Source organism: Actinacidiphila sp. bgisy144 (assembly GCF_057708105.1).
In genome coordinates this window covers 1-52,032 of sequence record NZ_JBYIRM010000046.1, presented here as the reverse complement: position 1 = coordinate 52,032, position 52,032 = coordinate 1, and the positions used below count along the sequence as shown (strand labels likewise).

General features: G+C 75.3%; 41 protein-coding genes and 1 tRNA gene. 26 read left to right on the top strand and 16 right to left on the bottom strand.

Going from position 1 to position 52,032, the window contains the following annotated elements:
* The coding region (locus AC3EVP_RS34155) for a maleylpyruvate isomerase family mycothiol-dependent enzyme (protein WP_435136927.1) at positions 1-700 on the bottom strand (700 nt) is incomplete at its 3' end.
* On the bottom strand, positions 697-1,350 hold the full coding sequence (locus AC3EVP_RS34150; RefSeq protein WP_435136924.1) for a pyridoxine/pyridoxamine 5'-phosphate oxidase: 654 nt from the start codon (positions 1,348-1,350) through the stop codon (positions 697-699). The genes AC3EVP_RS34155 and AC3EVP_RS34150, both read right to left, overlap by 4 nt.
* A 49-nt stretch (positions 1,351-1,399) precedes the next feature.
* On the opposite strand from AC3EVP_RS34150, the gene AC3EVP_RS34145 reads away from it, so the two are divergent.
* The 3 genes from AC3EVP_RS34145 (at position 1,400) to AC3EVP_RS34135 (ending at position 5,634) form a co-directional block, all read left to right on the top strand.
* Complete coding sequence (locus AC3EVP_RS34145; protein ID WP_435136921.1) at positions 1,400-2,020, top strand: CGNR zinc finger domain-containing protein; 621 nt, start codon at positions 1,400-1,402, stop codon at positions 2,018-2,020.
* A 346-nt stretch (positions 2,021-2,366) separates the two neighbouring features.
* Positions 2,367-5,090 (top strand): ATP-binding protein, encoded by a 2,724-nt coding sequence (locus tag AC3EVP_RS34140; RefSeq protein WP_435136918.1) that lies wholly within the window; start codon positions 2,367-2,369, stop codon positions 5,088-5,090.
* A gap of 43 nt (positions 5,091-5,133) precedes the next feature.
* Positions 5,134-5,634, top strand: a complete 501-nt coding sequence (locus tag AC3EVP_RS34135) for a hypothetical protein (RefSeq protein ID WP_335979921.1) — start codon at positions 5,134-5,136, stop codon at positions 5,632-5,634.
* A gap of 119 nt (positions 5,635-5,753) precedes the next feature.
* Here AC3EVP_RS34135 and AC3EVP_RS34130 read toward each other — a convergent pair whose 3' ends face one another.
* A complete protein-coding gene (locus tag AC3EVP_RS34130; RefSeq protein WP_435136915.1) occupies positions 5,754-7,760 on the bottom strand; it encodes an N-acetylmuramoyl-L-alanine amidase in 2,007 nt (668 codons plus the stop codon).
* A 320-nt stretch (positions 7,761-8,080) separates the two neighbouring features.
* Positions 8,081-9,160 carry an aminoglycoside phosphotransferase family protein gene (locus tag AC3EVP_RS34125; RefSeq protein ID WP_335979920.1) on the bottom strand — a complete coding sequence of 360 codons (1,080 nt, stop codon included), beginning with the start codon at positions 9,158-9,160 and terminating at the stop codon, positions 8,081-8,083.
* A 228-nt stretch (positions 9,161-9,388) separates the two neighbouring features.
* Here AC3EVP_RS34125 and AC3EVP_RS34120 point away from each other — a divergent pair, with 228 nt between their 5' ends.
* A complete protein-coding gene (locus AC3EVP_RS34120; protein WP_435136911.1) occupies positions 9,389-10,930 on the top strand; it encodes a DNA-binding protein NsdB in 1,542 nt (513 codons plus the stop codon).
* A gap of 100 nt (positions 10,931-11,030) precedes the next feature.
* On the opposite strand, the gene AC3EVP_RS34115 is transcribed toward AC3EVP_RS34120, so the two are convergent.
* From AC3EVP_RS34115 to AC3EVP_RS34105, 3 genes are all read right to left on the bottom strand, one after another.
* The gene (locus tag AC3EVP_RS34115; RefSeq protein WP_435136908.1) at positions 11,031-12,509 is read right to left on the bottom strand and encodes a PP2C family protein-serine/threonine phosphatase; all 1,479 of its coding nucleotides are present in this window, start codon (positions 12,507-12,509) and stop codon (positions 11,031-11,033) included.
* A 430-nt stretch (positions 12,510-12,939) separates the two neighbouring features.
* On the bottom strand, positions 12,940-13,470 hold the full coding sequence (locus AC3EVP_RS34110) for a GNAT family N-acetyltransferase (RefSeq protein WP_435136905.1): 531 nt from the start codon (positions 13,468-13,470) through the stop codon (positions 12,940-12,942).
* Positions 13,467-14,735: a helix-turn-helix transcriptional regulator gene (locus tag AC3EVP_RS34105; protein WP_435136902.1), complete on the bottom strand. Its 1,269-nt coding sequence runs from the start codon at positions 14,733-14,735 to the stop codon at positions 13,467-13,469. The genes AC3EVP_RS34110 and AC3EVP_RS34105 overlap by 4 nt, the downstream gene beginning before the upstream one ends.
* A gap of 192 nt (positions 14,736-14,927) precedes the next feature.
* Here AC3EVP_RS34105 and AC3EVP_RS34100 point away from each other — a divergent pair, with 192 nt between their 5' ends.
* From AC3EVP_RS34100 to AC3EVP_RS34080, 5 genes are all read left to right on the top strand, one after another.
* Positions 14,928-15,350 (top strand): ATP-binding protein, encoded by a 423-nt coding sequence (locus AC3EVP_RS34100; RefSeq protein ID WP_435136899.1) that lies wholly within the window; start codon positions 14,928-14,930, stop codon positions 15,348-15,350.
* 137 nt (positions 15,351-15,487) lie between these two features.
* Positions 15,488-15,587: transfer RNA gene (locus AC3EVP_RS34095), tRNA-OTHER, on the top strand.
* 92 nt (positions 15,588-15,679) lie between these two features.
* A complete protein-coding gene (locus AC3EVP_RS34090; RefSeq protein WP_435136896.1) occupies positions 15,680-16,561 on the top strand; it encodes a helix-turn-helix domain-containing protein in 882 nt (293 codons plus the stop codon).
* A complete protein-coding gene (locus AC3EVP_RS34085; protein WP_435136893.1) occupies positions 16,558-17,073 on the top strand; it encodes a DUF6907 domain-containing protein in 516 nt (171 codons plus the stop codon). The genes AC3EVP_RS34090 and AC3EVP_RS34085 overlap by 4 nt, the downstream gene beginning before the upstream one ends.
* Entirely contained in the window at positions 17,070-17,324 is a 255-nt protein-coding gene (locus tag AC3EVP_RS34080) for a helix-turn-helix domain-containing protein (protein WP_435136890.1), read from the top strand. Before AC3EVP_RS34085 ends, AC3EVP_RS34080 begins: the two co-directional genes overlap by 4 nt.
* A 369-nt stretch (positions 17,325-17,693) precedes the next feature.
* Here the strand turns inward: AC3EVP_RS34080 and AC3EVP_RS34075 are convergent, their stop codons facing one another.
* Positions 17,694-19,118 carry a HEAT repeat domain-containing protein gene (locus AC3EVP_RS34075; protein WP_435136887.1) on the bottom strand — a complete coding sequence of 475 codons (1,425 nt, stop codon included), beginning with the start codon at positions 19,116-19,118 and terminating at the stop codon, positions 17,694-17,696.
* Between the two features lie 450 nt (positions 19,119-19,568).
* Between AC3EVP_RS34075 and AC3EVP_RS34070 the strand changes: the two genes are divergently transcribed.
* Genes AC3EVP_RS34070 through AC3EVP_RS34060 form a run of 3 tightly spaced genes read left to right on the top strand, consistent with a single transcriptional unit; the run spans position 19,569 to position 22,848 of the window.
* The gene (locus tag AC3EVP_RS34070) at positions 19,569-20,690 is read left to right on the top strand and encodes a glycosyltransferase family 4 protein (protein WP_435136884.1); all 1,122 of its coding nucleotides are present in this window, start codon (positions 19,569-19,571) and stop codon (positions 20,688-20,690) included.
* A complete protein-coding gene (locus AC3EVP_RS34065) occupies positions 20,687-21,943 on the top strand; it encodes a glycosyltransferase (protein ID WP_435136881.1) in 1,257 nt (418 codons plus the stop codon). The genes AC3EVP_RS34070 and AC3EVP_RS34065 overlap by 4 nt, the downstream gene beginning before the upstream one ends.
* Positions 21,940-22,848 (top strand): SGNH/GDSL hydrolase family protein, encoded by a 909-nt coding sequence (locus tag AC3EVP_RS34060; protein ID WP_435136878.1) that lies wholly within the window; start codon positions 21,940-21,942, stop codon positions 22,846-22,848. Before AC3EVP_RS34065 ends, AC3EVP_RS34060 begins: the two co-directional genes overlap by 4 nt.
* A gap of 409 nt (positions 22,849-23,257) precedes the next feature.
* Here AC3EVP_RS34060 and AC3EVP_RS34055 read toward each other — a convergent pair whose 3' ends face one another.
* The 3 genes from AC3EVP_RS34055 to AC3EVP_RS34045 are packed head-to-tail and all read right to left on the bottom strand — an operon-like array spanning position 23,258 to position 25,592.
* Positions 23,258-24,130 (bottom strand): 5-oxoprolinase subunit C family protein, encoded by an 873-nt coding sequence (locus AC3EVP_RS34055; RefSeq protein WP_435136875.1) that lies wholly within the window; start codon positions 24,128-24,130, stop codon positions 23,258-23,260.
* Entirely contained in the window at positions 24,127-24,819 is a 693-nt protein-coding gene (locus tag AC3EVP_RS34050) for a 5-oxoprolinase subunit B family protein (protein WP_435136872.1), read from the bottom strand. Before AC3EVP_RS34050 ends, AC3EVP_RS34055 begins: the two co-directional genes overlap by 4 nt.
* A complete protein-coding gene (locus AC3EVP_RS34045; protein WP_435136869.1) occupies positions 24,816-25,592 on the bottom strand; it encodes a LamB/YcsF family protein in 777 nt (258 codons plus the stop codon). Before AC3EVP_RS34045 ends, AC3EVP_RS34050 begins: the two co-directional genes overlap by 4 nt.
* Positions 25,593-25,817: 225 nt before the next feature.
* Between AC3EVP_RS34045 and AC3EVP_RS34040 the strand changes: the two genes are divergently transcribed.
* From AC3EVP_RS34040 to AC3EVP_RS34030, 3 genes are all read left to right on the top strand, one after another.
* The gene (locus AC3EVP_RS34040; protein WP_435136933.1) at positions 25,818-27,290 is read left to right on the top strand and encodes a hypothetical protein; all 1,473 of its coding nucleotides are present in this window, start codon (positions 25,818-25,820) and stop codon (positions 27,288-27,290) included.
* 99 nt (positions 27,291-27,389) lie between these two features.
* A complete protein-coding gene (locus tag AC3EVP_RS34035; RefSeq protein WP_435136866.1) occupies positions 27,390-28,274 on the top strand; it encodes a hypothetical protein in 885 nt (294 codons plus the stop codon).
* Positions 28,275-28,392: 118 nt separating this feature from the next.
* Positions 28,393-33,084: a hypothetical protein gene (locus tag AC3EVP_RS34030; protein ID WP_435136863.1), complete on the top strand. Its 4,692-nt coding sequence runs from the start codon at positions 28,393-28,395 to the stop codon at positions 33,082-33,084.
* Between the two features lie 30 nt (positions 33,085-33,114).
* On the opposite strand, the gene AC3EVP_RS34025 is transcribed toward AC3EVP_RS34030, so the two are convergent.
* Positions 33,115-33,519, bottom strand: a complete 405-nt coding sequence (locus AC3EVP_RS34025; protein ID WP_335979897.1) for a hypothetical protein — start codon at positions 33,517-33,519, stop codon at positions 33,115-33,117.
* A 189-nt stretch (positions 33,520-33,708) separates the two neighbouring features.
* Here AC3EVP_RS34025 and AC3EVP_RS34020 point away from each other — a divergent pair, with 189 nt between their 5' ends.
* From AC3EVP_RS34020 to AC3EVP_RS34005, 4 genes are all read left to right on the top strand, one after another.
* Positions 33,709-36,459, top strand: a complete 2,751-nt coding sequence (locus AC3EVP_RS34020) for a sensor histidine kinase (RefSeq protein WP_435136860.1) — start codon at positions 33,709-33,711, stop codon at positions 36,457-36,459.
* Entirely contained in the window at positions 36,456-36,878 is a 423-nt protein-coding gene (locus AC3EVP_RS34015; RefSeq protein WP_335979893.1) for a roadblock/LC7 domain-containing protein, read from the top strand. The genes AC3EVP_RS34020 and AC3EVP_RS34015 overlap by 4 nt, the downstream gene beginning before the upstream one ends.
* A 35-nt stretch (positions 36,879-36,913) precedes the next feature.
* The gene (locus tag AC3EVP_RS34010) at positions 36,914-37,330 is read left to right on the top strand and encodes a DUF742 domain-containing protein (RefSeq protein ID WP_335979891.1); all 417 of its coding nucleotides are present in this window, start codon (positions 36,914-36,916) and stop codon (positions 37,328-37,330) included.
* Between the two features lie 111 nt (positions 37,331-37,441).
* The gene (locus tag AC3EVP_RS34005) at positions 37,442-38,041 is read left to right on the top strand and encodes a GTP-binding protein (RefSeq protein ID WP_335979890.1); all 600 of its coding nucleotides are present in this window, start codon (positions 37,442-37,444) and stop codon (positions 38,039-38,041) included.
* Positions 38,042-38,113: 72 nt separating this feature from the next.
* Here AC3EVP_RS34005 and AC3EVP_RS34000 read toward each other — a convergent pair whose 3' ends face one another.
* A complete protein-coding gene (locus tag AC3EVP_RS34000; RefSeq protein WP_435136856.1) occupies positions 38,114-38,512 on the bottom strand; it encodes an Mpo1-like protein in 399 nt (132 codons plus the stop codon).
* Positions 38,513-38,652: 140 nt separating this feature from the next.
* Here AC3EVP_RS34000 and AC3EVP_RS33995 point away from each other — a divergent pair, with 140 nt between their 5' ends.
* The 5 genes from AC3EVP_RS33995 to AC3EVP_RS33975 all read left to right on the top strand — a co-directional run bounded on the left by AC3EVP_RS33995 (position 38,653) and on the right by AC3EVP_RS33975 (position 43,680).
* A complete protein-coding gene (locus tag AC3EVP_RS33995) occupies positions 38,653-39,573 on the top strand; it encodes an NUDIX hydrolase (protein ID WP_435136853.1) in 921 nt (306 codons plus the stop codon).
* On the top strand, positions 39,570-40,715 hold the full coding sequence (locus AC3EVP_RS33990) for a molecular chaperone DnaJ (protein ID WP_435136850.1): 1,146 nt from the start codon (positions 39,570-39,572) through the stop codon (positions 40,713-40,715). Before AC3EVP_RS33995 ends, AC3EVP_RS33990 begins: the two co-directional genes overlap by 4 nt.
* 102 nt (positions 40,716-40,817) lie before the next feature.
* On the top strand, positions 40,818-41,744 hold the full coding sequence (locus AC3EVP_RS33985) for a hypothetical protein (RefSeq protein WP_435136847.1): 927 nt from the start codon (positions 40,818-40,820) through the stop codon (positions 41,742-41,744).
* A 49-nt stretch (positions 41,745-41,793) separates the two neighbouring features.
* On the top strand, positions 41,794-43,044 hold the full coding sequence (locus AC3EVP_RS33980) for an adenylosuccinate synthetase (RefSeq protein WP_435136844.1): 1,251 nt from the start codon (positions 41,794-41,796) through the stop codon (positions 43,042-43,044).
* A gap of 9 nt (positions 43,045-43,053) precedes the next feature.
* Entirely contained in the window at positions 43,054-43,680 is a 627-nt protein-coding gene (locus AC3EVP_RS33975) for an NUDIX domain-containing protein (protein WP_435136841.1), read from the top strand.
* On the opposite strand, the gene AC3EVP_RS33970 is transcribed toward AC3EVP_RS33975, so the two are convergent.
* Entirely contained in the window at positions 43,674-45,995 is a 2,322-nt protein-coding gene (locus AC3EVP_RS33970) for a glycoside hydrolase family 31 protein (RefSeq protein ID WP_435136930.1), read from the bottom strand. The two genes, AC3EVP_RS33975 and AC3EVP_RS33970, sit on opposite strands and share 7 nt — an antisense overlap.
* Positions 45,996-46,404: 409 nt before the next feature.
* Between AC3EVP_RS33970 and AC3EVP_RS33965 the strand changes: the two genes are divergently transcribed.
* Entirely contained in the window at positions 46,405-48,429 is a 2,025-nt protein-coding gene (locus AC3EVP_RS33965) for an acetoacetate--CoA ligase (protein WP_435136838.1), read from the top strand.
* 130 nt (positions 48,430-48,559) lie between these two features.
* Positions 48,560-49,558 carry a hypothetical protein gene (locus AC3EVP_RS33960; RefSeq protein ID WP_435136835.1) on the top strand — a complete coding sequence of 333 codons (999 nt, stop codon included), beginning with the start codon at positions 48,560-48,562 and terminating at the stop codon, positions 49,556-49,558.
* Positions 49,559-49,661: 103 nt separating this feature from the next.
* Here the strand turns inward: AC3EVP_RS33960 and ptsP are convergent, their stop codons facing one another.
* Positions 49,662-51,332, bottom strand: a complete 1,671-nt coding sequence (ptsP, locus tag AC3EVP_RS33955; RefSeq protein WP_335979876.1) for a phosphoenolpyruvate--protein phosphotransferase — start codon at positions 51,330-51,332, stop codon at positions 49,662-49,664.
* Between the two features lie 4 nt (positions 51,333-51,336).
* Positions 51,337-51,786 (bottom strand): PTS sugar transporter subunit IIA, encoded by a 450-nt coding sequence (locus tag AC3EVP_RS33950; protein WP_335979874.1) that lies wholly within the window; start codon positions 51,784-51,786, stop codon positions 51,337-51,339.
* Positions 51,787-52,032 lie beyond the last annotated feature (246 nt).

The window sequence follows — 52,032 nt, the reverse complement described above, 5'->3', positions numbered from 1 at the left end:
AGGTGCCCAGACGCGGCAACTCCGGTGCGGTCAGCGGGAGGTCCGGATGGCGGCCGGCGAGCCAGGCCGCGAGGTCGGTCAGGCGGCCCGCGACGGGCAGCGGTGTCCCGGAGCCGTACGTCCGGGTGAACTCCGCGTCGGTGGCGGTGAACGTCACTTCGTAGCCGGCCGGGACGCGTGACGCGAGGAAGCCGATCAGGTGGACGCACAGGGGCGCCGGCCACTCGTGGGTGCCGTAGCCGAGGTCGGCGTCGGCGGTGTGGATCTCCAACTCCCGCCACCAGGCGAGCCCGGCGTCCCGCAGGGTGCCGTCGCGGTAGCGCACCGGCCGGTCCCAGTCGTCCGGCCCGACCGCGGACCAGGACGCCTCCACCTCGTCCAGCGCGTCCGCCAGCGCGGGCGCGAGCTGCTGCACCGGGCGCCGGTGCCCGGCCTCGATGGCGGCGTCCCGCGCGGCGCGGCCCCCGTCGTAGACCTCGATGAGCTTGCCGCGCAGGGCGTAGCGGGCCTGCCGGGCCAGGGCGAGGCCGACCCCTTCGAGGTGGGTGAGCACATGGCCGCGGGTCCAGCCGGGCAGCGGGGTGGGCCCGCGCAGTATCCCGTCGGTCAGACCCGGCAGCAGGGCGCGCAGCCGCGACTGCCCCGCGGCGAGTGCCGTGGGGAGTGCGGTGGGCAGTTCGGCGGGCGAGATCCCGGTCACGGCCACAGCAGTCCACGCTCCCAACCGGCGTCCGTACGGCGGTAGTCGACGCGGGTGTGCCGCCGCTGCTTGTCGCCCTGCCAGAACTCGACCTGCTCGGCGCGCAGGGTGTACAGCGTCCAGCCGGGTGCGACCGCCCTCGGTTCGGCGGCGAGGCGTTCGGCGGCGGCGCGCACCTCGGCGTCGCGGAGCGCGAGGTCGCTCAGCGGGGTGCTCTGCCGGCCGAGCAGCGCCTCGGCGCGCGCGCCGGGGGAGCGGGCGAGGAAGTCGGCGGCGGACTCCTCGGGGCCGCCGGGGCGCACCGTGCCGCGTACCCGCACCTGGCGGGCGAGTGGCGACCAGTAGAAGGTGAGCGCCGCGGCCGGGTGGCTCGCGAGCTCCCGGCCCTTGCGGCTGCCCGCGTCGGCGGCGAACTGCCAGCCGTCGGCGGTGACGTCCTTGCAGATCAGCACGCGGGCGGACGGGTGGCCGTCCAGGCCGGTGGTGGACACGGTCACCGCGTGCGGTTCGCGCACGCCGGACCGGATGGCGGTCAGCAGCCACTCGACGAACAACTCGTGCGGGTCCGCGGGCAGTTCCGAGACGTCGAAGTCCGGCAGCTCCCCCTCGAACACCTCGATCTCGCGCAGTACCTCGCGCAGGTCGGACACGAATACCCCCTCTGCGTTTAATGGTGTGTGGCGACGATACCATTAGCCCATGCCGGTTGATCATCTTGCCCTCGCCCTCGCGGTCACCGTCCGCCACGACGGGCACGGCGGCGTCGCGGACGACCTCGCCGACCCCGACGGCCTGACCGCCTGGCTGCGGCAGCACACGGGCGCCCTGGCGGAGTACGGCTTCGCGGACGGCGGCGCCGCGGCCGACCCGGCGATGCTCGCCGCCGCCGTCGCGGTACGCACCGCCCTGCGCGCCCTGTTCGCCCGGGCGGTGCTGCCCGGGGCGCCCAGCAAGGCCGACGCCGGGCGGCTGCCCGACGCCGGCACGGCCCTGGACGGGCTCAACACGGCCGCCGCCCGGGTGCCGGTCACCCACCGCCTGCTGTGGCCGGCCGGCGGCGCACCGCTGGGCGGCTACCGCGTGGCCCGCGACCACACCCGCGCCGACCTGCTCGCCGCCGCCCTGGCCCGGGCCGGCATGGCCTTCCTCACCAGCCCCGACCGCACCCGGCTGCGCGCCTGCCCCGCCCCCCGCTGCGTGCGCTACTTCGTCCAGGCGCACGCCCGCCAGGAGTGGTGCAAGCCCTCCTGCGGCAACCGCGCCCGCGTCGCCCGCCACCACGCCCGCCACCGCGACCAGCCCACCGACAGCCCCGGTTGACCTCCCCCGCGCGGAGCAGCGGCAGGCCGCCCCGGCGGCACGCGGGCGCGCCTTCGTTACGGCGGGTAACGGGGGCGCGTGCGGGGCGCACAGGAGCTTTGGCGGGGAGTGGGGCCCGGCCGCGGTGGTGGCGGGCCCGGCCCCCGTGGGAGGGTCGCGGCGGGCCGACCGGGGAGGCACCGCCTCCCCGGGAACCGCTGTGCTCCACCTCGCCGGTACGCCTCCTGCCAGTGGCGTACCGGCACCGTCGTACCCCCTTACCCCACGCATCCGACGGCGTACGCTGTGAACCCACCGGACTGAGTGCGCCGGGCGCGCGCCCCGCCGGTCGGCCAGGGGAGAGACCATGGTGGGACGGACAGTCGGCGGCGCCCGCACGCTGTTCGAGCGCGACGCCGAACTGTCCGCCGTCGAGGCGGGGTTGGCCGCGCTCTGCGACCCGGCGCCCGGCCGGCGGCGAGGCGGCCTGCTGGCGTTCGCCGCCCCGGCCGGCCTCGGCAAGACGACCCTGCTCGCCGAAGTGCGCTCCCGGGCCGCGGACCGCGGCTGCACCGTGCTGTCCGCCCGCGGCGGCGACCAGGAGCAGCAGGTCGCCTTCCACGTCGCCCGGCAACTCCTGCAACCGCCGCTGGCCGGCGCCACCGAGGCCGACGTCCGGGCGGCGCTGGGCAGTTGGTACGGCATCGTGGGCCCGGCGCTCGGCCTGTGCACCGCGCAGGCCGCCGGCCAGGGCGCCGCCCCCGACCCGCAGGGCCTGCGCGACGGCCTGGACTGGGTGCTGACCCATGTCGCGGTCCAGCACGCCCCGGTGGTGCTGGTCCTCGACGACGCGCACTGGGCCGACCCGCAGTCGCTGAACTGGCTGGCCGCCTTCGCGCCCCGCACCGACGACCTCGCGCTGCTCGTCGTGGTCGCCTACCGCCCGGACGAACTGCCGCCGTCCGCCGAGGCGTTCCGCGGCCTGCCCGGCCGCGCGGGCCACCGCCCGCTCGGCCTGGAGCCGCTGACCGCGGACGCCATCGGCCGGCTGGTACGCGACCGGGTCGGCGCGCACGCCGACGAGGAGTTCTGCCGGGAGTGCTGGGCGGTCACCGCCGGAAACCCCTTCGAGGCGGTCGAGTTGGCCGTCAAGGTCCGCGACCGCGGGCTGCCGCCCGACGGCGGCAGCGTGCACCTGCTGCGGGACCTGGCGGCCGCCGCCAAGGGCAGCGGGCTCGTCGCCCGGCTGGAGCGCCTGGGCCCCTCGACGGTCCGGCTGGCCTGGGCCGCCGCCGTGCTCGGCACCGAGATCCAGCCCGCGCTGGCCGCCACCGTGGCGGGCCTGGGCGGCCAGGAGGCGGCCGACTGCGCGGACCGGCTGCGCGCCGCCCGCGTCCTGACCGGCGGCCGCACCCTGGAGTTCGTCCACCCGCTGATCGCCACCGCCGTCTACCGCGCGATACCCGGCGCGATCCGCGTCGCCCTGCACGGCAAGGCCGCCTTCGCGGTGCTCGACGCGGGGCTCGGCCCCACCGCCGCCGCCCGGCACCTGCTGGAGACCCACCCGGAGGAGGACCCGTGGGTGGTGCACCAGCTACGCGCCGCCGCCCGGGAGATCCTGCGGGCCGGCGCCCCCGAGGCGGCCCGCGACTGCCTGGCCAGGGCGCTGCGCGAACCCCCGCCGCCCGGCGAGCGCGCCGCCGTGCGCTACGAACTCGGCTGCGCCACCCAGCTGCTGGAACCGGCGACCACCGCCAACCACCTGCGGGCCGCCCTGGAAGAGCCGATCGACGACCCCGAACTGCGCGACGGCATCATCTTCCTGCTCTCCCAGTCCCTCGCCCACTCCGACCTGATCAGCGAGGCCGCCGAGGTGGTGGCCGCCGCCGCCCGCACCGCCACCGCGCCGCGCACCCGGCTGCGGATGCAGGCCGAGCAGTTCATGTGGGACGCCTTCCGCGCCGACGAGCCCGACTCGCCCGGCCGCTCCCGCCGGCTGGCCCGCCTCGCCGACCGCCTCACCGGCCGCGACCTCACCGAGCGGTACATCATCGGCCTGCGCGCCTGGGACGCCACCTTGCGCGGCGAGCCCACCGGCACCGTCCTGCGCCACGCCGCCCGGGCGCTGCACGGCGGCCTGCCCTGGGTCGAGGAGGGCCGCGGCTTCGAGGTGCCGGTGCTCGTGGCGATGACCTACGCCTACGCCGACCGGCCCGAGCGCGCCGAGGAGCTGTTCGCCGAGGGCATCGCCGACTTCGAACGCCACGGCTGGCGCGGCGCGCACCTGTCCTTCGGGTACGTCCTGCTCGGCTACGTCCGCCACCGCTGCGGACGGCTCGCCGAGGCCGAGGAACTGGCCCGCGACGGGCTGCGGCTGGCCGAGCGGGTCGGCCGCGGCACCCCCGTGCAGTGGTACGCCGTCGCGGTGCTCGCCGGGGTGCTCGTCGCCCGCGGCCGCGCCGCCGAGGCGGCCGAACTCGCCGCCGGCTACGCCTTCGCCGCGCCCTTCCCGGCCGCCGTGACCTTCCCCGACGCCCAGGCCGTGCACGGCGAGATCCTGCTCGCCCTGGGCCGCCGCGAGGAGGCCGCCGCGGAACTGGCCGCCGTCGGGCGGCGGCTCGACGCGCGCGGCATGCGCAACCCCGGCTGGTGCCCCTGGCAGCTGCACCTCGCCCTCGCGCAGGCGCCGGACGACCCCGGGCAGGCGGCGCGCACCGCGCTCGACGCGGTCGCCAGAGCCCGGCAGTTCGGCGCGCCGTCGGCGATCGGGAGCGCGCTGCGGGTGGCCGCCGAGGTGATCGGCGGCCCGCGCGGCCTGGACCTGCTCGCCGAGGCCGTCGCCCACCTGGAGGCGTCGCCGGCCGCCCACGAGCTGGCGGCGGCGCTGGTCGCCCAGGGAACCGCGCTGCGCGCGGCCGGCCGGGGCGGCGCCGCGCAGGCCCTGCGGCGCGGTCTGGACGGCGCGGTGCGCTGCGGCGCCGACGGCCTGGCCGGTACCGCCAGGACCGAACTCGCCCGGGTGCCCGCGCCGCGCCGCCCGTCCGAGGCGGGACCGCAGGCCGCGCCGTTCGCGGCACCGCGGGAGACCTGAAACGGGCTCCCGTCAAGACCCCGCCACCACGTACGATGGCAGCATGTCCTTCCTCCGCCGCCGTAGCGCAGCCACGCCCACCGGGCCGGACTTCGATGTCCTCGCGATGGACCCGGGGGACTGGCCCGGCGACCTGGGCGCGGGCCTGCTGCCCGGCGCCGACGGCAGCTGCCAGGGCATCTACCTGCGGTACGACCTGTTCGGCGGCCGCGGCCCCTCGATGCTGATCGGGAACCTCCCCGAGGGCTCGCCGGCCCGCGAGCTGGAGGAGGGCCAGGTGCCCTTCGAGGTGGCGCAGCTGCTGGCCGCGCTCGGCAACGACGAACCGGCCGAGGTCGTCGACATCGAGGGCACCCCGGTGATGCTCGCCGACGGGCCGCTCATCGTGCGCCGGATCAAGATCTCCGAATCCCGGGTGGCCTGCGTGCAGTTCGACCGCAGCGACGGCGTCCAGGTCACCATCGCCACCTGGGACCGGCCGATCACCGAGGACCTGTACCAGCTGCTCAAGCCGCTGCCGGCGGAGATGTTCCAGGCCGGCTGAGCCGTCGAACGGGGCAGGCGCTCCGGGCAAGGGCGCTGCGTAAGGGGCGCCATCCCGGGATGGCGCCCCTTACGCGTGCCGGTCACCGAACAGGCCCGCCGCCCGGTGAAGCCGCGCGGCTACGACAGCGCGGACGGCAGCAGCGTCACGTCCGAGGCGAGGACGTACTCCACCCGGTGCCCGAGCTGGATCTCGTAGTACACGTTCGTGCCCCGCACCACCTGGTGGCTCGCGGTGTCGAAGGTGACCGAGTAGTCGTACTCGCCGTGCACCCGGCCCCCGACCACGTACCGCTGGCCGGCCGGGATCGTGTACGGCATCGGGGTCAGCGCCTGCACCGGCACCCCCGCCGGATAGGCGCTCGCCTCCGGGTAGGCGCGGCCGTAGACCGGGACGCTCGCCAGGCCCTTCTTCGGGGTGACGACCAGGCCCGTGGCGTCCACCGCCGTCGGCGCCGACGGCGGGTTGCGGAACCACGCCTTCTGCCCGAGGTACCAGATCGCCGTCCAGTCGCCCTGGCGGCCGGCGACCGCGTACTGCTGGCCGGTGGAGGCCCGGGCGCCCACGTCGTTGACGTCCGTGGTGCTCGCGCCGCCCGCGCCGCCCGCGCCGTGCAGCGCGACGTCCTGCACCAGCGGGGCGTCCTGGCTCGGCGCGGTGTACAGCCGCACCGCCTCGGAGCCGTGCGCCGGGCACGCCGCGCCCGCCGTGGCGCAGCCGGTGTAGGCCGGCTGGTTCGCCGCGTAGTCAGGGTCGATCGTCACCTCACCGCCCCGCGGGCCCGCCGTCGGCACCACCGGCGCGCCGAGCAGCGCCATGTAGTGGCCCCAGTCCCAGTACGGTCCCGGGTCGGTGTGCATGCCCGGCACGTAGGCGCCCGTCGGGCCCGGCACGTTGTCGTGGCCGAGGATGTGCTGCCGGTTCAGCGGCACGTCGTACTTCTGCGCCAGGTAGCGCACCAGCCGCGCCGAGGAGCGGTACATCGCCTCCGTGTACCAGGCGTCCGGGTCGGTGAGGAACCCCTCGTGCTCCATGCCGATCGACTTCGCGTTGGTGTACCAGTTGCCCGCGTGCCAGCCGACGTCCTTGACCGGCACGTGCTGCGCCACGTGCCCGTCGGAGGAGCGGACCGTGTAGTGCCAGGCCAGGTACGTCGGGTCCTGCACCAGCTTCAGCGAGGTGTCCCACGAACCCTCGGTGTCGTGGATGACGATCGTGTCGATCTTGATGTCCTGCGGCCGGTCGGCGAGGTCGTGGTTGCCGTAGTCCCCGCCGCCGGTCTCCTGGTAGGGCGCCGGCACCCACTCGCAGCCCAGGCCCGGCGGGCACTCGGCAGGCCCGGTGTCGTCCGCGCGAAGCCCGACCCTAGCCGCCTGACCGGCCGCCGGTGCCAGGCCCGGCCGCGCGGCGAGCACCACCCGCTGGCCGCTGTCGGTGGTACGCGCCTGGCCCTGCCGGATCACGTCGAACACGTCGTCGGCGAAGGAGTCCGCGGTGCCCCGGTCATCCGCGCCGGAGTAGCGCGCGACGGCCGCGTACCAGTCGGCCGGGTCGGCGCTCAGCGGCTCGCCGAGCCGGCGCTGCTCCGCGGCCAGCAGGGCCGCGCCGCCCGCCACGTTGGCCGCCGGCCGCTCGCGCAGGTCGGCCGCCGCAAGACCGGTCAGCGCCGCCGCGCGGTCCACCGTGGTCAGGTTCGCCGGGAAGGACGCCGTGGCCGGCGCCGCCGCCTGCGCACGGGTGATCAGCGGGCGCGAGGTGTCCCCGCGGCCGTCGTCGCCCCCGTCGCCGGTCTGCCGCACCGGATGGTCGGTGAGCGCGGTCCGCGCGTCGGTCAGGTGCATCGGCCCGTAGCCGCCGGTGACGCTCGGCATGCCCTGGTGGCCGTCCCACCGCGACTCCATGTACGACACGCCCAGCAGCACGCTGCGCGGCACGCCGTACTTCCCGGCGGCGTCGGCGAACGCCCGCTGGAGCGCGCCCGAGGCGTCGGCGTGCGCCGCGGTGCCCGTGCCGAACAGCGGCAGCAGGGCCGCCGCCGCGGCGACCGCCACCGCGGCGCGGGCCCGGCGCGCAGGTGCCGGGGGTCTTCCGGAGACGGGTGGGGGCGGGGGAGCGGAACGCGGCACGACGGCCTCCTCGAAGCGGGGTGGCGGATCACAGCTTCCCCACAGCTACCGGCCGCTCCGACGCTCCGTCAACCACCCGTATACGGCGCGTCCCGCCGCCCCGCTCCCCGCCTTGACCGCCTTTCCGGCCCGCGCCCCCACCGACCTGCCCCGCGCCACTGGCCTACACCTCTGCCCCCGCCCCGCCTCCGCCTGCCACGTTTCCCCGCCCTGTCGACAATGCGCGGGCACCCACTGCGCGGCGGGGGCGAGGCAGCCGGGGAGGGGCGGCGACGAGGAGCGTCCCGCCGGCCGGCGCGGGGCCACGGCGCTCCGACCGCTCACTGCGTGCCGACCGCCGCCCGCACCGCGCCCCGCGCCATCCCGCAGTCGTCGTGCAGCCGGCGCAGCAGCAGCCGCTGCTCCTCGCCCGCCTCGGCGGCACCCGGCGCGGCCGGACCGGTCGCCCGCATCGTCCGCTGCACGGCCGTCTCGTAAGTCCGGATCTCCCGGGTCAGTACCAGCATCAGGTTCACCAGGAAGCCGTCCCGGGCCTCCGCGCCCTGCGCCTGCGCCTGCTGGCTGATCTGCCGGCGCGCCGCCGGGTCGTCCCCGAGCACCGACCACAGCACCGCCAGGTCGTACCCGGGCAGATACCAGCCCGCGTGCTCCCAGTCGACCAGCGCCGGGCCGGCCGGCGACAGCAGCACGTTCGACAGCAGGGCGTCGCCGTGGCAGAACTGGCCCTGCGTGTGCGCCAGTCCGCGCATCAGCTTCTGCAGGTCGCCCAGGTCCCGGTCGGTGAGCAGGCCCAGTTCGTGATAGCGCCCGATCCGCGCCGCGTAGTCGATCGGCGCGTCGAACGACCCCGGGGCCGGCCGCCAGGCGTTGATCCGCGCGTACGCCGTCAGCGCCGCGCGCACATCCGTGCGGGCCGGGGTCTGCACCGGGTGGCGCTGCGGCGCGACCACCCGCCCGGGCACCCGCTCGATCACCAGGACGCAGCTGTCCGGATCGGCGGCGATCAGCCGCGGCACCCGCACCGGCGGGCGCTGCCGGACGAACGTGCGGTAGGCCGCTATCTCGTGGCGGAAACGTTCCGCCCAGGCCGGTGAGTGGTCCAGCAGGCACTTGGCGACGGCCGGCGCCCGGCCGGAGGTGCCGATCAGCAGCGCGGTACGCCCGCCGCGCCGCAGCAGCTGCACGGGCGCGAACTCGGGACAGATCCGCTGCACCGCGGCCACCGCGGTCCGCAGCTGCGCCCCCTGAGGGCCGGTCAAGTCGATTCTCCCGCCGATCGGACGGGGCCCGCCGGCCACGGTCCGCCGCAGGGCGGCCGGACGCGGGCGCAGCACCGGCTCGCCGACCGAGGGGTACGCGGGCCGGGGCGGGGCGGACACGGAGGACGATGCCGAATACATGAGTGGAAGCAGATCCCTTCGTGTGCCAACGAGTTGCCAGGGGCGCCGCCCCCGCCCCGGTACCGCACCCTGGGGAATGCGGAACCGGGGCGGGGTGGCGCGTTCCTACCTGACACCCTGGCGCGGGTGGCAGACCATCTGGCGGACCGTGGCGAACCCTGGCGAATAGTCGCGGGGCCTTTGTCACCGGGATTAGTGTCAAGGTGCCGAGGAACCTGGGGGCTTGACGTGGGCAGCGAAGCCAACACTCGACTCGCGGACCTGTTCGGTCTCACCGGATGGTCCAAGGGCGAACTCGCACGGCTGGTCAACCGGCATGCGGCGGCCATGGGCCATCCGCAGCTGGCGACCGACACCTCGCGGGTGCGCCGCTGGATCGAAACCGGCGAGTCGCCGCGCGAACCCGTGCCGCGGGTGCTGGCCGCCCTGTTCACCGAGCGCCTCGGTCGTGTCGTGACCATCGAGGACCTCGGGTTCGACCGGCGCCGGCAGGGGGGGAAGAAGAAAACCGGGGACGGCCTGCCGTGGCCGCCGGAGCGAACCGCCGCGGTCCTCACCGAATTCACGGGAATGGACCTCATGCTCAACCGACGCGGACTGGTGGGCGCAAGCGCAGCGCTCACCGCAGGTACCGTACTCAGCGCGGCCATGTACGACTGGCTGCACACCGACCCGGCCCTCGCGGCCGACGCACCCGTCCTCGACGACCCGCTCAGCGCCGATCCGGCCGCCCAGGACCTCTACGAGGCGGTCCCGGTCGGCGCCCAGGAGATCGAGTCGCTGGAGCACTCGGTGGAGGTGTTCCGCGCGTGGGACGCCTCCCGCGGCGGCGGCCTCCAGCGCAAGGCGGTCGTCGGCCAGCTCAACGAGGTCGGCGGGATGCTCTCCTACCGCCACCCCGCGCACCTGCAACGCCGGTTGTGGGGCGTGGCCGCCAACCTCGCGGTGCTCGCCGGCTGGATGTCCCACGACGTCGGCCTGGAGCCCACCGCCCAGAAGTACTTCGTGATCGCCGCGCACGCCGCGCGCGAGGGCGGCGACCGGCCGCGGGCCGGCGAGGCGCTGTCCAGGGCGGCCCGCCAGATGGTGCACCTGGACCGCCCGGCCGACGCGCTCGACCTGATGCGGCTGGCCGCGTCCGGCTCCGGCGAGCAGGCCCTGCCCCGTACGCAGTCGATGCTGCGCACCATCGAGGCGTGGGCGCAGGCGGCCATGGGGCGCGACCAGGAGATGCGCCGGACCCTCGGCGAGGCCGAGGAGCTGTTCGCCGCCGACCACGGCGACCTGCCGACGCCCAGCTGGATGCAGAACTTCGACGAGGCCGACCTGCACGGCATGCAGGCGCTCGCCTACCGCACGCTGGCCGAGCACGACCCGTCGGCCGCCGTCCACGCCCAGGCACACGCCAGACGGGCGCTGGAACTGCGCGGCGGCGGCCACGAGCGGTCGGTGATCTTCGACCACCTCTCGCTCGCCTCCGCCTGCTTCATCGCCGACGACCCCGAACAGGCCGACAGCCACGCCCGCAAGGCGCTGACGACCATCGGGCAGACCTCCTCGCACCGCACCTGGGACCGGCTGCGCCAGATGCACAAACTCACCGACCGGTACGCCGCCCTGGCGGACATCCAGGAGCTGCGCCGGGAGATCGAGGCGGTGCTGCCCAAGCAGAAGCCGGCCAAGGGGGAGGTGAAGAGCGCCCCGGCGACCACCGCGCCGCAGGACATCGCGGTGCCGAAGTCCCGTTCAGCGCGCACCCGTTCGGTGTGACGACGCCGACACGTCACACCGGGCCGCGCGCGGACCGGAGTGCTCGGGCCATGCTGCTGCCGGGGCAGGCGACCCGTCAGGCGACCCGTCAGGCGATCCGTCAGGCGATCCGGGCGATCAGCACGCAGGCGTCGTCCGGCCGGTCGGGGAGGTCGAACTCCTCCGCCACCATGCGCAGGCAGTCCTGCGCGGAGCGGGCACCGTTGAGCAACGGCGCGATGGCGAGCAGGCGTTCGGCGCTGCCGCCGCTGGTCGGGTGGTGCGGCGCACGCTGCGGCACCAGGCCGTCGGTGTAGAGCAGCAGTATGTCGCCGGGGAACAACTGCTCGCTCGCCTGGGCGTACCGGGCGCCCGAGGAGGCGCCGAGCAGCATGCCCTCCGGTGCGTCGAGCACGCGCCCCGTCCCGTTGCGGAACAGCAGCGGGGCGGGGTGCCCGGCCTGCGCCCAGTGCAGGACCCGCTCGGCCGGTTCGTACCGGCAGCACAGGGCGCTGCCCAGGGCCGGTTGGGCGGCGGTGTCCAACAGGTCGTTGAGCGAGGACATCAGCGCGCCGGGCGCCAGCCCGGCGACGGCCATCCCGCGCAGCGCGCCGAGCAGCATCGCCATGCCCGACGTGGCTGCCACACCGTGCCCGGTGAGGTCGCCGACCGTCAGCAGCGAGGAGCCGTCGGGCAGTTGCATCGCGTCGTACCAGTCGCCGCCGATCAGACCGCTGGTCGACGCCGCGAGGTAGCGCGCGGCCAGGTCCATCGCGGTGGCGCCGCCCTCCTGCGGGAAGCGCAGGCCGCCGCGCCACGGCGGGAGGACGGCCTCCTGGAGCTCCACCGCGAGCCGGCGCTCGGTCTGGGCGATCTGCCGGTGCCGCTCCAGGGAGTCACGGGTCTCCCGCAGCACGCGCTGGCTGCGCCGCAGGTCGCTGACGTCGCGGATCACGGCCCACATCGAGATGGTGCCGCCGTCGGCGTCGAAGACCGGCTCCCCGACCATGTGCACGGTGCGCACCGTGCCGTCGGCGCGCACGATCCGGAACTCGCCGTCGATCGGCCGCCCGTCGACCAGGCAGCCCGTCACCATCTCGGTGAGCAGCTGCTGGTCCTCGGAGAACAGCCACGACGGCAGCTCGTCCAGGGTCAGCGGGCCGTCCTGCGGGGAGCGGCCGAAAATGCGGTACAGCTCGTCGGACCACTGCGCCCCGTCGGTGAGCAGGTCCCACTCGGCGCTCCCGGCCCGGCCGAGCGCGCCGACCGCGGCCGCGTCGGGCAGCTCGGCCCCGGCGAACCGCCGGTCCGCCTCCCGCGCCCCCGCCGACCCGTGCGGCAGCGCCGCGACCGGCGTGTCGAGGGCGAACCCCTCGCGCAACTGCCCAAGATGCGTGCCCAGATCGTCGAGCTGGTGCACCGCCAGGTCGCACAGCGCCCGCTGCCAGCGCAGCCGCGGGTCCTCGGCGTCCGACACGCTCTCGCCGAGCACCGCGTCCACCCGGCTGCGCAACTGGCGCGCCTGGCTGATCAGTGCATCCACGGCCCCGGGGCCTGGTGGCTGTGCTGTGGGGGAATCCGCGTGCGCGGGGGACGGCATGACGCACTCCGAGGGATGTCTGCGGGCAGCCGCGGTGACGGCCGTGGCGGACGGCGGGACAGATGGACCAGTTACGACTGTTGCACAGCGAGCGATGGCTCGTAAGGGTTTCGGCGATACCCGATCCGGTGGTGCTCCTGACATATGCCCCCCGCCCACCAATCCCACCCGCCCCAACAGCGCCGCCAACCCCCCAACCACAACGCCCCCGCACCCGGACAACGCCCCGCCAGGGCCCCTCACCCGCCGGCGCGCGGAACTGGGCGAGGTGCCCCTCTTATACACACCGCTCTACCAGTCGAGGGTCCGGCTGGGGGTACGCCTTCGACGGCCCGGCGTGGCCCGTACCCTCAGAGTGAGGGCGGCCCCGGCCCCTCGCCGACTCAACCCCGTTCTGGCCGAGCAAGGACGGATGGTGCTTCAGCGGACCTTAAGTGAGCGGTAGCTCCGTGACCATTACGGCGTACACCGGGGAGTCCGGGAACGGCTGGTCCTCCCCGACCTTCCGATAGCCCCACGACTCGTACAGGGCTTGGACCTTCGGGTGTGTCACGTCCACCAGCAGCACCGCCAGGTCTTCGTCCTGGGCGCGCATCAGGGCCCGGTGCAGCCGCTCGGAAACACCCTTGCCCCGCCATCGTGGGCGGACTTGAAGCTCGGAGAAGTGGAAGGTGCGAGACTTCTCCGGCGCCGGGTCCAGGCGCTCCCGCCACCACTCGCGTCCCTCCGTGCCCGGAGCGCCGTAGGCGAAGCCCGCCGGCTCTTCGCCGTCGTAGGCGATCACGCAGGAAAAGCCGGGGTTCTTGCCCCAGTGGTCCACGAACCAGGGGAACTTCTGATGGAACTCGTCGTCCTCGATCACGTCGGCGTACACGTCCCGCTGTACGTCTATCAACGTCTGCCGGATCGCCGGCAGGTCATCGTGGCCGTAGTAGCGCAGCTCCACGTCGGGGGTGGTCATCGGGCCCGGCTCCATTCAGATCGGTAACGGTCTTCCCACTCTCGCGCAGTCGCGAAGTCCGGCGCCAGGGTGATCAGGTCGCGGTGAAAGTCTCCGAGGTAGGACCGCATCCGGCCCGGTAGGGGGTCACCGGCCATGAGGGCGAACACCTGGTCTGCCGTGGCACATGCCTGGTCCACGTCGCGTTGGCGGAGCTGTGCAGTGGCGAGCTGGAGCGTGGCCAGAGCGCGGTTCCGGCGGAACTGCTGCGGGATGGCGGCCAGAGCCCGATGTGAGGCCGCCTCAGCGCCCGGTGCGTCCCCGATGTCATTGCGGACGTACGCGGTGATGGCCAGCAGCTCCGAGAACCCGTAGAACGCCACCCACGACGGCCTGGGGTTGTCCGTGGACGCCTTCGCCAAGGCTTCTTCCGCATACCCGAGGGAGCGCAGGGCGGCTTGCCGGTCTTCCGTCTGCGCGTGGCCGAGGGAGGTACGAGCGTGCGCGAGGGAGGCGAATAACGGGTCCCGGCGCGCGGCACGGGTCGCCTGCGCCGCCTGGGCGGCGTGCACGGCTTCGGTGAAGTGCTGTCCCTGGCGGGCCAGCATCGCGTGCAAGTTCCACACCTGTAGTTCGGCTTCGGCGGCCCCGCCCAGACCGGCGAGGTGCAGCGCCCGGTTGAGGTGGTTTTGGGCACGCTCACCCTGGCGGGCGTCAACGGCCGACCATGCGGCGGCGGCTGTGTACTCTGCGGCCACGCCGTACAACCTCTGCCGGACGCGTTGGGAGGCCGCGCGCTGCTGCAACTCCAGTGCTTCGGCCGCCCCGGCAAGCGCAGCCTGCTCCAGGCTCTCATGACCGCCTCGGGAGTCGTCGAGAGCCGTCAGGGCGTCCAGTCTGTTGCGTAACCGGATGACATCGGAGGTGCCCACTTGGGGGCGGGCTCCGACGAAGGGGGAGATCGCTGCGGCGGCGGTACCGGTGGCGGCGGAGAAGAAGGTGCGACGCAACACGGGCTGCTCCGGTTTGGTGGTGGGGGTGGTACGTCCCGCCGGTCGAATGAAACCCAACTCTTCGACGGTACAACCGAATACTGCCTCCAGTGCCTGGCGTTGTCGAAGGTGGGGCCACCGTGTTTTTCCGGTCAGCCAGTTCCGGACTGTCCGATCGCTCACGGTCCCGTCATGTCCCGCCCCCCGTAAGTGGCCGTTGACCGCCTCGGCCAGCTCGGCCTGTGTCAGGCCCCCTTCGCTCATCGCCTGGGCGAGATTCTGGTTGTCGTCCACGGACTCAGCGTAGACACCCGGTGCGACTGGGCAGAAGGGAACGACCGGATTTTCCGGGCCCTCCGCACGCCACAGGGGGTCAGAATTTCCTCCCACACTTCAGGTCGGCGGCGTTCACTGTTTGACAGCCACCGGCGTGACGGTGGCGGACGAGGCGGGCGAGACCCGCGAATCCACGCTGACCGAGGCCACATGATGACCGTGCACACCATTGCACGCCCCCGAGGAAACCCCGGGTACTCCGAGACGCTTCCCTGTACCGCCGAGAGCGCGGAAGCCGCCCGTCGGCTGGTCCGGGCCGCCGTGTGCGCCTGGGGGATGGCCGTCCTTGCGGACGACGGCGCCCTTGTCGTCACAGAGCTGGTCGCCAACGCCAGTCAGCACACCACCTCGCGCTTGATTCGGGTCACGGTCACCCGCCCCGCGCGCGACGCCGTGCGCATTGACGTGGTTGATCGGTCGCGCACCCTGCCCCAGCCCCGGGACCCCCGCGCCGATGATGAGCGTGGACGTGGCCTCGCCCTGGTGCTCAACCTGACCGAGCGCTGGGGAGCTGACCGTCTGGCCTTCGGCAAGACGGTATGGGGAGAACTCGTCTGCGAGGCCGCCAGATGACTCGCCGGTGGGGGCCCATCTTGTTGGTTGGCTGGGTCGGGATATTGGTACTGGTCGGTCTGGCGTTGCTGCGCGGGGTCGAGATCGGGCTCGCCATCGCGGGCGATCCGCCCCGCCATAGCTCTTCCCTTGTGAATCCCCTTGTAGCTCAGTCAGGAAGAGCCCGGGCTGTTCCGCGCTTCTCCGTTCATTGCGCGGAAACGCCCGACGACTCCGGTTCGATTCCGGACAAGGGGGACTTGGCGGCCCGCCGCGCCGGTCTTCCCGCGTGGATCGGTCGCACCGCACCATCACCATCACGGACGGCATCGTACGAAGGGAATTTCCGCATGGCCATGGACAACACCGGTACGGGGAGCAGCGGGAGGCGTGAACCTGCCGACTGGGAGTGGTTGTCGGCGCGGGAGTGGTATGCGAGTGAATTGGCTTATCGGCGGCAGGAGTCGGGGCTGACGCTGGTGCAACTGGCGGAGTTGTGCCTTTACGAGCAGTCGTATCTGCACCGGTTGGAGCGGGGACAGCGGTTGGGGACGGCGGACGCGGCCGCCGCGTTGGACCGGGTGTACGGAACCGGCGACCTGTTGGTGAAGTTGTGGCACCTGGCGAAGCAGGAGGCGAAGGAACGGCCGTTCGTGGGGCTGGCGGCTTTGGAGGCGGTGGCGGTCGGCATTCAGGAGTACGTGAACAGCGCGGTGCCGGACCTGCTCCAGACGCGGGCCTATGCGCAGGAGCAGGTGCGTCTGTTGCGCCTGGGCGGTGTCGAGCAGGTGGACGCGAAGGTCGCCGGGTGGTTGGCGCGGCAGGAGCGGTTGGCCGACCCGGACCCGTTGTACTACCGGGCGCTCATCGATGAAGCGGTGCTGCGCAGGAAGGCACGCGACCCGCGCACGTGGAGTGAGCAGTTGGAACATCTCGTCCAGGTGGCCCAGTTACCGCACGTGTCGCTGCACGTGGTGCCGTTCGGTGCGGGGCCGCACCAGTTGCTCGGTCCGCTGGAGTTGGTCTTCCTGCCGCAGGGCCGCATGGTCGCGTACGCGCGGAGCAGTTGTGGCGGTCACGTCGTGGAGGAGCCGGAGGAGGTCGAGCCGTTGCGGCTGGCGTACGACATGCTGCGGGACACGGCGCTGACGCCGGCGGAGTCCCTGACGTTCCTGCGGGCCCTGCTGGAGGAGCACACCGGGGGCGAGTCGGCGAAGGACGTGGAGCCGTGAGCGCTGAGGAGGAGGCCGCCGCGGTCGCGGAGTTACGCACCACCGGCACACCGCGCACGTGGCGCCTCACCGCGACGAACGGTGTGACGGTGTCCGGGTACTTGCCGCCGTGGGCGTACGAGGACCCGAGCGCGTCCGGCATCGACCCGGACCGTCTTCCTGTCGCCGCGATCGACGTCGAGTTGTTCCACTACTTCGATGACCTCGCGGGCTCGCTGGTCGGTCCGGGCGACGGCGCGGAGGAGGACGACTATGTGACGCCCTTCGCCGCGATCACCTGCCACCCCTGCGCCGAGCGCGAAGCCCCCGACCGGCCCGTAGACCCCGTCCTGACCGTCCAGGTCAGCGACACCGAGGAGACGGTCTGCGCCGACCCGGACGAACTCGCCGCGCTCATCGCACGGTTGAAGGCCCATACGGACTACCTCGACCAGCACGTGCGGCCCGCCTTCACCGCGATCTACCAGGACTGGCAGACGCACCACCACACCGCGACGGAACCACGCCCGTGAGCCGGGACGCGGCAGCCGGTGCCGTGACGGTGCGGCGGGGTCGGTGGCGTCCGAAGGAGCTTCACCACGAACCGGTGGTGGTTCGCTGGGCGAGACAGAGGGCGGGTTTGACCAAGCGGCAGCTGGCCGCAGAAGTGGGGATCTCCGAGCAGCTGATGGGCGAGATCGAATCCGGCTGGCGCAACGCCACTCCAGTCAACCTGGCCAGGATCGCCCGCGCGCTGAACTGCCCCGTGGTCGCCTTGGAGTGACGGCGCTACTGATCGGCGGTCGGCGGATATGACGGGTCGCCCAGTCCAAAGCCGGATGCGCAAGGGGCACCTACCCAGGGGCGCGGGGAACTGCGCGCTCAGCCACGATGTGCCCGCAGAGAGGCAGCGCACCGCAAGGGGCAGTCACCTGGGGGCGCGGGGAACTGCGCGCCCAGCCACGGCGCACCCGCAGTGAGGCAACGCTCCTGCGGGGAACTGCGCGCTCAGCCACAACGCACCCGCAGCGAGGCACCGCACCGCAAGGGGCAGTCACCCGGGGGCGCGGGGAAGGGCCTAGCCACAACGCACCCGCACCCGGACAACGCCCCGCAGGGGCACCGCACCCTCCTCCCGCCGCCGGAGGCACCCTCACCCCGCGCTGAGCCGCCCCCGCACTGCCGCCTGGACGTCGACTTCCTCCGCCGGATCGGCGGCGAGCCGGCGCAACTGCGCCAGCACCCGCACATCGCCGGACGCGGCCTTCCGTGCCGCCAGCTCTCGCGTGCTCTCCTCGCAGTCCCACAGGCACTCCACCGCGAACCCGGCCGCGAAGCCGGGATCGGTGGCGGCCAGCGCGTGGGCCGCCACCCCGCGCAACTGCGAGGAGGACGTCTCCCGGTAAAGATGCCGCAGCACGGGCGCCGCCCGGCACGCGGACAGCCGCCCAGCCCCTTCGACGAGCGCGTCGAGCCCGTCGGCGTCGGCCCCGCCCCCCTGCACGGCACGCCGCAGCGCCGCCAGCACCAGGTCGGCGTCGTCGCTGCCGCCGTGCCGCGCGAGGACGCGCGCGGCGGCGTACCCGAGCGCGTCAGTGCGCGCCGCCCACTCGCGCGCCCGCGCGCACGCCCCCTCGTCCGCGCGCCGCTCGAACGCCTCCAGCGCCGCGCGTACCACCCGCTCGTCCGCGCCGGACCCCTCCGCCGCGGCGGCCTCCACGAGGGCGAACGCCTCGGGGTCGCGCCGGTCGACGAGGTACCGCAGGGCCGCGGCGCGCGCGGCGGAGGGCCCACCGCGGGCCGCCGCGAGGAGCGCCGGACGGTCCTCCGGCCCGGCCACGGAGGCGAGGCAGCGCGCGGCGGGCTGGTCCCGTTCGAGTGCCGGATACTGCGCGAGCCCCTGCTCGGCCCACTCCAGCACGGCCGCGGCACCCCACCCGGGCGCGGGCCCGGCGGACCGCATCTGCCGCTGCCAGCGGTCGAAGGACACCTGCTCGCCGGCGCGGCGCACGCGCGCCGCGGTGTCGGGGTGGGCGGGGTCCTCGGCCCACAGCTGCCACGGCCGCGGCTCGTACGCCTCGCGGACGGCGAGCGCGAGCTGCGCGTCGCCCTCCTCGGTCGCGGGGAAGCGGGCCACCACCGCGGGGCCGAGCGCGCGCAGCCCCGCCTCGCTGTCCCGCACGGCCAACTCGTCCAGCGCCCAGGCCCAGCAGCCGCCGGTCGCGGCGTAGCGGCGCAGCAGCCGCAGCGCGTCGCGGCGGCCGTACCCCGCCAGGTGCCCCAGCACGGACAGCGCCAGCCCGCAGCGGTGCTCGTCGGGCGCGAGCAGGTCGTCGGGATGGAAGAGGTGCTGTTCGATCCCGTCGAGCGGGCCCTCCAGATCGGAGTACAGCCGCGCGTAGTACAAGGAGCGCGACTCGACCCGCCAGTCCAGGCGGGGGTCGCGCAGTACGCACTGCTCCAGGGCGGCGAGTGCCTCCGCGCGCTCGGTCGCCAGGGCATGGAGGGGCCCGTCCCCGCGTCCTCGCTGGAGGAGGCCGAGAAGGGTGCCACTGGGCGCTATGTCTGGGTCGAACATGAGGTCAGCATCCGGTGCGGGGGGTCTCATGGCAACGGGATTTCCGTGGCCAGGCGGGTCACGCCGTCCGGCATCCTTACCGGCCACCGGGCTTTTCATGCCTGGCGGCCGTGCGGACTCCCGTGGGGACGGGGCGGCGGAAGCCTACCGACTCCGGCCCCCGGCTGTCGCACCCGCTCGCCCGGCACCCTCCCGCGCGGTCCGCCCGCCCGCCGCCGTACGCGCCCTTCCTACGCGCCACCTGTGCGCCGTCCGCGCGCTGCCCGCCCGTCGCCGGGCCGCCAACCGGGTCGCCAACCGGGCCGCCGACCGGCCCACCGGGCCCGCCCCGCGGCTCCGGGTGCGCCGCCCACGGCCCGGGTGAGCTGCGAGCCCAACGCTCATGGGGCGTTCCCCTTCGGGAAAGATCCACGTGGCCCTGACAACTCCCGGTCCGGCGACAACCACCGTATGAGAGTCGCCATCGTCACCGAGTCCTTCCCCCCGGACGTCAACGGAGTGGCCCACTGCGCGCTGCGCACGGCCGAACACCTCGTCCGGCGCGGTCACGACCCTCTGGTCGTCGCCCCTGCCGGCCCCCTGGTCCCCGAACCGGGCCAGGACCCCTGCCCCGTCGTACGGGTGCCGTCGCTGCCGCTGCCGGGCTACCCGCAGGTGCGGGTGGCGCTGCCCGGCCGCCGCACCGCCGCGGCCGTCGCCGCGCACCGCGCCGACCTGGTGCACCTGGCCAGCCCCTTCGTCCTCGGTGCGCGCGGGATGGCCGCCGCCACCCGGCTCGGCGTGCCCGCCGTCGCCGTCTACCAGACCGACCTGGCCGGGTACGCCAGGACGTACCTGAGCACCGGCGAGGCCGCCGCCTGGCGCCGTATCCGCGCCGTGCACAGCGCAGCAGCGCGCACCCTGGCACCCTCCACCGCCTCGGTGGAGGCCCTGGTCGGCCACGGGGTGCCGCGGGTGCACCTGTGGGCGCGGGGCGTGGACTCCCGCCGGTTCCACCCCGACCGCCGCGACGACGCGCTGCGCCGCGAGCTGGCCCCGGGCGGCGAGCTGATCGTCGGCTACGTCGGCCGGCTCGCCGCGGAGAAGCACGTCGAGCTGCTCGCCGCCACCTGCGCGCTGCCCGGTGTACGGGTGGTCGTCGTCGGCGACGGGCCCAGCGCACCGGGACTGCGCACCGCGCTGCCCGGCGCGGTCTTCCTCGGCCGCCGCACCGGCGGCGAACTGGCCCGGATCTACGCCTCCTTCGACGTGTTCTGCCACACCGGGCCGTTCGAGACGTTCTGCCAGACCGTCCAGGAGGCGATGGCCAGCGGTCTGCCGGTGGTGGCGCCCGCCGCGGGCGGCCCGCTCGACCTGGTCGACCACGGGCGGACCGGCCTGCTCGTCCCGCCGCTGGACGCCGCCGCCACCGCCGAGGCCGTACGGCGGCTCCAGGCCGACCCCGCCCTGCGCGCCCGCTACGGCGCCCGCGCCCGCGGCCAGGTCGCCGCCCGCACCTGGGAGGCGGTCGGCGACCAGCTCCTGGACCACTACGCCGACGTCCTCACCGGCCGCCAGGTGGCCGCGGCATGAGCGGCACGAGCTCCCCGAGCTCCCCGAGCTCCCCGAGCGCCCCGAGCGGCACGAGCTGCCCGAGCGGCACGAGCGGCGCCGCGACCGGGCCGCTGCGCATCGTCCGCGTGGCCAACTTCGTGACGCCCGTCTCCGGCGGCCTGCGCACCGCGCTGCGGCACCTCGGCGAGGGGTACGCCGCCGCCGGCCACGACCCGGTGCTGGTGATCCCCGGCGCCGAGCACTCCGACGAATCCACCCCGCAGGGACGGGTGATCACCCTGCCCGGCGTCGAGATCCCCGGCACCGGCGGCTACCGGGTGCTGGCCCGCCGCGCCCCGGTCGAGGCGCTGCTCGCCCGGCTGGCCCCCGACCGCCTGGAGGTCTCCGACCGCACCACGCTGCGCTGGACGGGGGAGTGGGCCCGGCGCCGCCGCATCCCGTCCGTGATGGTCTCGCACGAGAGCGCCGACGGCGTGCTCGGCACCTGGGGCGTCCCGGGCCCGTTCGCCCGCCGGGCCGGCGACGCCCTCAACCGCCGCTCCGCGTACGCCTACACGCGCATCGTGTGCACCACCGCGTGGGCGGCCGCGGAGTTCGAGCGGATCGGCGCGCGCAACGTCGTACGGGCCCCGCTCGGCGTGGACCTGGCCGCATGGCACCCCGCGCACCGCGACCCGGCGGTACGGCAGCGGTACGCGCGCGACGGCGAGGCGCTGCTCGTCATGTGCTCGCGGCTGTCCCCGGAGAAGCGGCCGGACGACGCGCTCGACGCGCTGGCCCAGCTGCGCGCCCAGGGTGTGCCCGCGGTGCTGGTGGTCGCCGGGGACGGCCCGCTGCGCGCCCGGCTCACCGAACGGGCCCGCGCGGCGCGGCTGCCGGTGGCCTTCCTCGGCCATGTCGCGCGCCGCGCCGACCTGGCGGCGCTGCTGGCCACCGCGGACGTGGCGCTGGCGCCCGGGCCGGTCGAGACCTTCGGGCTCGCCGCGCTGGAGGCGCTGGCCTGCGGCACGCCCGTGGTCGCCAGTGCCCGTTCCGCGCTGCCGGCGCTGATCGGGTCCGCGGGCGCTGCGGCCAGGACGCCGGCGCAGTATGCGGGCGCGGTACGGCGGCTGCTCGCGGTGCCCGAGGGGGCGCGGCGCGCCAGGGCCCGGGACCGGGCCGAGCTCCACCCGTGGCCGGCTGCCGTTGCCGCGTTCCTCGCCGCCCACGGCGTGTCCGCCGCCCGGCCCGCCGTTCACCCGGCCGCCGCCCTGCCGGACCCGCGGCCATGAGCACCGACGTGCCGCTCTCCCCGGCCGGCGCCGACCACCGGGGCGGCCTGCGGGCGGCCGCGCCGCGCGGCGCTTTGCGGTTCGCGGTGCTCGGGGACTCGCTGAGCGAGGGGGTCGGTGATCCGGTGCCCGGCGGCTGGCGCGGCTGGGGCGCGCTCCTCGCGGACGCCGTCGGCGAGCGGCCCGGGGCGGTGCACGTGGTCAACGCCGCCCGCAGCGGCGCCCGTTCCGGCGACGTCGCCGGACGCCAACTCGCCGTCGCCCTCGCGTGCCGACCGCACCTGGCGTCCGTCCTCGTCGGCGGCAACGACACCCTGCGCGGCGCCTTCGCCATCGACCAGGTCGCCGCCGACCTCCACCTCACCCTCGGCGCGCTGCGTGCCTCCGGCGCCGACATCCTCACCGCCTGCCTGCCCGACCCCGGCAGCGTCCTGCGGCTGCCCTGGCCACTGGCCCGGCCGCTCGCCCGCCGCATGGCCGCGCTCAACTCCGTGGTGCACGCGCTGTCCGCGCACCACGGCGCGCTCCACCTCCACGCCGCCGACCGGCCCTGGGCCACCTCGCCCGGCGCGCTCAGCGCGGACCGGCTCCACCCCAGCGAACGGGGGCACCGCCTGCTCGCGTACGACTTCCACGCGCTGCTCGCCTCCCGCGGGCTCGCGGGTGGGCCGCCGCCCCGGCTCGAGCCCGACCGGCCTCCCCCCGGGCGCGCCGCTTCCACCTGGTGGATGGCGACGAAGGGGTCCCGCTGGGTCGCCGATCGCAGCCGCGACCTCCTCCCCGACCTCCTCCGGCTCGCCCTCGAGGAGTACCGCCACCGACTGCGCGGCAACGTCGCCCAACTCGACCTCGCCTCCCGCCACGCCACGGCCCAAGCGATTGCCTCCCTCCACCTCCCCCCGTAAAACGCCCCGGGGTTCTGCCCCATGCGGTGGGTTGTCCGTCCGCGGGCCGGTCGCGCAGTTCCCCGCGCCCCTGACGGGGCTGCGCGCCGCGGAGAACCCGCACGTCCCCGAGGCACGCCCACCGACGTCGCACCGGCGGGTACGCACGTACCGCACGGGGCAGCCCCCTGGGGGCGCGGGGAACTGCGCGCTGAGCCACGACGCATGGGCAGTTAGGCACGTACCGTGAGGGGCAGCTTCCTGGGGGCGCGGGGAACTGCGCGCTCAGCCATGACGCACCGGCGGGTATGCACGCAGCGCACGGGGCAGCCCCCTGGGGCGCGGGGAACTGCGCGACCAGCCACCACGCATCCGCGGGTGAGTACGTACCGCACGGGGCAGGAGGGGAGCCGCGGGGAACCGCGCCGGGTCAGCGGAGGGACGTGGGGACGAAGCGTACGGGGGTCCCGGGGGCGGCTTGGCCCGCGGCAGCGACCGCTGGGGAGGGGACGACCCCGATGACGGGGTACCCCCCGGTGGTGGGGTGGTCGGCGAGGAAGACGACGGGCCGCCCGTCCGGGGGGACCTGAACCGCCCCGAGCACCATCCCTTCGCTGGGCAGCTCCTCATGGCGTACCCGGGCGACGGGCGGCCCGAGGGTGCGCAGGCCGATCCGGTTGGAGGCGGGCGAGACGGTGTAGCGCCCGCGCGCCAACGCACGGAGGGCGCCGGGCGCGAACCAGTCCGTACGGGGCCCGGGCACCAGCGGAAGGACGAGTTCGGCACCGAGCGGACCGTACGGAAGGACGTCGCAGCCGCCGGCCGGGCCGAAGCGTGCGCGGCCCAGGGGGAGTTCGGCACCGTCGACCAGCGGCGCGGGCCCCAGCCCGGAGAGGAGGTCGGCCGCACGGCTGCCCAGCACCGGGGGGAGGTCGAGCCCCCCGGCGAAGGCGACGTAGGAGCGTATCCCGCAGGTCGCGGCGCCGACGTCGAGGACCGCACCGGCCGGGACCCGGACGGGCGCGCCCCAGGCGGCGGGGCGGCCGTCCACCCGGACCGGGCAGGCGGCCCCCGTCACGGCGGCGACGAGCGGGCGGGAGGGGCGTATCGCGCAGCCGGTCACGGTGGTCTCCAGCCCCGCCGCTCCGGGGGAGTTGCCGACCAGGCGGTTCGCGAGGAGGTGCGCCGGGCGGTCGAGGGCGCCGGAGGCGGGCACCCCGAGGTGCGCGTATCCGGGCCGCCCGAGGTCCTGGACGGTGGTGAGGACGCCGGCGCGTACGACGGCCAGCACGGCGCCGCTCACCGCATACCCGGCAGACGGACGTCCTGGCGGGCGGCCCGGCCGACGTCCCGGAAGCGGACGGCGGTGCCGGGCGCGAGCAGGGCCGCCGGGTCCCGGCCGGTGTCCCACAGCACGGCGTCGGTCGTCCCGACGATCTGCCAACCCCCGGGCGAGGACCGCGGATACACCCCGGCGTACGGCCCGGCGAGGCCGACCGACCCCGGCGGTACGGCGGTTCGCGGGCTGGCCCGGCGCGGCACCGCCAACTCCGGCGGCAGGCCGGTCAGATACCCGAACCCGGGGGCGAACCCGCAGAACGCCACCCGGAAGCCGGTCCCCGCGACGGTCTCGGCCACACCCGCCGGCGACATGCCCCACAGCGCCGCGACCTCCGCCAGGTCCGGCCCGTCGAACCGTACGGGCAGCTCGACGGTGTCCGCGGCGGCGGGCGGCAGCGGCGGCACCTGCCAGCGCACCACGTCCGCCGCGAACGCCCGCGGGTCGGCGAGCCCGTCGACCAGCACCGTACGGGCCGCGGGCACCACCTCCGCCACGGCGCCCAACGCACCGGCCGCGCGGCGCCGTTCCAGCTCCGCGTGCAGCGCCTGCGCCTGCGCGCCGTCCGCCACCTCGACCAGGACGGCCGACGCCCCGGCCCGCAACGCCCGTACGGCCGGCGCCCCGGCACCCGGATCGGCCGCGCCGGTCACGCGAACGCCTCCACCCGCAGCCCGGCGTCCTGAAGGGCGCCGCGCACCCGGGCGGCCAGCAGCGCCGCGCCGGGGGTGTCCCCGTGCAGGCACAGCGACCGCGCCGCGACCGCGACCGGCTCCCCGGTCAGCGCCGCCACCCGGCCGTCGCGGGCCAGCCCGACCGCGCGGGCCACCACCGCCTCCTCGTCCGCGACCACCGCGCCCGGCTCGCGCCGCGGCACCAAGGTGCCCGCCCGGGTGTACGCGCGGTCCGCGAACGCCTCAGGTATCGCGGCCAACCCGGCCCGCTCCGCCGCCGCGAGCAACCGCGAACCGGGCAGCCCCAGCACCGGCAGCGGCCCCGCCAGCCGTATGCCCGCCACCACCGCCTCGGCCTGCTCCGCGTCGTGCACCGCCCGGTTGTACAGCGCGCCGTGCGGCTTCACATACGCCACCACCGCGCCCGCCGCCCGCGCGAACACCTCCAACGCGCCTATCTGGTAGGCCACCTCCGCCGCCAGTTCGTCCGCGGGCACGTCCATCGCCCGCCGCCCGAAGCCCGCCAGGTCGCGGTAGGAGACCTGCGCGCCGATCCGCACCCCGTGCGCGGCGGCCAGGTCGCACACCCGCCGCATCGTCGCCGCGTCGCCCGCGTGGAAGCCGCACGCCACGTTCGCACTCGTCACGACCGCGAGCAGCGCCTCGTCGTCGGTCAGCCGCCAGCGGCCGAAGCCCTCGCCGAGGTCGGCGTTGAGGTCGATCGCCGCCGGTGCCGCCGCTTGCCGCGCCATGATGATCCCCGTCCCCCCGAGTCCGCCGCGCATCGCCCGCCGATGCCCATGGCACGATCATGGCAGTTCCCGCGGCCGCGCGGCCCCCGTTGTCCACAGCCCCCCGTCCACCCCGTACGCATCCGTGCCGTTTCGTGTGTTGTCGGTGGCAGCGCCTAGTGTTGGGGGGTGACCACGACCGTCCCGCACCTTCCGCCGCAGCAGTCGCGGCAGCAGCCGCAGCCGCTGCCGGGTGCGCCGCGCCCCGCGCCGGGCCCGGCGGCCGACGAGGGGCTGGCCCGCCGGCTGCGCGCGCTGGCCTGCACCGCGCCGCTGCACGACCTCGACACCCGCAAGGCGAACCTCGCCGGGGCGTACTCGGTCTACGCGATGGCCGAAGTGGCGCTGGCCGCGATCGACCTGGTCACCCTCAACATGGACTTCGACACCGGCGCGGACCACGACCAGATAGTGGCCAGGCTGCTGCCCCGCGTCGCCGCCCAGGCCCCCGACCGCGCCCAGGCCGAACACGAGCGGGTCGCCCGCTGGGTGCTGGAGAACCTGATCAACGTCGGCAGCGCCGACCGCGGCTTCCGCGCCGTCTACGGCACCTTCGGCGCCGACGGCGCCTACGTCCGCCGGGACTACGACTTCAAGCTGATCGAGGAGGTCGCCGGCCCCGGCGGCACCGTCTACCTGCGCGCCACCGACGAGGCGGTCAACGTCCTGGTCGGCGCCCTGGACACCGACGTCACCAGCGCCCAGATCGCCGCCGAGGTCAAGTTGGAGGTGCTGATCAGCCGCGGCCGCCTCGCCGACGCCCAACTCGCCGCCGAGCAGGCCCGCTACCGCACGGTGCAGTATGCCGAGACCCTGCGCCGCACCTTGGAGGCCACCCGGCGCAATGTCCGCGCGGTCGACTGGCTGCGCCAGGTGCCCGACATGATCGCCGAGGCGCTGGACCACGTCGCCGACCGCTACCGGCACGAGAACGCGATCCTCACCAACATCCGCAAGGCGCGCGACGAGGCGGAGGAGCCCGAGCACAAGCGGCGCGCCGCCGAGCTGGTGGACATCGTCAAGGACTGCATCCGCCGCCACACCCAGCTCCAGTCCCGGCTGCTGGAGGCCGGGCCGCTCTTCCGCGCCGAGCAGGACCGGCAGGCGTTCGCCGCGCCGCCCGCCCGCGCCGGACTCGACCTGTACGGGCAGCTCGTCGCGCCGCTGCTGCCGCTGCCGGTCGAGCAGGCCTCCCGCGTCACCGACGCGTTCTTCGCCCGCGGCACCGGTCTGCGCACCCCCGGCGCCGTCCGCGTCACCGACCTGGTCGACCTGCTGCTCACCCCGCCGGCCGAACGCGACCACCTGGGCGCGGAGATGCCCGAACCGGACCTCGTGGCCACCCCCGACGACTCCCGGTTCAGCGACGAGCAGCTGGAGTCCGCGCTCGCCCTGCTCGACCTGCCGCCCGACGCGCCGCGCCGGCTGTCCGGCCTGCTCGCCGAGGCCCGCCGCCAGGACCCCGACCTGCCCTACCTCGTGGCGCTGCTGGCCATCCACGCCGCCTCGCCGCCGGTCGGCACCGCCCATCGCCAGGGCGAACCGCGGCTGCTGTTCGCGGTGGACGACGGCACTGTGCTCGACGACCCCGAGTTCGGCGGCGCCGACCTCGTCCTGGGCACCGCGCTGCTGGCCGGAGGCGCCGAGCATGACGGATGACGACGACCCCATGTACCCGGCCGCACCCCGGCCGCCGGCCGCCCCCACCGACCACCCCCGGCAGCGCAACAGCCCCCGGCAGCAGAAGGAACGCACGACGTGAGCACCGATCGGCAGGACGACCCGCGGGAGTCGGGCGAGGCGGCCGGGCCGTCCCCGATCGTGCCCGCCGACGTCGCGGACGCCGCCCGCCTGGTCGGGTTCGGCCTGCAACCCAAACTGGTCCCGGCCCGCGACACCGAGTACGCGGAACTGGTCCGCCGCCATCGCGACGACCCGGCGTTCGCCCGGATCGCCGACGCCGTGGCGGCCGGGCTCGGCCTGATCGTCCTGGAGGTCTCGCCGCGGGCGGGCATGGCGGTCGCCGCGGCCGAGGACTCGGTCTTCGCGGTCCGGATGGGCGACTACGCCCGCCGCGCCGCCTCCGACTCCGGCGACCGCTTCCTGCACGGCCTGGCCCACCTCGCCGCGGCCGCGCTCGCCTTCCCCCGTCCCGAGGACCTCGCCGACGACGGGTACATCGGCCGGATCACCGTGCACGGCGTGGACGCCTTCGTCCGGCAGGCGTGCCGCCGGCTGGAGGAGCGCGCCGACGAGAGCGGGGAGAACACCGACCCGGCCAGCGACGCCCCCGGCCTGGAGGCGGCCTGGCGCGTCTACACCCGGCGCAGCGCCACCGGCGCCACCAAGGACGCCCGGCGGCTGGCGAGTTCCACCACCGGCATCATCGGCAAGGCCGTCGCCTTCCTCGTCGACTCCGGCTTCCTCCAGCGCACGGGCGACGAGTCCGGCGGCACCTACCGCACCACCGCCCGCTACCAGCTCCAGGTGCGCGACATGGCGGGCAGCGCCGCGATGGCCGAGCTCCTCGAACTCGGCGTCGTACCGGTCGGCGACGGCACCGCCAGCCTCGTACCCGCCGCCGACGGGGAGGCAGCGGACCTCGCCGCCGACGCGGGGCTGCCCTTCCACGCCGGCACCTGACCACCGGCGCTGACCCCGACCCGCCCCCCGGCACCCGACGACCTGCGCCTGTCCCCATACCCAGCACCTCAGGCGCCCCCGACCACCCCGACCCCTCCCGACAACGAAAGCCCCCCGCATGTACGAGCTCTCCCGGCTGCGCCTCTACTCGATCGGGCCGGCCGGCGCACGCTACGCCGACACCGTCCTCGACCTGCGCGGCGTCGGCGAGCCCGTGCCTCAACCCGCGCCCGCCCAGGGGGACTTCTTCGCCGACGAGCCGACCGGGCCGCCGCGCCGCCCCGCCCCGGCCGGCGTGCTCTTCCTGGAGAACGGCGGCGGCAAGTCGGTGCTGCTCAAGCTGATCTTCTCGGTGATGCTCCCCGGCCACCGCAACACCCTGGGCGGGGCCAGCTCAGGCGTGCTGCGCAAGTTCCTGCTCGCCGAGGACTGCGGCCACGTCGCCCTGGAGTGGCAGCACACCCTCACCGGCGAACTGGTCGTGGTCGGCAAGGTCAGCGAGTGGCGCGGCCGCCAGGTCTCCTCCGACCCGCGCAAGTTCGCCGAAGCCTGGTACTCCTTCCGCCCCGGCCCCGGCCTCAGCCTGGACTCCCTGCCGGTCGCCGAGGCCACCGCGGTCCGGCCCCCGGTCGAGGGCGCGTCCGGTGCGCGCGGCCGCCGCCGGACCATGAAGGGCTTCCGCGACGCGCTGACCGAGGCGGGCAAGGCGTACCCGCACCTGGAGGTCGTCTGGGAGGAGATCCACGACCGCTGGAAGGAACACCTCGGCGACCTCGGCCTGGACCCCGAACTCTTCCGCTACCAGCGGGAGATGAACGCCGACGAGGGCGAGGCCGCGGGCCTGTTCGCGGTCAAGAAGGACTCCGACTTCACCGACCTGCTGCTGCGCGCGGTCACCGACACCCGCGACACCGACGGCCTCGCCGACCTGGTGCACGGCTTCGCCGGAAAACTCGGCCGCCGCGCGGAACTCACCGCCGAGCGCGACTTCACCGCCGGTTCGCTCGACCTGCTGGACCGGATCGTCGAGGCCGCCGCCGTACGCGACCAGGCCCGCGGCGTACACGCCCAGTCCGAGCGCCGCACCCGGGTGCTGACCCGGCGGCTGTCCGCCCGCGCCCGGCAGGAACGCGCCCGCGCCGCCGACCTCGCCCAGGACATGGCCGACGCCGCCCACACCGTCACCGACACCGAGCAGGCCAGGGCCGGCAGCGCCCGCATCGCCGCCGAACTCGCCTACCGGCACGCCTCGCTGGCGCTGGCCGGCGCCGAGAAGGGCGCCGCGGCGCTGCGCCGCGAGCTGACCGACGCCCGCACGCTGCACTCCGCGTGGCAGACCGCCGAGACGGTGCTGCGGCACCGCGCCGCCGGCGACCGGCTGGCCCGCGTCACCGAGGCGATCCGCGCCGCCGAACGCGACGCGGCGCCCGCCCTCGCCGCCCGGACCCAGGCCGCCGCCGAACTGGTGCGGGCGCTCCAGGGCGCCGCCGTACGGGCCGAGCGGCAAGCCGACGACGAGGAGGAGCGTTCCGCCACGCTCCAGACCCTCGCCGAGGGCGCCCACCGCGACGCGACCGCCGCCGCCACCGAGGCGCAGCGCGCCCGCAGCGAGAGCGGGCACCTCGGACAGCGGCTCGCCGAGGTCGAGCAGGAGACCGCCGAGGCGGTCCGCGCCGGGTGGCTCGACGACACCGCGCCCGACGCCGACCCGGCCCGTGCCGCGCTCGCCGCCGCCGACGCCGAGCGCACCGCGGAGACCCTGGCCAAGGCCGCCGCGGACACCGCGACCGCGGCGAGCGCCCGCGCCCGCGAGGCCGCCGCCGCCGAGGCCCGCGCCGAACTCGCCGCGGCCCGCGCCGCGGACGCGCTCACCGCCGCCGCCACCGCCCAGCGCGCGGCGCTCGACACGACCGCGTCGCTGACCACGGACGCGCGGGCGCTGGCACTGCTCGGCCTGGGCGAGCACACCACCGCCGAACCGGCCGACGGCGCCATCCCCCCGGCCGACGGCGCCATCCCCCCGGCCGACAGCCCCGTCCCCCCGGCCGACAGCCCCGTCCCCCCGGCCGCGGCCGGCAGCCCCGTACGCCCCGAAGGGCCGCTGAGCGCCGAGGAGCTGGACCGCTTCGCCGAGCCGCTGCGCGAGCTGGTCGAGGACGCGGTGGCCACCGCCGAACGGCAGATGTTCGAGCTGCGCACCGCCGCCGCCGACGACGCCCGCATCCTGGGCGCGCTCGGTGACGGCGGACTGCTGCCGCCCGGCCCGGATGTCCTGGCCACCGTGGAGTTCCTGGGCGAGCACGGCGTGCCCGCGCTGCCCGGCTGGCGCTACCTCGCCCAGGCCGTCCCGCCCGCCGACCACGCCGCCGTGATGGCCGCGCGCCCGGAGCTGGTCGACGGGGTCGTGGTGACCGACCCGGACTCCTACGCCCGGGCCCGGGAGGCGCTGGCCCAGGCCGCGCTGCTGCCCCGATCCACGGTCGCCGTCGGCACCGCGGCCGCCCTGCTCGCCCCGCCGCCCGCCGCCGACCACGCCCCCGACGTGTTCCTGGTGCCGCCGAACCCGGCGATGCACGACGAGATGGCCGCCGACGGCGAGCGCCGGGAACTGCGTGCCCGGGCCGCCGCCCGCGAGGAGGAGATCCGCACCCTCGCCGCCCGGCTGGCGCACGACCGGGGCCTGGCCGCGCGCCTGGCGTCCTGGCGCGCGTCCTGCCCGCCCGGGCGCCTGGCGGAACTCGCCGCCGAGGTCGCCGCCGCCCAGGACACCGCCGAGGCCGCCCGCGCCGAGCTGGCCGCCGCCCGCGAGGAGCGCGCCGAGGCCGACGCGGCCGCCGCCGAGGCGGGCGCCGACCACGACGCGCGCCGCGCGGCCGCCGAGCAGGCCCGCCGCCGCGCGGACCAGCTCGCCGGGCTCGCCCACCGGCTGCGCGAGCGCGCCAACTGGCAGCGCCGCGCCCGCGAACTGGCCGCCGACGCGGCCGAGGCGGAGGCCCGCGCGGAGACCTGCCTGGACCGGGCGCGCGCCGCCGACGAGGACCGCCGGGCCGCCCAGCGCGCCTCCGACGACGCCCGCCGCACCGCGCGGGTGCTGCGTGCCGAGCGCGCGGAGATCGCCGGCGCCCCCGAGGACACCCCCGAGCCCGACCCGGACACGCCGTCCACCGTGTCGCTGCCCGCGCTGCGCGAGGCGTACCGGGCGGCCTCGCAGGTCTACGAGCAGGTCGGCGTCGGCGCGGACCTGCGCGCCGAACAGGCCCGCGCGGAGAGCACCGAGAACGCCGCGCTCGCCGAACTCGAACGCCTCAGCAACAAGGTCCGCAGCCGCGCCGCCCAGCTCCTCGAAGGACCCGACGGCGCCGATGGCCCCTCCCGGCAGGCCGCGGCCGGCCGCGCCGAACAGCTCGTACAGACCCTGGAGTCACGCCAGTCCGCGGCCAGCGAGCAACTCGGCCGGCTGCGCGCCGACGCCGAACGCCTCGCCCCCGCCGACGGCGACGCCCACGCGGAACTGCCCGACGCGCTCACCCCGCGCGACGCCGACCACGCCCAGCAGCTGCTGCGCGCCGCCAACGCCGAACTCGCCACCCACCAGGAGGAACTGGAGCAGGCCAGGGCCGCACACGCCGACATCGTCCGCGCCCACCGCGCCGCCGAGGACGCCGCGAGCGGCTTCGACGAGACCGCCGCCCTGCTGCGCGACCTGCTGCGCGACGGCCCCCACGCGGCGGCCGAGGAGGAGGAACCCGAGCCCTACCCCGGCAGCCTCGCCGAGGCCCGGCAGGCCGCGGCCGAGGCCCGCCGCGGGCTGCGCGGCTGCGCCGCCGACCTGTCCGCCGCCGACACCCAGCTGCGCGACGCCTGCGATGTGCTGGTCCGGCACGCCAACGCGGTCCGCTACGAGCAGGTGCGCACCCCGGCCCGCCAGCAGATCCGGGAACTGCCCGCCTCCTCACTGCCCGAGCACGCCGCCGCCTGGGCCGCCGCCTTCGCGCCCCGGCTGCGGGTGCTGACCGACGAGCTGGGCCAGTTGGAGCGCAACCGGGACAGCATCGTGGACCGGCTGCGCGGCCTGGTCGAGTCCTCCCTCGCCACGCTCCGCTCCGCGCAGCGGCTCTCCCGGCTGCCGGAAGGGCTCGGCGAGTGGTCCGGGCAGGAGTTCCTGCGCATCCGCTTCGACGACCCCGACCACGCCCTGCTCACCGACCGGCTCGGCGAGGTCATCGACGAGGCCACCCGCGCCGCCGTCCGCAAGAACTCCGACCTGCGGCGCGACGGCATGACCCTGCTGCTGCGCGCCGTCGCCGCCGCACTCGAGCCGCGCGGGGTCGCCGTGGAGATCCTCAAGCCCGACGCGGTGCTGCGCGCCGAGCGGGTGCCGGTCGGGCAGATGGGCGACGTGTTCTCCGGCGGGCAACTGCTCACCGCCGCCATCGCGCTGTACTGCACCATGGCCGCGCTGCGCAGCAACGACCGCGGCCGCGACCGCCAGCGGCACGCCGGCACCCTCTTCCTGGACAACCCCATCGGCCGCGCCAACGCCACCTACCTGCTGGAGCTCCAGCGCGCGGTCGCCGACGCGCTCGGCGTGCAACTGCTCTACACCACCGGCCTGTTCGACACGACCGCGCTCGCCGAGTTCCCGCTCGTGGTGCGGCTGCGCAACGACGCGGACCTGCGGGCCGGGCTGAAGTACATCAGCGTGGAGGAGCACCTGCGGCCCGGCCTGCCGGTGCCCGACCCGCGCGGCGAGCAGGTGCACGGCGAGATCACCGCAACCCGGATGTTCCGCCGCCCCGTGGAGGCGTGAGCGAAGCGCCCCGGCCCGGCCCGCGGCTGCTCAGACCCCGCCCGGCAGCGGGCCGCCGGGTATGTGCCGCCGATGGCCGGGGCCGCGGCGGGCGGCGGCCCGCGCCGCACGGCGGGCGCGGCGGCGCTCCCGCCGCAGGCCGCGCGCCGCGCTGCTCGGGCTGGACACCACTCCGTTGCGCTGGTTCCACACCTGGCGGGTGACCCACACGTCGAGCACCGCCCAGCTCGCCACGACACTGGTCAGCACCGTGGCCAGCGTCACCGGCGCGCTCAGCCAGGAGTCGCCGGCGGCCAGCAGCACGCTGGCCAGCGCCTCGGTGAGCGCGACCGCACTGATCAGCACCGCCCGCACCGCGGCCGCCCGCACCGGATCGGGCATCCGCCGCGCGCCCACGGGCTGTTCCTCCCACATCGACCGGTGTTCGAACTCCATAGAAGGTGCTTGCCCCGAAACGTCCGTACGCATTCCGCCCGATCCATCACTCGAAAAGGTGGCACTTTCCAGCCAGACCCGGGTGACCCTCCGGACTCACTTTCGAGTTGCCAGTGGTGCAGTAGTAGGCTCACGCCGTTTGCACGCCACAGACCGATCCCCGTTCCGGGGTGAGACGTTGGGGAGGCCATGCGCTTTCGCGGTACGACGATCCGCCGGAAGATCGTGGCGCTGCTGCTGATCCCGTTGGTGTCCCTCACCGCCATCTGGGTCTTTGCGGCGACGATCACCAGCCGTGCGGTGTTCGGACGGCCTGATCCCCAGCGAATAGCGAACAAGGTGCTCTATCCGCTCCAGAACGCGCTGGGCAGTCTCCAGCAGGAGCGGAAGGCGGCACTGCTGTACATCGCCAACACCCGGGACTCGCAGGCGCGGACCGCCTTCGAGAAGCAGGGCCAGGTGACGGATTCGGCCATTGCCGAGCTGCGCACCGACATCTCCGGCAGCGGTGTGACCAAGGACATCAACTCCCAGGCCCGCGCCCACCTCGACGCCTTCTTCTCCGGCATCGACGGCCTGACCGGACTGCGCCAGCGGGTGGACAACCAGCACATCTCCCGCGAGGACACCTACGCCGGCTACAACACCTTCGAAGCACCGGCGTTCGCGTTCTGCGACAGCCTCTACCTGATCGACAACACGAACATCGAGCCGCAGCGCACCGCCGGTATCGGCGTCATCAGGGCCGAGGAGCAGATCTCCCGCGAGGACGCCCTGATGGGCGCCGCGATCAGCACCGGCCACATGAGCCGCGACGAGTTGACCGCGTTCACCTCCGCCGTCGCCGTGGAACGCGGCTACTACGACGACAACGTACCGGTCCTGGCGAAGGCGGACCGCGCCCGGTTCGAGGCGTTCTGGCAGAGCACCGCGGGAAAGCAACTGCGCGCCGCGCAGGACGCGGTGTCGGCCGCCACCCCGACCGACGCGCCGATCGTCGCCGCGCACCAGTCCTGGCCGACGGTCGCCGGTACCGCCATCACCGACGTCAACAAGCTCGATGAGCAGGTCGTCGTCGACTTCACCGACAGCGCGGCCCCGGTGCCCACCACCCTCGTCGTGGAAGCCTCGCTGGCCGGCGGGCTGGGCCTGATCGCGGTGGTCGCCTCGCTGATCGTGTCCGTACGGATCGGCCGCGGCCTGATCCGCGACCTGACCGGGCTGCGCCGCGAGGCCCAGGAGCTGTCCGGCACCCGGTTGCCGCGCGTCATGCGCCGCCTCGCCTCCGGCGAGCAGGTCGACATCGAGACCGAGGTGCCGCGGCTGGAGTACTCCGACGACGAGATCGGCCAGGTCGGCCGCGCGCTCAACGTCCTCCAGCGGGCCGCGGTCGAGGCGGCCGTACGCCAGGCCGACCTGCGCAAGGGCGTCTCCGACGTGTTCGTCAACCTCGCCCGGCGCAGCCAGGTGCTGCTGCACCGCCAGCTCACCCTGCTCGACGCGATGGAACGCCGCACCGAGCAACCTGAGGAACTCGCCGACCTGTTCCGGCTGGACCACATGACCACCCGCATGCGGCGGCACGCCGAGGGCCTGGTCATCCTCTCCGGCGCGTCCCCCTCCCGGCAGTGGCGCAACCCGGTGCAGCTGATGGACGTGGTGCGCGCCGCCGTCGCCGAGGTCGAGGACTACGAGCGGATCGAGGTGCGCCGGCTGCCGCGGCTGGCCGTGGCCGGGGCCGCCGTCGCCGACCTCACCCACCTGCTCGCCGAACTCATCGAGAACGCCGCGGTGTTCTCGCCCCCGCACACCCAGGTCCGGCTGCACGGCGAGCCGGTGGCCAACGGCTTCGTCATCGAGATCGACGACCGCGGCCTGGGCCTGACCCCGGACGCGCTGCTCGAGGCGAACCTGCGGCTGGCCGAGACCCCCGAGTTCGAGCTGTCCGACACCGACCGGCTCGGCCTGTTCGTGGTCAGCCGGCTCGCCCAGCGGCACAGCGTCCGCGTCTCGCTGCGCCAGTCCCCGTACGGCGGCACCACCGCAGTGGTGCTGGTGCCCTCGGCGCTGCTCACCGAGACCGGCGACGCCGACACCGGTGCGACCCGGCTGGACGCCGCCGACGACGAGATGGTGGCCGCGGAGCAGACGTACCCCGGCGACACCGAGCACACCTTCCGGCAGTGGGGGATGGACGGCGCGGGCGGCGAGCCGCACAAGGAGCACGCCGTCCACGCCGAGGAACCACCCGCGCCGCGCCCGGCCGCCGAGCCCGCCGGCCAGACGCCGTTCGGACTGCCGCGCCGCCGCAAGCGCACCGCGCCGATGCTGGTCACCGACCACGGCCGCGCGGTCGGCGACCCGCAGCAGCCCGCCCGCGACACGCCCGAACTGCCCGCCGACCAGGGCGGGCACGACCGGGGCGGGCCCGACCAGGACGAGAACACCCAGTGGCCCTGGGGCACGGGGGCACCGGCCCCGCGCGACCCGGGGCCGCCGGTGCAGGCCGTCCCGCACGATAGCGACGGCGCGGGGCCGCTGCCGACCCGCCGCGGCGGCGCCCGTCACCCCGGCCCGGCGCCGTCCCCGCAGAGCCCCGAACCGGCGGCACCGGCGGCACCCACCGCACCCGCGGCACCCGGCGCCGTCCCCGGTGTCCCCTCCGGCAGCACCGTCCTCCCGCGCCGGGTCCGCCAGGCGAACCTGGCCCCGCAACTGCGGGCCGACACCACGCAGTCCGTCCGCCGGGCCGAGGAGGGCGCCGCCCGTGAGCGGACCGCCGAGGAGGTGCGCGACCGGATGGCGTCGCTCCAGCGCGGCTGGCAGCGCGGCCGTTCGGTCGACGCCGACCCCGAGCCGACGCCCCCGGCCGGCGACGACGACCCATCGACATCCGCGACACGAACCACACGAACAACACCTGAGGAGTACGGCCGATGACGGCACCATCCAGCGCGACACGCGAGCTGAGCTGGCTCCTTGACGATCTGGTCGCCCGTGTGGCCAGCATCCGCAAGGCGCTGGTGCTCTCCGGGGACGGTCTGTCCATCGGCGCGTCCGACGGGCTGACCCGCGAGGACTCCGAGCACCTGGCCGCCGTCGCCTCCGGTTTCCACAGCCTGGCCAAGGGCGTCGGGCGGCACTTCGACGCCGGCCGGGTCCGGCAGACCATCGTGGAACTCGACGACGCGTTCCTCTTCGTCACCGCGGCCGGCGACGGCAGTTGCCTCGCGGTCCTCAGCGACGCGGAGTCCGATGTCGGGCAGGTCGCCTACGAGATGGCCCTGCTGGTCAAGCGGGTCGGGGTCCATCTGGGCAGCGCGCCGCGGCACGGCGGCGGCGCGGCGCTCAGCGGCTGACCGCGATGTGTTGAATCTACGGGGGTGGACAGGTCATGACTTCTGAGCCCGGGACTTCTGACGCGTCGGCGGAGCGGTGGTTCGACGCCGCCGCCGGACCGGTGGTGCGGCCCTACGCGATGACGCGGGGCCGTACCAGCCATACCGCGAAGGCCAGGATCGACCTGATCGCCCTGGTGATCACCGGACAGGCGCCGGAGGACGGCCTCACCGCGTTCGACGACCACACCCTGTCGCCCGAACACCTCGACATCATCGAGCGCTGCCAGTACCAGGCCATCTCGGTGGCCGAGCTGGCGGCAGACCTGGACCTGCCGGTCGGCGTGGTCCGGGTGCTCGTCGGTGACCTGGTGGAAGCCTCGCATGTGCACCTCCACCAGCCGGTGCCGCCGGCCGAGTTGCCCGACGTGAGCATCCTGCGGGACGTGATCGACGGCCTGCGCGCGTTGTAGGGGCGGGCCGGGCCCGCGCCCCTGCCTGAGTCCTGAGTTCTGAGTTCCGAGTTGTGAGTACGCCAGCCGCGGGCACCGCCGCCCGCTCCGGTAGGGAGTAGAGAAGACACCATGGCCCTGCGCACCGAACGCCGTCCCGAGCAGCCGGCCAAAGAGCCGGTGGCGCTCAAGCTGCTGGTGGCCGGCGGCTTCGGCGCGGGCAAGACCACGCTGGTCGGCGCGGTCAGCGAGATCCGCCCGCTGCGCACCGAGGAGTCGCTGAGCGAGGCCGGCCGCCCGGTCGACGACACCGCCGGCGTCGAGGGCAAGCACACCACCACGGTCGCCATGGACTTCGGCCGGATCACGCTGCGCGAGAACCTGGTGCTGTACCTGTTCGGTACGCCCGGGCAGGACCGCTTCTGGTTCCTGTGGGACGAGTTGGCGCAGGGCGCGCTCGGTGCGGTGGTGCTCGCCGACACCCGCCGCCTCGCGGACTGCTTCGCCGCGATCGACTACTTCGAGCAGCGCGGCATCCCGTTCGCGGTCGCCGTCAACTGCTTCGACGGCGCCGAACTGCACGAGCCGCAGACCGTCCGCGAGGCGCTCGACATCGACCAGGGCGTGCCGGTGGTGCTGTGCGACGCGCGGGAGCGCGACTCGGCGAAGAAGGTGCTCATCAGTGTGGTGGAGCACGCGGCGAACATGGCGGCGCGCCAGGGCGCGGTGTAGCCGCCGACCGTCAACCCCTCTCCGTACCAGGACACCTGACAGGCCGTCAGCCGGATTCCGGCTGGCGGCCTGTCACGCGTGCGTGGCGTCCTCCGCGTCGTCCGCCTGGTCGGCCGGGCCCGGACGGCCGTTCTCCGCGAGCCACTTCGCCGCGATCTCGCCGAGTTCCGCGTCCCGCCCCGCGAGCATCGTCGCGATCATCCGCACGTCGCCGCGCAGCGACCACGCGGGGTGCCCGAACGTCGCCGGGTTGTTCCCCTCGATGAGGAAGTGCGCCGGCCAGGCGGTCCCGTAGCCGAAGGCCGGCAGCGCCGCGGCGTACCGCAGCCGCCCGCGGGCCAGGCCGTATCCGGTGACGGCCAGCCCGGTGAGGCTGCCCGCGAGGTGCACCCAGCGGGTCGCCGCCTTGGAGTGCATCGCCACGTAGTAGGGCCAGAACTCCTCGAAGGAGCCGTAGGTCTGCTTCGTCATCACCGCACCGTAGCGCCGGGCCTGGACCGTGTCAGGGGGTCGTGCTATGTTCTTCTCATATCGAGAAACACTCATAGTGAGAACAACTCGGAGCGGGTCCGGCCGCCATGGCGCGCCCGGCGAGCGGAGGAGGGGCCGGCGTGGACGCGGCACAGCACGGGCACGGCGGCGAACGGGAGCGCCGTGAGCGGGACTTCCTCGCCGGGTACGACCCGCGCGCGTTCGACCCGATCGCGGTGACCGTCGACGTGGTCGTGCTGACCCTGCGCGAGGGGCAACTGCATGTCCTCGCGATCGAGCGGGGCGGTCCGCCGTTCGCCGGGGCCTGGGCGCTGCCCGGCGGCTTCGTCCGGGCCGGCAAGGAGTCGCTCGACGCCGCGGCCGCGCGCGAACTCGCCGAGGAGACCGGGCTGGACGCCACCACCCTCGGCCGGGTCCACCTCGAACAGCTCGGGTCGTACGGCCACCCGGACCGCGACCCGCGCATGCACGTCGTGTCGATCGCCTACCTCGCCTTCGCGCCCGGGCTGCCCGACGCGCGGGCCGGCGGCGACGCGGCGGGCGCTGCCTGGCTGCCGGTGGCGGCGGTCGGCGCGGCCGGTGCGGTCGGTGCGGCCGGGCAACCGGAGGCGCCGGCCCGGCGTCCCCACGAGCAGGGCCGGCCGGCCGGAACCCACGGGGGTGGTACCGGCCGCCGGCCCCCGCCCACCGCACCCGGTGAGGCGGTCCTCGCCTTCGACCACGCCGACATCCTCGCCGACGCCCTGGAACGGGCCCGCGGCAAGATCGAGTACACCCCCCTGGCGACCGCGTTCCTCGCCGAGGCCTTCACCATCAGCGAGCTGCGCGCGGTCTACGAGACGGTGTGGGGCGCGCCGCTGCACGCGGGGAACTTCCACCGCAAGGTGCTGTCCGTGCCCGGGTTCGTGGAGTCCACCGGGCAGACCGACACCCGCCCCGGCAGCCGTGGCGGCCCCCGGGCGCGCCTCTACCGGGCCGGCGACGCCAGGCTGCTCCACCCGGCGCTGCTGCGCCCGGACCGCGAGGCGGGCATACGGTGAGCGCCGCCGACGCCCGCCCGGCCCGCAGCGGCCCCGGCCCCGGCCCCGTACACGACGTCGGCGCCTCGTCCGGCGCCGAGTCCTCGTACGGCGCCGCCCCCGCCCCCTCGTACGGATCTGGCGGCCGCCCGGAACCCCGCACCTTCGACGAGGCCCTGGCCGTACTCGACGGCGCCGACCCCGCCTTCCCCGCCGACCCCGCCCGCGCCGCGGCCCACTACCGCCGGCTGGCCCGCCTGCTGCACCCGGACACCGCCCCGCCCGGCCGCACCGCGCAGGCCAACGCCGCCTTCGCCCGGCTCACCGCGGCCTGGCACCACCACGACCGGCCGGTCCTCACCGGCGCCCGCCACCGCTACGTCCTCGGCCCGCACCTGGCCGCCGGCGACCTGTGCGACCTGCGCACCGCGCGCTACGACCACGACGGGCGCCGCCGCAGCGCCGTCCTGAAGATCCCGCGGAAACCGCACGACAACGACCTCACCGAACACGAGGCCGACGTCCTGACCCGCCTGGACACCGTTGCCGAACCCCGGCACCGCGCCTACGCGCCCACCCTCCTGGAGAGCTTCCGGCACCGCGCCGACGACGGCACCGAACTCAGGGTCAACGCCCTCGCGCCACTCGACGGCTTCCACAGCCTCGCCGCCGTCGCCGCCGCCCACCCCGGCGGGCTCGACCCCCTCGACGCCGCCTGGATGTGGCGCCGCCTGCTCACCGCCCTGGGCTGGGCACACCGGGCCGGGCTGGTGCACGGCGCGGTCTTCCCCGAACACGTCCTCATCCACCCCGAGTTGCACGGCCTGGTGCTCGTCGACTGGTGCTACGCCACCGCCGTCGGCACCGACGTGCCGGTCCTCATCCACCGCCACGCCGCCGCCTACCCGCCCGAGGCGAGGCGGCACGAACCCGCCTCGGCGGCCACCGACATCCACCTCGCCTCGCTCTGCGTCCGCGACCTGATCGGCCCGCGCGCCCCCGGCCCGATGCGCGCCTTCCTGCGCGGCTGCACCCTGCCGGGCCCGAGCGCCCGCCCGCAGGACGCCTGGCGCCTGCTCGCCGAACTCGACGACCTCCTCGACCGGCTCTACGGACCGCGCACCTTCCGCCCGTTCACGATGCCGGCCGCCCGAACCGCCTGAACCGAACGCGCCCGGTCCCGAAGCCGACCGAGCCGCCCGGCCGTTCACCACCAACACTCTTACCTGACACCTCGTCACCTTCACACCACCAGGGGGAACACCATGGGCAGCGGAAGCTGGTCCACCAACGTCTACGACGCCGCCGAGCGCTACCGTTCGGCCTCCGGCGCGAGCGCCTTCGCCTACAGCGACCGCGTCAAGCACAGCTCCCCGCGGTCGAGTTGGACCGCGCACCCCTCGCTCGACCCGCACGGCCTCACCACCCGCGAGAGCCGCGACTCCGCCGAGCACCCCACCTCGCTCGCCATCTCCGTCCTCTTCGACGTCACCGGCTCCATGGGCGCGGTCCCGCGGGTCCTCCAGACCAAGCTCCCCGAACTCTTCGGGCTGCTGCTGCGCAAGGGCTACACCGAGCACCCGCAGATCCTCTTCGGCGGTGTCGGCGACGCCACCTGCGACCAGGTCCCGCTCCAGCTCGGCCAGTTCGAGTCCGACAACCGCATGGACGAGCAGCTCGGCAACATCCTCCTCGAAGGCGGGGGCGGCGGCCAGATGACCGAGTCCTACGAACTCGCCCTGTACGCCATGGCCCGGCACACCTCGCTGGACTGCCACGAGAAGCGGGGCCGCCGCGGCTACCTCTTCCTCATCGGCGACGAGATGCCCTACGGCAAGGTGAAGGCCCGCGAGATCCGCGCGGTGCTCGGCGACCGCGTCCAGCGGGACATCCCGCTGCCGGAGATCCTCGCCGAACTGCGCCGCAAGTTCCACGTGTTCTACATCCTGCCGACCGGCGCCGCCCACGCGGGCAACACCGAGGTCCTCACCCTCTGGCGCCGCCTGCTGGGCCAGAACGTGATCGAGCTGGACGACCTCGACGCCGTCTGCGAGACCATCGCGCTGACCGTCGGCCTCGGCGAGGAGGCCATCGACCTCGCCGAGGGCCTGGCGGACCTCGCCGACGTCGGCTCCGCCGCCGGCCCGTCGGTGGCGCGGGCCCTGGGCAGCCTGAGCAGTCCGGGCCGCTGAGCCCGCCGGGGCCCGGCTGGAATCCCTACACACGGACGAGGAGCCCGAAGTGCACACCACCGTCGTCGACCTCGGCTACGGAGACGCCGGCAAGGGCGCGGTGGTCGCGCGCCTGTGCCAGGACCGGGCCGTCACCGCCGTCGTCCGGTTCAACGGCGGCCCGCAGGCCGCCCACAACGTGGTGACCGCCGACGGCCGCCACCACACCTTCGCCCAGTTCGGCGCCGGCACCTTCCACGGCACCCCGACCCACCTGTCCCGCTTCATGTTCGTCGACCCGCTCGCCCTGGCCGCGGAGGCCGACCACCTCCGCGCGCTGGGCGTGCCGGCGCCGTACGGCCTGCTCACCGTCGACCGCGACGCGCGGCTGGTCACGCCGTACCACGCGGCCGCCAACCGGCTGCGCGAGCAGGCCCGCGGCGCGGACCGGCACGGCTCGTGCGGCATGGGCGTGGGGGAGACCGCCGCCTACGCCCTGGCCCACCCGGCCGACGCGCCCACCGCGGGCGACTGCGCCGCGCGGCCACGGCTGCTGCGCAAACTGCGGCTGCTGCGCGACCGCCTCAGCGACGAACTCGGGCCGCTTGCCGTGCCGCCGGTCGAGGACTGCGCGGCCGCGTTCGGCGCGTTCGCCGGCACCGTCGCCCTCACCGACCACGCGCACCTCGCCGCCCTGGCCCGCGGCGGCCCCCTGGTCCTCGAGGGCGCCCAGGGCGTGCTGCTCGACGAGTGGCACGGCTTCCACCCGTACACCACCTGGTCGACCACCACCTTCGCCAACGCCGACACGCTGCTCGCCGAGGCCGGCGCGCCCGAACCGGCCCGCCGGCTGGGCGTGGTGCGCACCTACACCGTCCGGCACGGGCCCGGCCCACACGTCACCGAGGAGCCGGAGCTGGCCGCGGCGCTGCCCGAACCTCACAACGGGCACGGCCGCTGGCAAGGCGCCTTCCGCGTCGGGCACTTCGACGCGGTCGCGCACGCGTACGCCGTCGAGGTGTGCGGGGGAGTGGACGCGCTGGCCCTCACCCACCTCGACGCGCCCCCGCGCTGCCCCTCGCTGCGGATCTGCCACGGCTACGCGATCGAGGGGCAGTTGGTCGAACGCCTCCCCGTCGGGGCGCCCGGCGACCTCGACCGGCAGGCCGCCCTCACCCGCCTCCTGCTGGGCGCGCACCCCGCGGTGTGGTCCACTCCGGAGCACTGGCCGACGGCGGTGGAAGCCCTGCTGGGCGCCCCGGTGGTCCTCGAGTCCCACGGCCCGGCCCGGCAGGTGCTGACCAAGGCCACGGTCGGATAGGGTCCGCGCGTGCCTTCCGACCCAGCAGCCCGCGAAGTCCCCGAAGTCCCCGAAGCCCGCGGTGCCGCCGAAGCCGCCGACGTCCCCGCAGAGCCCGCCGCGGCGGCCGCGTCCGCGGGGGCCGGCGCCCCGCGCCGCCGCGACGCGCACTGCTCCACCTGCGGCGCCCCCTACCCCGGCACCGCCGCCTGGCCGCGCACCTGCACCGCCTGCGGCCACACCGCCTACCGCAATCCGCTGCCCGTCGCGGTCTGCCTCCTGCCGGTCCAGGACGCCGACGGCACCGGCCTCGTCGTCATCCGCCGCACCATCCGGCCCGCGCTCGGCACCCTCGCGCTGCCCGGCGGCTTCGTCGAGGTCGGCGAGACCTGGCAGCAGGCCACCGCACGGGAGTTGGGGGAGGAGACCGGGATCACCGCCCGCGCGGACGACGTGCGGCTCGCCGACGCGCTGACCGACACCGACGGCGGCTACCTGCTGCTGTTCGGCCTGCTGCCGCCCCGCCCGCTCGCCGAACTGCCGCCCTCCGCCCCGACCGACGAGACCGAGGGCTACGAACTGCTGCGCGCACCGGCCGAGTTGGGCTTCCCGCTGCACACCCTCGCCGCCCGCCGCTGGTTCGGCGGCAACTACTGAGGCACCCCGCGCACCCGCACGGCGTAACCGACCTCGCCGCCGCCCTCCCGCTCCACCACGACCCGCTCCTGCGCCCAGCGCGACACGAACCGCTCCCGGCGCGGCGCCGCCCATCCCTCCGGGTCGCCGACAGCCACCTCACCGCCCCCGCCCCGGCCCGGCCGCGGCGCCCACGCCTCCAGCTCCACCGCCCCGCCCTCCCCGGCCACCGGCAGCACCGCACCGGCCCTGGCCAGCACCGGAACCCGGCCCAGCGGCGCCGCCAGCCGCACCGTCGAACGCCCCCGGTACGCCGCCCCCGTGGCCGTGTCGTGCCACAGCCCGCGCGGCAGCCGCACCAGCCGGCTCGTCGCCCCCTCCACCAGCACCGGCGCCACCAGCAGCGCGTCACCCAGCAGGAACGCGTCGTCGCACTCCCGCAGCGCCCGGTCGCCCGGCGACTTCCACCACAGCGGCCGCACATACGGCGCGCCCGTACGGTGCGCGACCTGCGCCAGCGTCTCCAGGTACGGCAGCAGCCGCTCCCGCTCCCGCAGCGCCTCCCGCGCGTGCCCCAGCACCTCCGGGCCGAACCGCCACGGCTCCCGCAGCCCCGCCCCGAGCGCCGAACGCGTACGGAACAGCGGCAGGTACGCGGCGAGTTGGAACCACCGCAGATACAGCTCCGGCGACGGGGTGCCGTCGAAACCGCCCACGTCGGGCCCCGAGTACGGCACCCCGCACAGCCCCATCCCCAGCACCAGCGCCAGCGACGCCCGCAGCCCCTCCCAGCCCGTCGCCACCTCGCCCGACCAGGTCCCGCCGTACCGCTGCATCCCCGCCCACCCGGACCGCGAGACGAGGAACGGCCGCGCCTCGGGCCGCAGTTCGCGCAGACCCTCGTGACCGGCCCGGGCCATCGCCAGCCCGTAGACGTTGTGCGCCTCGCGGTGGTCGCCGCCCCGGCCCTCCAGCGCGTGCCGGGCCGACAGCGGCAGCGTCCGGTCGCCGAACGCCGTGAAGAACGCCGGCTCGTTCCTGTCGTGCCAGAAACCGGCGAAGCCCTGCGCCAGGCGCTCCGCGTACAGCCCGCCCCACCACGCCCGCGCCGCCGGATCGGTGAAGTCCGGGAAGACCGCCTCACCCGGCCGCACCACCCCCCGCACCTCCTCGCCCCGCGCGTCCCGCACGAACGCCCCCGCCGCCGACCCGCTGTCGTACGCCGCCAACCCCGGCTCCGCCTTCACCGCCGGGTCCACGACCGACACCAGCCGTATCCCCTGCCCGCCCAACTCCTTGGCCAGGCCCGGCAGATCGGGGAAGGAACGCGGATCGGCGGTGCGGACCCGGTGCCCGTCGAAGTGGTCGACGTCCAGGTGCAGCGCCGACAGCGGCAACTCCCGCTCCCGGTAGCCCGCCGCGATCCGCAGCGCCTCCTCCTGGCTGCCGAAACCCCACCGCGCGTGGTGGTGGCCCAGCGCCCAGCGCGGCGGCACCGCGGGCCGCCCGGTCAGCGCCGTCCACCCCGCCAGCACCCGGGCCGGCGTCCCCGCGATCACCCAGTACCGCAGCGGCCCGCCGTCCATCCGCAGCCGGCTGATCCCCTGCTGGTCCGGGCCCGACCCGGCGCCCTCCCGCCCGTCCCACAACGCGACCTCGCCGTCCCAGGTGTTGTCGTGGAACGCCAGATGGCAGCTCGCGTCCGCGACCACCAACTGCACCGGCATCGTCACCGACAGCGGATCGTCCCCCGGCCCGAACGCGCCCCTCGGGCCGGTGTTCCACAGCCGGTACCGCCCCGTCCGCAGCACCGGACCCGCCGCCCGCCCGCCCAACCCGAACACCCGCGCGTCGGCCGGCAGCCGCGCCCGCTGCTCCCAGCGCGGCGCGTGGCCCGCCACCGGCCCCGCCGCCGGGTCCTGCCACGACGGCGGCCCCTCCGACCGCAGCAACAACCCGCCCGGCGTACGGAAGTCCACCGCCCCGCGGTCCGAGATCCGCACCGTGATCCGCTCGGACACCACCCGCCACCCCGCGCCGTCCGGCTCCAGCACCGCCCGCGGGTCGGCCGGCGGGCCGTCCCCGGCCAGCGCGTACGACGGCAGCGGCTCCGCACCGTCCCACCCGCAGAACACCGCACCGCCCGCCGCCACCCGCACCCGCAACCACGCCCGCGCGAACCGCACCACCCCGCCACCCGGCTCCGGCACCGCCCCCACCACCAGCCCCGGCGTACGCGTCCGCTCCGGCCCCGGCACCGGCAGGTCCCGCGCGTCCAGCGCGCGCCGCCGCCGCGCCGCCCGTACCGCCAACCGCCCCCGCGCCGAGCCCAACATCCCCGCCGCCCGCACCAGTTCGGCGCCATCCGACCGCCCCCGCCGCAGCACCGCCCGCAGGTCCCGCACCCCTCCCACGACCTCCCCCCACACCGCACCCAGCAGATACCCAGCGTCCATGCCCCCACCCTCCCACCGGCCCGGAAGACCGCGCCGCTCGTTCAGCCGCTGTTCACCTCGACGATCATGCCCGGCCCCCGGAGGCGACCGCCCACCGCGTCCCGCCACCCCACCCGCCCCACCCGCCCCGCACCCTGCGCCGTCCGGTGCGACCCGCCCCACACCCGCAAGGCCACCCTGGCGTCCAAGACGATCACGTGGCATCGTCCTGCCCAGTCCCCAGGCGACGGACGCCCGTCCCGGGTACCGACCCACCGACGCAACGACGCGTACCGTCCGGGAGCCGCCCATGAGCACCACGCCCGAGCCCGCCGCCAGCACCCCGGAGCCGCTGTGGCGCCCGAGCCCCGAACGGATCGCCGGCGCCCGGCTGACCCGCTTCCACCACTGGGCGGCCCGGCAGCACACCGCCCCCGCGCCCACCGGCACCGACCCCGTCGCCGACTACGCCGCCCTGCACGCCTGGTCGGTGCGCGCACCCGAGGAGTTCTGGCGCGCGCTCACCGAATGGTTCGACGTCCGCTTCTCCACCCCCGCCGACACCGTCCTCGCCGACCCCGCGATGCCCGGCGCCCGCTGGTTCCCCGGCGCGCGGCTCAACTACGCCGAACACGCCCTGCGCCCCGCCCAGGACCCCGAGCGCGCCGAACAGCCCGCCCTCATCCACCTCGACGAACGCCACGACCCGGCCACCGTCACCTGGGCCGGGCTCAGCCGCCAGGTCGCCTCGCTCGCCGCCGAACTGCGCCGCCTCGGCGTCGCCCCCGGCGACCGCGTCAGCGGCTACCTGCCCAACACCGCACACGCCGTCGTCGCCCTCCTGGCCACCGCCGCCGTCGGCGGCGTATGGACCTCCTGCGCCCCGGACTTCGGCGCCCGCAGCGTCCTGGACCGCTTCCGGCAGGTCGAGCCCGTGGTGCTCTTCGCGGTCGACGGCTACCGCTACGGCGGCAAGTCCCACGACCGCACCGCCACCGTCGCCGAACTGCGCGCCGAACTCCCCACCCTGCGCGCCACCGTGCACATCCCGCTCCTGGGCACCGCCACCCCCGAAGGCGCCCTGGAATGGGACGCGTTGACCACCCAGGACGCCGAACCCGCCTACGAACAGGTCCCGTTCGACCACCCGCTGTGGGTGCTGTACTCCTCCGGCACCACCGGCCTGCCCAAGGCCATCGTCCAGTCCCAGGGCGGCATCCTGCTCGAACACCTCAAGCAGACCGGCCTCCACCTCGACCTCGGCCCCGGCGACCGCTTCTTCTGGTACACCTCCACCGGCTGGATGATGTGGAACTTCCTCGTCTCCGGCCTGCTCGCCGGCGCCGCCATCGTGCTCTACGACGGCGCCCCCGGACACCCCGACACCGCCGCACAGTGGCGCGTCGCGGAACAGACCGGCACCACCGTCTTCGGCACCTCCGCCGCCTACGTCATCGCCTGCCGCAAGGCCGAGGTGCACCCCGGCCGCGACTTCGACCTCTCGGCGGTCGGCTGCGTGGCCACCACCGGCTCCCCCCTGCCCCCCGACGGCTTCCGCTGGCTGCACGACGAGGTCGCCGCCGACCTGTGGATCGCCTCGGTGAGCGGCGGCACCGACGTGTGCAGCTGCTTCGCCGGCGGCGTCCCCACCCTGCCCGTGTACGTCGGCGAACTCCAGGCCGCCTGCCTGGGCACCGACCTCCAGGCGTGGGACGCCCAAGGACGGCCGCTGACCGACGAGGTCGGCGAACTGGTCGTCGCCAACCCGATGCCCTCGATGCCCCTCCGCTTCTGGAACGACCCCGGCGACGCCCGCTACCGCGACAGCTACTTCGCGACCTACCCCGGCGTATGGCGGCACGGCGACTGGATCACCCTCACCTCCCGCGGCACCGTCGTCATCCACGGCCGCTCCGACTCCACCCTCAACCGCCAGGGCGTCCGGATGGGCTCCTCCGACATCTACGAAGTCGTCGAACGCCTCCCCGAGATCGCCGAATCCCTCGTCATCGGCGTCGAACAGCCCGACGGGGGCTACTGGATGCCGCTGTTCGTCCGCCTCGCCCCCGGCGCCACCCTCGACGACGCCCTGCGCGACCGCATCCGCACCGCCCTGCGCACCCAGCTCTCCCCGCGCCACGTCCCCGACGAGGTGATCGCGGTCCCCGGCGTCCCGCACACCCTCACCGGCAAACGCATCGAGGTCCCCGTCAAACGCCTCCTCCAAGGCACCGCACTCGACAAGGCGGTCAACCCCGGCTCCGTCGACGACCTCGACGTGCTCCGGTTCTACGAGCGGCTCGCCGCGGAACGCACCGCGACCGACCCCGCGTAGCCGCCGCCGGCTCCGGCACCCCGCCCGATTGTCAGTGGGTGCGACTACGGTGAGTGATCAGTGGTGGTCGAGGCGGCACAGCCCCGGCCACCACCGACCCTGCCGACACGCACCCGCACCGGGGGAAGACATGCCACCCACCGCCGACCACACCGGCCGACCCGACCAGCAACGCGCCCGCCCCGACACCCGCACCCGCACCGGCGACCCCACCCGACCCGACCAGGCCCGCACCCCCACCCGGCCACCCCGCACCGGCCGCCGCGGCGCCCCATCCGGCCGCGGCCGGATGCGCCGCGCCCTGCGCCGCGAAGCCCCCACCGTCGTCTCCCTGCTCCTCGACGAGCAGGACTTCACCGCCATGACCCGCCACCGAAGCTTCCCCTTCGACGACTACGGGCAGTATCTGCACCACCTCGACGGACTCCTCCGCGGCCTGCACGCCCAAGGCACCCACGTCGCCGTCACCCACTTCGACCCCGACGCCTACGACTCCTACTGCCACAGCACCCGCAGACCACCCGACACCCCCGACACCCGCACCCACTACGTCGCCGAGGCCACCACCACCGGACCCACCATTCCCTACGCCCGCCAGCCCGTCGACGACCTGCGTGCCGCACTCGCCCGCGAAGCCGACCGCCGCGCCGTCTGGCAGCGCGCCACCGACCTGCTCGCGACCGCCGGCCCCTGCCCCGACTGCGGCCGGCACTTCTCCCACTGCGCCTTCGACGACGCCTCCGACACCCTCATGAACCTCCTCGACGCCGTCGGCCCCGGCGACCAGCACATCGTGTGCAGCCTCCCCACCGACGACGGCCCACCCCTGCCCGCCGCCCTGTTCACCCACACCGCACCAGGCGGCGAACCCCATTTCGCCGAGGCCGACGCCCTCGTCCTGTGCACCGTCATGGCCGCCGCCACCGTCACCGGCCGCACCGCAGGACTCGTCGTCCGCACCCTCACCCCCGACGGCGACACCGTCCGCGGCTGGGAACTGCGCGACGGCACCCCCGAACCCCTCACCGAAGCCGCCGTCTTCAACGCCTACTGCACCGACCCCGTCACCGGCGACCCCATCCCACCCGAACCCGGCGTCCGCTACGCCCCCGGCATCCCCCTGCCCTGAGCAGAACCGCAAACGAGGACCGGCGGCAGGCCGGCAGACCCGACCACCTGCCGACCCGCCGCCGGCCGCCCCGCCCCACCCCTCCACTCCGCATCTCGCCCGACTACTCGCCCGACAACACCGCCTGCGCCGCCCGCCGGGCGTCCTCCGCGCTGTCCGTCGCCCGCGCCGCCACCGCCGCCCGCTCACACTGCGCCAACGTGCACCTCGCCAACGCCGCCCGCACATACGGAATCGACGCCGCCCCCATCGAAAGGCTGGTGACCCCCAACCCCGTCAGCACACACGCCAGCAGCGGATCGGCTGCCGCCTCACCGCAGACCCCGCAGCTCTTCCCCTCCGCCCGGGCCGCCTCCGCCGCCGAAGCCACCAGGTCCAGCAGTGCGGGCTGCCACGGGTCCTGCCACCGCGCCACCGCACCCACCTGCCGGTCCGCCGCGAAGGTGTACTGCGCCAGGTCGTTCGTCCCCAGCGAAAGGAACTCCACCTCCTTCAGCACCGACCGCGCCCGCAGCGCCGCCGACGGAATCTCCACCATCGCCCCGAACTTCGCCGCCAGCCCCGCCGCCCGGCAGGCGTCCGCGAACGCCTTCGCATCCCGCCGGTCCGCGACCATCGGCGCCATGACCTCCAAGTGCACCGGCAGCCCCTCCGCCGCACGCGCCAGCGCCCGCAACTGCGTCGCCAGCACCTCCGGGTGCTCCAGCAGCGACCGCAGCCCCCGCACCCCCAGCGCCGGATTCGGCTCGTCCGCGGGCGTCAGGAACTCCAGCGGCTTGTCGGCACCGGCATCCAGCACCCGCACCACCACCCGCCCCTCCGGAAACGCCTCCAGCACCTGCCGGTACGCCGCCACCTGCGCCTCCTCCGACGGCGCCGCCACCGAGTCGTCCAGGAACAGGAACTCCGTACGGAACAGTCCCACCCCCTCCGCCCCCGCCGCCACGGCACCGGCCACGTCCCCCGGCCCACCGACGTTCGCCAGCAACGGCACCCGGTGCCCGTCCGACGTCGTCCCCGGTCCCGACGACGCCGCCAGCGCCGCCTTCCGCTCCGCCGCCTCCGCCGCCAGCGCCTCCCGCTGCTCCTCGCCCGGCTCCACGAACACCTCGCCGGTGCTCCCGTCCACCGCCACCACCACCCCCTCGGCCAACTCCACCGCACCGGGCAGCGCCACCACCGCCGGTACCCCCAGCGCCCGCGCCAGAATCGCGCTGTGGCTGGTCGGCCCGCCCTCCTCCGTCACGAACGCCAGCACCAGCGCCGGGTCCAGCAGCGCCGTGTCCGCCGGCGCCAGATCCCGCGCCACCAGCACATACGGCTCGTCGCTGTCCGGCACCCCCGGCATCGGCACCCCCAGCAGCCGCGCCACGATCCGGTTCCGCACGTCGTCCAGGTCCGCCACCCGCCCGGCCAGATACGCCCCCGCACCCGCCAGCAGCGCCCGGTACGCGGCGAACGCGTCGTACGCCGCCCGCTCCGCCGTGCTCCCCACCGCGACCCGCCGCTCGATGTCCGCCATCAGCTCCGGGTCCTGCGCCATCATCGCCTGCGCCTCCAGCACGGCCTGGGCCTCGCCACCGGCGAGCTGCCCGCGCGCGTTGAGGTCGGCGGCGACCGCCTCCACCGCCTGCCGGGCCCGACCCTGCTCACGGGCCGCGTCGCCCGCCCTGCCCTGCTTCGCCGGCGGCTCCAGCACCGCGGTGCCCATGTGCCGTACCTGACCGATGGCCACCCCGTGGCTGACCCCGACGCCCCGCAGCGTTGTCTGCATCGCCCTACTTCCAGTCGAAGAGAGTGTCGCCCGCGGCGACCTCGCCGTCACGGACGACGCCGCCCAGCGCCCTGCCGGTGGCCTGCAACGCGATCACCGGGCACACCGGCGACTTGCCGCCCGCCTCGATCGCGGCGGGGTTCCACCGCACGACGGGCTGGCCGCGGCCGACCGTGTCGCCCTTGGCGACCAGCACCTCAAAACCCTCGCCGTTCAGCTGCACCGTGTCGATACCCAGGTGCGTCAGCACTCCATGCCCCTCGTCGTCCACCACGACGAAAGCGTGCGGGTGCAGGGAGACGACGATGCCGTCCACCGGAGACACCGCCTCCGCGGGCTCGCGCACGGGGTCCACCGCTGTGCCCGGGCCGACCATCTCACCGGAGAACACGGGGTCGGGTACGGCGTCGAGCCCGATGACCCGGCCGGCCATCGGCGACGAAACAGTCGTCATGTGCAGCACTCCTCGGGAGGTCAGGGTGGACCATCACCTTCCGTCACCGGACGGCCGATGGCTACAGCAGCCTAAGTCATACCAAGTACGGATCTGGCGCCCCGTCACCCGGGGGACCGCCACCCCCGATTTGCTCCACCCGAGGCCGGTCCAGTAGGTTGGCGCAACCGCCTCGACGAGACCAGCGGAAACGCGTGTTCTCGAAAAGGGGTTGGTAATTCCGACCGGAAAGCATCTGCTAAGGTT

Coding starts and splice junctions, on each gene's coding strand:
- AC3EVP_RS34015 (WP_335979893.1), top strand. CDS start 36,456: ATGACGGCACCATCCAGCGCGACACGCGAGCTGAGCTGGCTCCTTGAC.
- AC3EVP_RS34000 (WP_435136856.1), bottom strand. CDS start 38,512: ATGACGAAGCAGACCTACGGCTCCTTCGAGGAGTTCTGGCCCTACTAC.
- AC3EVP_RS34070 (WP_435136884.1), top strand. CDS start 19,569: ATGAGAGTCGCCATCGTCACCGAGTCCTTCCCCCCGGACGTCAACGGA.
- AC3EVP_RS34145 (WP_435136921.1), top strand. CDS start 1,400: ATGCCGGTTGATCATCTTGCCCTCGCCCTCGCGGTCACCGTCCGCCAC.
- AC3EVP_RS34140 (WP_435136918.1), top strand. CDS start 2,367: ATGGTGGGACGGACAGTCGGCGGCGCCCGCACGCTGTTCGAGCGCGAC.
- ptsP (WP_335979876.1), bottom strand. CDS start 51,332: ATGCAGACAACGCTGCGGGGCGTCGGGGTCAGCCACGGGGTGGCCATC.
- AC3EVP_RS34090 (WP_435136896.1), top strand. CDS start 15,680: ATGGCCATGGACAACACCGGTACGGGGAGCAGCGGGAGGCGTGAACCT.
- AC3EVP_RS34065 (WP_435136881.1), top strand. CDS start 20,687: ATGAGCGGCACGAGCTCCCCGAGCTCCCCGAGCTCCCCGAGCGCCCCG.
- AC3EVP_RS34010 (WP_335979891.1), top strand. CDS start 36,914: ATGACTTCTGAGCCCGGGACTTCTGACGCGTCGGCGGAGCGGTGGTTC.
- AC3EVP_RS33970 (WP_435136930.1), bottom strand. CDS start 45,995: ATGTTGGGCTCGGCGCGGGGGCGGTTGGCGGTACGGGCGGCGCGGCGG.
- AC3EVP_RS34110 (WP_435136905.1), bottom strand. CDS start 13,470: ATGACCACCCCCGACGTGGAGCTGCGCTACTACGGCCACGATGACCTG.
- AC3EVP_RS33950 (WP_335979874.1), bottom strand. CDS start 51,786: ATGACGACTGTTTCGTCGCCGATGGCCGGCCGGGTCATCGGGCTCGAC.
- AC3EVP_RS33960 (WP_435136835.1), top strand. CDS start 48,560: ATGCCACCCACCGCCGACCACACCGGCCGACCCGACCAGCAACGCGCC.
- AC3EVP_RS34030 (WP_435136863.1), top strand. CDS start 28,393: ATGTACGAGCTCTCCCGGCTGCGCCTCTACTCGATCGGGCCGGCCGGC.
- AC3EVP_RS34075 (WP_435136887.1), bottom strand. CDS start 19,118: ATGTTCGACCCAGACATAGCGCCCAGTGGCACCCTTCTCGGCCTCCTC.
- AC3EVP_RS34115 (WP_435136908.1), bottom strand. CDS start 12,509: ATGCCGTCCCCCGCGCACGCGGATTCCCCCACAGCACAGCCACCAGGC.
- AC3EVP_RS34125 (WP_335979920.1), bottom strand. CDS start 9,160: ATGTATTCGGCATCGTCCTCCGTGTCCGCCCCGCCCCGGCCCGCGTAC.
- AC3EVP_RS33985 (WP_435136847.1), top strand. CDS start 40,818: ATGGGCAGCGGAAGCTGGTCCACCAACGTCTACGACGCCGCCGAGCGC.
- AC3EVP_RS34060 (WP_435136878.1), top strand. CDS start 21,940: ATGAGCACCGACGTGCCGCTCTCCCCGGCCGGCGCCGACCACCGGGGC.
- AC3EVP_RS34045 (WP_435136869.1), bottom strand. CDS start 25,592: ATGGCGCGGCAAGCGGCGGCACCGGCGGCGATCGACCTCAACGCCGAC.
- AC3EVP_RS34100 (WP_435136899.1), top strand. CDS start 14,928: ATGATGACCGTGCACACCATTGCACGCCCCCGAGGAAACCCCGGGTAC.
- AC3EVP_RS34005 (WP_335979890.1), top strand. CDS start 37,442: ATGGCCCTGCGCACCGAACGCCGTCCCGAGCAGCCGGCCAAAGAGCCG.
- AC3EVP_RS34135 (WP_335979921.1), top strand. CDS start 5,134: ATGTCCTTCCTCCGCCGCCGTAGCGCAGCCACGCCCACCGGGCCGGAC.
- AC3EVP_RS33965 (WP_435136838.1), top strand. CDS start 46,405: ATGAGCACCACGCCCGAGCCCGCCGCCAGCACCCCGGAGCCGCTGTGG.
- AC3EVP_RS34020 (WP_435136860.1), top strand. CDS start 33,709: ATGCGCTTTCGCGGTACGACGATCCGCCGGAAGATCGTGGCGCTGCTG.
- AC3EVP_RS34025 (WP_335979897.1), bottom strand. CDS start 33,519: ATGGAGTTCGAACACCGGTCGATGTGGGAGGAACAGCCCGTGGGCGCG.